The sequence below is a fragment of the Ruegeria sp. BI11 genome (assembly GCF_056538005.1).
Map to the genome: position 1 here is coordinate 57672 of NZ_JBQFSM010000005.1, position 56641 is coordinate 114312.

At 57.0% G+C, this 56641-nt stretch carries 60 protein-coding genes (2 of these 60 only partly in view); 39 read left to right on the forward strand and 21 right to left on the reverse strand.

Annotated elements, in window-relative coordinates:
- On the reverse strand, positions 1-527 hold the 5' end (the start) of the coding sequence (locus ACR0DT_RS12585; RefSeq protein WP_480711082.1) for a GcvT family protein. The gene continues 1909 nt to the left of window position 1, outside the view; the window shows 527 of its 2436 coding nt (coding positions 1-527); the start codon lies at positions 525-527; the stop codon falls past the left edge of the window.
- Between the two features lie 183 nt (positions 528-710).
- Here ACR0DT_RS12585 and ACR0DT_RS12590 point away from each other — a divergent pair, with 183 nt between their 5' ends.
- Positions 711-2231 carry a trimethylamine methyltransferase family protein gene (locus ACR0DT_RS12590; protein WP_480711083.1) on the forward strand — a complete coding sequence of 507 codons (1521 nt, stop codon included), beginning with the start codon at positions 711-713 and terminating at the stop codon, positions 2229-2231.
- Positions 2232-2303: 72 nt separating this feature from the next.
- The gene (locus ACR0DT_RS12595) at positions 2304-3275 is read left to right on the forward strand and encodes an agmatinase (protein WP_480711084.1); all 972 of its coding nucleotides are present in this window, start codon (positions 2304-2306) and stop codon (positions 3273-3275) included.
- On the opposite strand, the gene ACR0DT_RS12600 is transcribed toward ACR0DT_RS12595, so the two are convergent.
- From ACR0DT_RS12600 to ACR0DT_RS12620, 5 genes are all read right to left on the reverse strand, one after another.
- Positions 3272-4252, reverse strand: a complete 981-nt coding sequence (locus tag ACR0DT_RS12600; protein WP_480711085.1) for an arginase family protein — start codon at positions 4250-4252, stop codon at positions 3272-3274. The two genes, ACR0DT_RS12595 and ACR0DT_RS12600, sit on opposite strands and share 4 nt — an antisense overlap.
- A 54-nt stretch (positions 4253-4306) precedes the next feature.
- Positions 4307-5896 carry an ABC transporter permease gene (locus ACR0DT_RS12605; protein WP_480711086.1) on the reverse strand — a complete coding sequence of 530 codons (1590 nt, stop codon included), beginning with the start codon at positions 5894-5896 and terminating at the stop codon, positions 4307-4309.
- Entirely contained in the window at positions 5889-6926 is a 1038-nt protein-coding gene (locus ACR0DT_RS12610; protein WP_480711087.1) for a quaternary amine ABC transporter ATP-binding protein, read from the reverse strand. Before ACR0DT_RS12610 ends, ACR0DT_RS12605 begins: the two co-directional genes overlap by 8 nt.
- A gap of 77 nt (positions 6927-7003) precedes the next feature.
- Positions 7004-7954, reverse strand: a complete 951-nt coding sequence (locus ACR0DT_RS12615; RefSeq protein ID WP_480711088.1) for an ABC transporter substrate-binding protein — start codon at positions 7952-7954, stop codon at positions 7004-7006.
- 361 nt (positions 7955-8315) lie between these two features.
- On the reverse strand, positions 8316-8498 hold the full coding sequence (locus tag ACR0DT_RS12620) for a hypothetical protein (protein WP_480711089.1): 183 nt from the start codon (positions 8496-8498) through the stop codon (positions 8316-8318).
- 162 nt (positions 8499-8660) lie between these two features.
- Between ACR0DT_RS12620 and ACR0DT_RS12625 the strand changes: the two genes are divergently transcribed.
- Together ACR0DT_RS12625 and ACR0DT_RS12630 are read left to right on the forward strand one after the other, a co-directional pair.
- Positions 8661-9554 (forward strand): helix-turn-helix domain-containing protein, encoded by an 894-nt coding sequence (locus tag ACR0DT_RS12625; RefSeq protein WP_480711090.1) that lies wholly within the window; start codon positions 8661-8663, stop codon positions 9552-9554.
- A gap of 292 nt (positions 9555-9846) precedes the next feature.
- Positions 9847-10716, forward strand: coding sequence for a bifunctional allantoicase/(S)-ureidoglycine aminohydrolase (locus tag ACR0DT_RS12630; RefSeq protein WP_480711091.1), 870 nt, complete (start codon positions 9847-9849; stop codon positions 10714-10716).
- A gap of 163 nt (positions 10717-10879) precedes the next feature.
- On the opposite strand, the gene ACR0DT_RS12635 is transcribed toward ACR0DT_RS12630, so the two are convergent.
- Genes ACR0DT_RS12635 through puuE form a run of 3 tightly spaced genes read right to left on the reverse strand, consistent with a single transcriptional unit; the run spans position 10880 to position 14253 of the window.
- Entirely contained in the window at positions 10880-12304 is a 1425-nt protein-coding gene (locus tag ACR0DT_RS12635; RefSeq protein WP_480711092.1) for a uracil-xanthine permease family protein, read from the reverse strand.
- Between the two features lie 54 nt (positions 12305-12358).
- Positions 12359-12844, reverse strand: a complete 486-nt coding sequence (locus ACR0DT_RS12640) for an ureidoglycolate lyase (protein ID WP_480711093.1) — start codon at positions 12842-12844, stop codon at positions 12359-12361.
- Complete coding sequence (puuE, locus tag ACR0DT_RS12645) at positions 12841-14253, reverse strand: allantoinase PuuE (RefSeq protein WP_480711094.1); 1413 nt, start codon at positions 14251-14253, stop codon at positions 12841-12843. The genes ACR0DT_RS12640 and puuE overlap by 4 nt, the downstream gene beginning before the upstream one ends.
- Before the next feature lie 147 nt (positions 14254-14400).
- Here puuE and uraH point away from each other — a divergent pair, with 147 nt between their 5' ends.
- Positions 14401-14754: a hydroxyisourate hydrolase gene (gene uraH, locus ACR0DT_RS12650; protein WP_480711095.1), complete on the forward strand. Its 354-nt coding sequence runs from the start codon at positions 14401-14403 to the stop codon at positions 14752-14754.
- Positions 14755-14762: 8 nt separating this feature from the next.
- On the opposite strand, the gene ACR0DT_RS12655 is transcribed toward uraH, so the two are convergent.
- Positions 14763-15680 carry a LysR family transcriptional regulator gene (locus ACR0DT_RS12655; protein WP_480711096.1) on the reverse strand — a complete coding sequence of 306 codons (918 nt, stop codon included), beginning with the start codon at positions 15678-15680 and terminating at the stop codon, positions 14763-14765.
- A 101-nt stretch (positions 15681-15781) separates the two neighbouring features.
- Between ACR0DT_RS12655 and ACR0DT_RS12660 the strand changes: the two genes are divergently transcribed.
- Complete coding sequence (locus ACR0DT_RS12660) at positions 15782-17014, forward strand: urate hydroxylase PuuD (protein WP_480711097.1); 1233 nt, start codon at positions 15782-15784, stop codon at positions 17012-17014.
- 57 nt (positions 17015-17071) lie between these two features.
- Here ACR0DT_RS12660 and ACR0DT_RS12665 read toward each other — a convergent pair whose 3' ends face one another.
- Positions 17072-17980 (reverse strand): LysR family transcriptional regulator, encoded by a 909-nt coding sequence (locus ACR0DT_RS12665; RefSeq protein ID WP_480711098.1) that lies wholly within the window; start codon positions 17978-17980, stop codon positions 17072-17074.
- Positions 17981-18136: 156 nt separating this feature from the next.
- On the opposite strand from ACR0DT_RS12665, the gene xdhA reads away from it, so the two are divergent.
- From xdhA to ACR0DT_RS12715, 10 genes are all read left to right on the forward strand, one after another.
- Positions 18137-19600: a xanthine dehydrogenase small subunit gene (gene xdhA, locus ACR0DT_RS12670; RefSeq protein WP_480711099.1), complete on the forward strand. Its 1464-nt coding sequence runs from the start codon at positions 18137-18139 to the stop codon at positions 19598-19600.
- Positions 19601-19615: 15 nt separating this feature from the next.
- Positions 19616-21934 carry a xanthine dehydrogenase molybdopterin binding subunit gene (gene xdhB, locus ACR0DT_RS12675; RefSeq protein ID WP_480711100.1) on the forward strand — a complete coding sequence of 773 codons (2319 nt, stop codon included), beginning with the start codon at positions 19616-19618 and terminating at the stop codon, positions 21932-21934.
- 3 nt (positions 21935-21937) lie between these two features.
- Complete coding sequence (gene xdhC / locus ACR0DT_RS12680) at positions 21938-22816, forward strand: xanthine dehydrogenase accessory protein XdhC (RefSeq protein WP_480711101.1); 879 nt, start codon at positions 21938-21940, stop codon at positions 22814-22816.
- Between the two features lie 43 nt (positions 22817-22859).
- On the forward strand, positions 22860-24461 hold the full coding sequence (locus tag ACR0DT_RS12685) for a xanthine/uracil/vitamin C permease (RefSeq protein ID WP_480711102.1): 1602 nt from the start codon (positions 22860-22862) through the stop codon (positions 24459-24461).
- Positions 24462-24526: 65 nt separating this feature from the next.
- Positions 24527-25864 (forward strand): guanine deaminase, encoded by a 1338-nt coding sequence (gene guaD, locus ACR0DT_RS12690; RefSeq protein WP_480711103.1) that lies wholly within the window; start codon positions 24527-24529, stop codon positions 25862-25864.
- 230 nt (positions 25865-26094) lie between these two features.
- The gene (locus ACR0DT_RS12695) at positions 26095-26685 is read left to right on the forward strand and encodes a TetR/AcrR family transcriptional regulator (protein ID WP_480711104.1); all 591 of its coding nucleotides are present in this window, start codon (positions 26095-26097) and stop codon (positions 26683-26685) included.
- Positions 26682-26945 carry a hypothetical protein gene (locus ACR0DT_RS12700; RefSeq protein ID WP_480711105.1) on the forward strand — a complete coding sequence of 88 codons (264 nt, stop codon included), beginning with the start codon at positions 26682-26684 and terminating at the stop codon, positions 26943-26945. The genes ACR0DT_RS12695 and ACR0DT_RS12700 overlap by 4 nt, the downstream gene beginning before the upstream one ends.
- A 9-nt stretch (positions 26946-26954) precedes the next feature.
- Positions 26955-28121 (forward strand): aromatic ring-hydroxylating oxygenase subunit alpha, encoded by a 1167-nt coding sequence (locus ACR0DT_RS12705; RefSeq protein WP_480711106.1) that lies wholly within the window; start codon positions 26955-26957, stop codon positions 28119-28121.
- Between the two features lie 2 nt (positions 28122-28123).
- Positions 28124-28597, forward strand: a complete 474-nt coding sequence (locus tag ACR0DT_RS12710) for a hypothetical protein (RefSeq protein WP_480711107.1) — start codon at positions 28124-28126, stop codon at positions 28595-28597.
- 12 nt (positions 28598-28609) lie between these two features.
- Positions 28610-29668 (forward strand): 2Fe-2S iron-sulfur cluster-binding protein, encoded by a 1059-nt coding sequence (locus ACR0DT_RS12715; RefSeq protein ID WP_480711108.1) that lies wholly within the window; start codon positions 28610-28612, stop codon positions 29666-29668.
- A 37-nt stretch (positions 29669-29705) separates the two neighbouring features.
- Here the strand turns inward: ACR0DT_RS12715 and ACR0DT_RS12720 are convergent, their stop codons facing one another.
- Positions 29706-30236: a ZrgA family zinc uptake protein gene (locus ACR0DT_RS12720; RefSeq protein WP_480711109.1), complete on the reverse strand. Its 531-nt coding sequence runs from the start codon at positions 30234-30236 to the stop codon at positions 29706-29708.
- A 232-nt stretch (positions 30237-30468) separates the two neighbouring features.
- Here ACR0DT_RS12720 and ACR0DT_RS12725 point away from each other — a divergent pair, with 232 nt between their 5' ends.
- From ACR0DT_RS12725 to ACR0DT_RS12790, 14 genes are all read left to right on the forward strand, one after another.
- Positions 30469-31740 carry an imelysin family protein gene (locus ACR0DT_RS12725; protein WP_480711110.1) on the forward strand — a complete coding sequence of 424 codons (1272 nt, stop codon included), beginning with the start codon at positions 30469-30471 and terminating at the stop codon, positions 31738-31740.
- Between the two features lie 246 nt (positions 31741-31986).
- On the forward strand, positions 31987-32757 hold the full coding sequence (locus ACR0DT_RS12730) for a class I SAM-dependent methyltransferase (RefSeq protein WP_480711111.1): 771 nt from the start codon (positions 31987-31989) through the stop codon (positions 32755-32757).
- Positions 32758-32936: 179 nt separating this feature from the next.
- Positions 32937-33230, forward strand: coding sequence for a (2Fe-2S)-binding protein (locus ACR0DT_RS12735; RefSeq protein ID WP_480711112.1), 294 nt, complete (start codon positions 32937-32939; stop codon positions 33228-33230).
- The gene (gene bfr, locus ACR0DT_RS12740) at positions 33178-33663 is read left to right on the forward strand and encodes a bacterioferritin (protein ID WP_480711113.1); all 486 of its coding nucleotides are present in this window, start codon (positions 33178-33180) and stop codon (positions 33661-33663) included. The genes ACR0DT_RS12735 and bfr overlap by 53 nt, the downstream gene beginning before the upstream one ends.
- Positions 33623-35164: a di-heme oxidoreductase family protein gene (locus ACR0DT_RS12745; protein WP_480711114.1), complete on the forward strand. Its 1542-nt coding sequence runs from the start codon at positions 33623-33625 to the stop codon at positions 35162-35164. Before bfr ends, ACR0DT_RS12745 begins: the two co-directional genes overlap by 41 nt.
- 3 nt (positions 35165-35167) lie before the next feature.
- On the forward strand, positions 35168-36178 hold the full coding sequence (locus tag ACR0DT_RS12750) for an imelysin family protein (protein WP_480711115.1): 1011 nt from the start codon (positions 35168-35170) through the stop codon (positions 36176-36178).
- A gap of 3 nt (positions 36179-36181) precedes the next feature.
- Positions 36182-37264, forward strand: coding sequence for a DUF1513 domain-containing protein (locus ACR0DT_RS12755; RefSeq protein ID WP_480711116.1), 1083 nt, complete (start codon positions 36182-36184; stop codon positions 37262-37264).
- 100 nt (positions 37265-37364) lie between these two features.
- A complete protein-coding gene (speA, locus tag ACR0DT_RS12760; RefSeq protein WP_480711117.1) occupies positions 37365-39254 on the forward strand; it encodes a biosynthetic arginine decarboxylase in 1890 nt (629 codons plus the stop codon).
- A gap of 205 nt (positions 39255-39459) precedes the next feature.
- Entirely contained in the window at positions 39460-40578 is a 1119-nt protein-coding gene (locus ACR0DT_RS12765) for a tyrosine-type recombinase/integrase (protein WP_480711118.1), read from the forward strand.
- A 355-nt stretch (positions 40579-40933) separates the two neighbouring features.
- Entirely contained in the window at positions 40934-41200 is a 267-nt protein-coding gene (locus tag ACR0DT_RS12770; protein ID WP_480711119.1) for a hypothetical protein, read from the forward strand.
- Between the two features lie 139 nt (positions 41201-41339).
- Positions 41340-41699 (forward strand): hypothetical protein, encoded by a 360-nt coding sequence (locus ACR0DT_RS12775; RefSeq protein WP_480711120.1) that lies wholly within the window; start codon positions 41340-41342, stop codon positions 41697-41699.
- Positions 41700-41879, forward strand: a complete 180-nt coding sequence (locus ACR0DT_RS12780) for a hypothetical protein (protein ID WP_480711121.1) — start codon at positions 41700-41702, stop codon at positions 41877-41879.
- A complete protein-coding gene (locus ACR0DT_RS12785) occupies positions 41880-44270 on the forward strand; it encodes a primase-helicase family protein (RefSeq protein ID WP_480711122.1) in 2391 nt (796 codons plus the stop codon).
- A gap of 784 nt (positions 44271-45054) precedes the next feature.
- Complete coding sequence (locus ACR0DT_RS12790) at positions 45055-45369, forward strand: hypothetical protein (RefSeq protein ID WP_480711123.1); 315 nt, start codon at positions 45055-45057, stop codon at positions 45367-45369.
- On the opposite strand, the gene ACR0DT_RS12795 is transcribed toward ACR0DT_RS12790, so the two are convergent.
- The 8 genes from ACR0DT_RS12795 to ACR0DT_RS12830 form a co-directional block, all read right to left on the reverse strand.
- Positions 45366-45542, reverse strand: a complete 177-nt coding sequence (locus tag ACR0DT_RS12795) for a hypothetical protein (protein WP_480711124.1) — start codon at positions 45540-45542, stop codon at positions 45366-45368. The two genes, ACR0DT_RS12790 and ACR0DT_RS12795, sit on opposite strands and share 4 nt — an antisense overlap.
- Before the next feature lie 17 nt (positions 45543-45559).
- Positions 45560-45760, reverse strand: coding sequence for a hypothetical protein (locus tag ACR0DT_RS12800; protein ID WP_480711125.1), 201 nt, complete (start codon positions 45758-45760; stop codon positions 45560-45562).
- Positions 45761-45958: 198 nt separating this feature from the next.
- Positions 45959-46276, reverse strand: coding sequence for a hypothetical protein (locus tag ACR0DT_RS12805; RefSeq protein ID WP_480711126.1), 318 nt, complete (start codon positions 46274-46276; stop codon positions 45959-45961).
- Positions 46269-46466 carry a hypothetical protein gene (locus ACR0DT_RS12810; protein WP_480711127.1) on the reverse strand — a complete coding sequence of 66 codons (198 nt, stop codon included), beginning with the start codon at positions 46464-46466 and terminating at the stop codon, positions 46269-46271. The genes ACR0DT_RS12805 and ACR0DT_RS12810 overlap by 8 nt, the downstream gene beginning before the upstream one ends.
- 162 nt (positions 46467-46628) lie before the next feature.
- A complete protein-coding gene (locus ACR0DT_RS12815) occupies positions 46629-46865 on the reverse strand; it encodes a hypothetical protein (protein ID WP_480711128.1) in 237 nt (78 codons plus the stop codon).
- Between the two features lie 12 nt (positions 46866-46877).
- Complete coding sequence (locus tag ACR0DT_RS12820) at positions 46878-48287, reverse strand: phage major capsid protein (protein WP_480711129.1); 1410 nt, start codon at positions 48285-48287, stop codon at positions 46878-46880.
- Positions 48280-48417, reverse strand: a complete 138-nt coding sequence (locus tag ACR0DT_RS12825) for a hypothetical protein (RefSeq protein ID WP_480711130.1) — start codon at positions 48415-48417, stop codon at positions 48280-48282. The genes ACR0DT_RS12820 and ACR0DT_RS12825 overlap by 8 nt, the downstream gene beginning before the upstream one ends.
- Positions 48404-48727 carry a hypothetical protein gene (locus ACR0DT_RS12830; protein WP_480711131.1) on the reverse strand — a complete coding sequence of 108 codons (324 nt, stop codon included), beginning with the start codon at positions 48725-48727 and terminating at the stop codon, positions 48404-48406. Before ACR0DT_RS12830 ends, ACR0DT_RS12825 begins: the two co-directional genes overlap by 14 nt.
- 116 nt (positions 48728-48843) lie before the next feature.
- Here ACR0DT_RS12830 and ACR0DT_RS12835 point away from each other — a divergent pair, with 116 nt between their 5' ends.
- The 9 genes from ACR0DT_RS12835 to speB all read left to right on the forward strand — a co-directional run bounded on the left by ACR0DT_RS12835 (position 48844) and on the right by speB (position 56622).
- A complete protein-coding gene (locus tag ACR0DT_RS12835; protein ID WP_480711132.1) occupies positions 48844-49086 on the forward strand; it encodes a hypothetical protein in 243 nt (80 codons plus the stop codon).
- Positions 49087-49824, forward strand: coding sequence for a hypothetical protein (locus ACR0DT_RS12840; protein ID WP_480711133.1), 738 nt, complete (start codon positions 49087-49089; stop codon positions 49822-49824). It abuts the gene before it with no gap.
- A gap of 9 nt (positions 49825-49833) precedes the next feature.
- Positions 49834-51444 (forward strand): phage tail tape measure C-terminal domain-containing protein, encoded by a 1611-nt coding sequence (locus ACR0DT_RS12845; protein WP_480711134.1) that lies wholly within the window; start codon positions 49834-49836, stop codon positions 51442-51444.
- 240 nt (positions 51445-51684) lie between these two features.
- Positions 51685-52191: a hypothetical protein gene (locus ACR0DT_RS12850; protein WP_480711135.1), complete on the forward strand. Its 507-nt coding sequence runs from the start codon at positions 51685-51687 to the stop codon at positions 52189-52191.
- 10 nt (positions 52192-52201) lie between these two features.
- Entirely contained in the window at positions 52202-52504 is a 303-nt protein-coding gene (locus ACR0DT_RS12855) for a hypothetical protein (protein WP_480711136.1), read from the forward strand.
- Positions 52505-52651: 147 nt separating this feature from the next.
- The gene (locus ACR0DT_RS12860; RefSeq protein WP_480711137.1) at positions 52652-53179 is read left to right on the forward strand and encodes a hypothetical protein; all 528 of its coding nucleotides are present in this window, start codon (positions 52652-52654) and stop codon (positions 53177-53179) included.
- Between the two features lie 126 nt (positions 53180-53305).
- Complete coding sequence (locus ACR0DT_RS12865) at positions 53306-54529, forward strand: saccharopine dehydrogenase family protein (protein ID WP_480711138.1); 1224 nt, start codon at positions 53306-53308, stop codon at positions 54527-54529.
- Between the two features lie 84 nt (positions 54530-54613).
- Positions 54614-55783, forward strand: coding sequence for a carboxynorspermidine decarboxylase (gene nspC / locus ACR0DT_RS12870; protein WP_480711139.1), 1170 nt, complete (start codon positions 54614-54616; stop codon positions 55781-55783).
- Positions 55780-56622 (forward strand): agmatinase, encoded by an 843-nt coding sequence (speB, locus tag ACR0DT_RS12875; RefSeq protein ID WP_480711140.1) that lies wholly within the window; start codon positions 55780-55782, stop codon positions 56620-56622. Before nspC ends, speB begins: the two co-directional genes overlap by 4 nt.
- Here speB and ACR0DT_RS12880 read toward each other — a convergent pair.
- Positions 56619-56641: the end of an HD domain-containing protein gene (locus ACR0DT_RS12880; protein WP_480711141.1), read on the reverse strand. The gene runs 568 nt beyond the window's last position; only the last 23 of its 591 coding nucleotides appear in the window; its start codon lies beyond the right edge, outside the window; the stop codon is at positions 56619-56621. The two genes, speB and ACR0DT_RS12880, sit on opposite strands and share 4 nt — an antisense overlap.

The following is a 56641-nucleotide window of genomic DNA, read 5'->3' on the forward strand; positions in this document are numbered from 1 at the left end:
GTAACGGGGGTGTTGCGATAGACCTCGGCTCCTGCCTTGCGCGCCCGTCGTGCCAGCGCCTGACATAACTGGGCCGGGTCGATGTCGCCATCCATCGGGTCCCACAGCCCGCCGATCAGGTTCTCGGTCGAGATCAAAGGATGGCGGCGGGCACATTCCTCGGCGTCGATCACCTCAAACTCTACATCCATCCCGCGGGCCATCGACGCGAAATGGCGATAGCCCTGCATCTGCGCCTCGGTATTTGCCAGACGGATACCACCATCGCCATGATGATAGTTGATCGGATAGTCCGGATCCTCGGCCAATTCCTTATACAACCGGATCGAGTGCGATTTCAGGCCAACCATTGTCTGGTTCATGCCGAAATTCGTTACCTGCGCAGCCGAATGCCATGTGGTGCCCGAGGTCAGCTCGTTACGCTCAACCAGAACTACATCCGTCCACCCCTCTTGCGTCAGATGGTACAGCGTTGAACATCCGGCGATCCCGCCACCGATTACAACGACTCTGGTGCGCGATTTCATTGGCCCTGCTCCCTCTTGTCCGAGACAAATCTTGCGGAAGAATGGGCCGGGCCGACAACAGGGGCATCGACAGTATTGAAAAATCGAAACTGCGATTGAGGATTTTGAAATTCGCAATTCCCCTTTGCCGCAGACCGGATTTGCCGATTAGGGTTTCCGAAAGACCTGCGGGAAAGGAAAGGAATGTCTTCGGAAGGTGCCAAACGAAGCGGTCGGCGCGCCCGGCATGCACAACGCGCGGCCAAGCCAGTGGTCGATCCCTGCCCGCCCGGTCAAAAGGGCGGCGCGTTCAAACCACTGACGCAATCCGAGATCACGCAGATCTACGACACCGCCCTGCGCCTGCTGGAAACTCTGGGCATGGGCGAAGTGCCGGATCGGCTGGCCGCTGATCTACAGGCAGCGGGTGCAAAGCAGGGAAAGCAAGGTCGGCTGGTATTCCCTCGTGAGATGGTCGAGCACGTGATCCAATGCGCCGCCAAAACCTTTACCTTCCACGGCCGGGACGAAACCCGATCCATCGAGGTTGGCGGCGACCGCGTGTTCTTTGGCACCGGTGGTGCCGCCGTACAGACGCTGGATATGGACACCGGCCTATACCGACCGTCGACACTGGCCGATCTGAGCGATTTTGCACGGTTGCAGGACACGTTGGCCAATGTCAGCTGGTTCACCCGCTGCTGTGTGGCGACCGACCTACCGGATGTGCGCGATCTGGACGTCAACACGGTCTACGCGCTGGTGCGCAACACGACCAAACCAGTGGCAACCTCATTCACGCTGGCCGAGAATGTCGCCCTGATTGTCGAGATGTTGGACATCGTGGCCGGTGGGCCGGGTGAATTCGCCAAACGCCCCTTTCTGAAGGCCCATATCAGCCCGGTGATTTCCCCAATGCGCTACGGCGAAGATGCCGTGGACGTTGTTTATGAATGTATCGCCAACAACATCCCAATGTCCTGCATCACTGCGGCACAAGCGGGCGCAACTGCCCCGGCAACACTGGCGGGTTTTCTGGCACAATCGCTGGCCGAAACCTTGGCCAGCCTGGTCATGGTCAACGCGATCCAGCCCAGCTTTCCGATGGTGTTTTCCAACTGGCCGTTCATCGTTGACCTGCGCACCGGCTCGTTTGCCGGGGGCAGCGGCGAAACTGCCATCCTGAACGCCGCTTCGGCGCAGATCACCAACTGGCTGGGCCTGCCCTCGGGCGTGGCGGCGTCGATGGCCGACGCAAAGGCCATCGATGCGCAATACGGCGCTGAAAAAGGGATCACTTCGCTGGCCGCCGCACTGGCCGGGGGCAACCTGATATATGAAAGCTCTGGCATGACGGCCTCGCTGCTGGGTGTCAGTTTCGAGGCTTTTGTGCTGGACAACGAAATGCATTCACACACCTATCGGGCGCTTCGCGGAATCGAAGTGACCGAGGAAAATCTGGCCTTTGATGCGATCTGTCATTCGGTTCTGGGGGACGGTCATTTTCTGGGCAGTTCACATACGTATGCGGCGATGGAGCGGGATTACTTCTACCCGGATCTGGCCGATAGGAACGAGCCACGCACATGGCAGGAAGAAGGCGCGACTGACGCTTGGTCGGCAGCACGCGAAAAGGCCAAAGAGGTGCTAGCCACGCATCATCCAAAGTATTTGACCGACGCGCAGGATGCCGAAATCCGCAAACGGTTTCGCATTCTGATCTGAACGCATCAGCCCATTTCCAACCGACAATTCTGCCGCTAGGCTCGCCCGCAACCGACAGAGAATGGGGACCTTATGACCAATTCGTTTTTTCAGCCGGTCTCGGCGATGGAGCTTGCCCGGTTCGCCGGCATTCCCACCTTTATGCGGCTGCCAAGCGTGACACTGGACCACGACCGCATTGCCGAAGTTGAACTGGGTCTTGTTGGCATTCCCTGGGATGGCGGCACCACCAACCGCCCCGGCGCACGGCACGGGCCGCGCCAGTTGCGGGATTTCTCGACAATGATCCGCGCGATGAACCCGGTCACCGGGGTCGCGCCCTTCTCGCTGGTCAATTGCGCCGATCTGGGCGATGTCGCGCCGAACCCGGTGGATATCGGGGATACGCTGGAGCGGGTGACCGCTTTCTACTCGGATTTGCAGGATCGCGGCATCACCCCCCTAACCGCCGGAGGGGATCACCTGACTACCCTGCCCGTCTTGCGCGCGCTGGCCAAATCCGGCCCGCTTGGCCTGATCCAGTTCGACAGTCATACCGACCTTTTCGACACCTATTTCGGCGGCCACAAGTTCACTCACGGCACGCCGTTCCGCCGCGCGGTCGAAGAAGGACTAGTCGACCCTAAGCGTTTTGTTCAGGTCGGCATTCGCGGCACCGCCTACAATACGGAAGACATCGAATGGGGTGAGGCACAGGGCATCCGCATCATCCGTATCGAGGAACTGTTCGATCGGGGTATCGATGATGTCATGGCCGAGGTGCGCAGTATTGTCGGAACGACGCCGACCTATTGCACCTATGATATTGACTTCGTCGACCCGACTTATGCGCCCGGCACCGGCACGCCCGAAATCGGTGGGCCGAACAGTTTTCAGGCTCAGCAGGTCATTCGCAAGATGGCTGGCGTCAATCTGGTCGGTGCCGATCTGGTCGAAGTCGCGCCGCCCTTCGATCCGGAGGGCGGCACAGCTTGGCTTGGCATTTCGCTGATGTTCGAACTACTCTGCGTGCTGGCGCAGGCGGTGGATGCGCGGCGGTCTTAGGCCCCGCTGACGTTTTCAGCGATCATCGAGATCATCTCAAACATCACCGCTGCTGCTGTCAGCGCGGTGATGTTGTTGGGGCTGTCCTTGGTGGGCATCATGCAGACGACATCTCCGCCTACAATGTTCAACCCGCGTGCGGCGTGCAGAATGCCAACGGCTTCGTCTATGTCGAACCCCTTCTCGCCGGGCTCCAGATTGGAAACCGCAGGCGCAACTGTCGGGTCGAGGCAATCCAGATCGAAGGTGATGTAAACCGGACGATCCCCCAGAACCTCTTTGGTCTGCGCCACTACATCCGCAAGACCGCGCTGGCGGAATTCACGCATGGTGACGATGTTATAACCATAGTCGTATGAGGGCTGCAGCCAGTCCAGGCTGCGCGGATGGCCACGAAGACCGATCTGCATGGATCGGGTCGGATCAACCTGCCCCTGATCAGCCAGATAAGCCCCCCAGTGCGCCGCCGACTTTTTGGCACCCAGAAAGTGATCAACCTTGGTGAACACATCCGTGTGGGCGTCCAGATGCAGAAAGCTTATCGGTTCACCGCCCGCCAGTTTGCCCCGGCCCAGCGCCTGCACGATGCCACCCGTTATGGAGTGATCGCCACCGACCGAAACAGGCCGCGCACCGGCCGCATCGATATCTTTATAAAACTCGGTGATGCGTTCGATGCAGTCTTCGTTGTTATTGGCCCTTGGGAACGGCACGTCTCCCACATCAGCAATCCGCGCACTGTTCCAGGGGTCGATCCCAAACAGTGAATGCACCCGGCGCTGCACTGCCGAGACATGGCGCAGCGCGCGCGGACCCAGATGCTGATCCCGTTCAGTCGTGCCATTGCCGGTGGAATGAGGCACGCCTGCCAGCGCGATATCCTGCCCCTCAGGCCCGACATTCGGGCAGCGAAACAGGGTAGGCACCCCCCACCAGTAAAGGTTTTCCATCATGGATTGTTCATAACGGTCAGTCATTGTTTTCCCCGGTAAAAGAAAAACGCCCCCGGCAGTAACCGGGGGCGGGTTTGTTTAGAGTTTCTCGTCTTCTCGCCGGAAGGCCCCTTGCACGATCCGGTCCATCACCATGGCCAGGAACAGGATTGCAAAGCCGCCCAGCAAACCCGGACCCTTGGCGGCGTATTGCAGCGCCTCAAGGATTTCCTTGCCCAGACCACCGCCGCCGATCAGCGAAATGATTACCACCATCGACAGACACATCAGGATGGTCTGGTTGACCCCAGTCATGATGGACGGCAAGGCTAGCGGGATTTCCACATCTTTCAGCAGCTGCCACTTGGACGCGCCAAAGGCGACCGCTGCTTCTTTGATGCTTTCCGGAACTCCTCGCATACCCAGCGCGGTAAGGCGGATCACCGGCGGCATGCCAAAGATGATCGTGGCCAGAATGCCCGGTGGGTTACCCGTGCCAAAGAAGGCAATGATCGGGATCAGATAGACGAAGGCCGGAAGCGTCTGCATCAAGTCCAGCACAGGTTCCGCTGCGCGATAAGCGCGTTTGGATTTGCCGAACCAAATGCCCAGCGGAATGCCAAACACAACACACAGCAGGACCGCAGCGCCAACCAGGGCCACCGTCTCCATCGCCACATCCCAGTAGCCCAGCAAGGCGATATAGGCCAGTGAGGACGCGGTGAAGATCGCCACACGCGGACCGGCCGCACGCCATGCGGTCACGCAGATGACCAGCATCACAACCGGCCACGGAGACCCGATCAACGCAATAGTCAGCGCATCCAGAACCGAGCGGACACCGGCGACAATCCCATCAAAAACATCGCCTCCCGCGGCAGCAGCAGCGTCAATCTGCGCCTCCATCCAACTGGCCAAGTTCGAGAATAGCGTTCCCTCGCCCGGGCCCAATATGATCTCAGACACCTGCTCCTCGGGAAAGGCGTCCAGCAAGGGCAACGACGCGTTTACTGTGAACTTGTAAACGATTAGTGGCGCAATTGCGGCCACCAGAACGGCACCCATTACTGTATTGCGCGTAGACCGGCCGCTTTCCGTGCTGCTCGGATCCGTCCGCCATTTCGAGTACTGCTTTTCATAAACCCGATCCGCGTAGAACCCCTGCACCAGTTTGAATACCAGCAGCATCAGCAGGCCGGTGACCATGATACCCACAGCCTCGGACTGCGCGGCGGCGGCCTTTTCAAAACTGGAATCGGCCGCCTTCTGGATGTTTTCGGCCAGTTTGGTGAACCGGTCTATGTCAGCCTTTTCCGTGGCTTCCCCCGCCCGTTCTAGCAGTTCATTCGCACGGGCTTGCTGACGTTCGGCACGCTCTGCCAAGTCGGCACCGGGATTGCCCCAGGCACCTCGGCCAATCTGAACCCAGGCGATGATTTCCAGGATCAGGAAAGTCCAGAACATGCCCCAAATCGCCCGCGACGCGGACCAAAACGGCCCCAGCACCGCAGCCCACAGGTTGAACGTGTTCGGAACCGGGCTGGTTGCGTCATGGATTTTGTGGAAAGCATTGACATAGTAGTCACCGCTCGGTCCGACAAAATCGTGAATTGATTGGTCCAGTGCCTCGCGGTCGACCTCGATATCAGAGGCAGCCGTTACTTTGACCTCTGTGGTTGCATCACTCATTTTTGCCCCCCTGAATTCCGCGCAGCAGGCGTGGTTTGGTCACAACGCCCACATCAGTACCCGCATCAGTGATGATCACCGGCATATCCGTATTGACAGCCAGGTCGATCAACTGATCCAGATCCGCCCCTTCATCGGCGCGCGGCGCGCCTTCGGTTGGACCAGAATAGCTTTCCATCGGCTCCATGATCGAATGTGCCTTGACCAGTTTGAGTTTCGAGATGCCCTGCACAAACTCGCGCACATAATCGTCGGCCGGGTTCATGACGATGTCTTCCGGAGTGCCGATCTGAACGATCACGCCGTCTTTCATGATCGCAATCCGATGGCCGATGCGAATGGCCTCATCCAGATCGTGCGTGATGAACAACGTTGTCTTCTGCAACTGCGCCACCAGCGCCTTGAACTGATCCTGCAATTGCAGACGGATCAGCGGGTCAAGGGCCGAGAACGGTTCATCCATCAGCAGGATTTCCGGGTCAGAAGCCAGCGCCCGGGCAATCCCCACCCGTTGCTGCATACCGCCTGACAGTTCTTTGGGCAGACGATCCTCGTACCCGGTCAGGTCCACCAAACCCAGCGCGTGATCGGACACCGCCCAGCGTTTCGACTTGGAAACCTTTCGAATTTCCAGCGGATAGGCCACGTTATCGCGCACGGAACGGTGCGGCATCAGCGCCATGTGCTGGAAAACCATCCCGATCTGCTGCGCTCGGATACGGCGTAGTTCAGCCTCGGAAATCTTGGACACATCGTGCCCCAGAATTTCGATCTTGCCCGAGGTCGGCTCGATCAGGCGGTTCACGTGCCGTACCAGCGTCGACTTGCCCGAGCCTGACAGGCCCATGATGCAGAAAATCTCACCCCGAGGCACTTCGAAGGTGGCACCCTGCACACCCACGACACAATTGAATCTTTCCAGAACTTCGGGCTTTCCGATGCCCTCGTTCCGCACTGCGGTCATGGCTTCTTCGGCCCGCGCGCCAAAGATCTTCCAGACGTCCGTCAGTTTTACGACTGTTTCTGTCATTTTTGTCCCTTCGATGCAGAACAGGCCGCCGGTCATGTCCGGCGGCCTGTCCGAGTTTCAGCTCAGACTGGCGTCACTCACTGTGACATCCAGCCCAGAACGGCATCTTCATTGGCTGCCACCCATTCTTCTGCATAGGCTGCGGGCTCTTTTCCTTCGATCACCAGCGCATAGGTCATGGCGGAAACCGAGTCGGTATCCAGCTTCATGTTGGCTAGCAACTGGGCAACCTCAGGGTATTCATCCTCAAGAGACTTTGCATAGTGCAGGTGCAGATATGCGAGATCCCAGGCGACACCGGCCTCGGACTTCTCAAGCCAGTCCGGATCGTCGGTGGGCTGAAGCACGTTCCACTTGGACGCGTCATAGGCTGGCTCTTCCAGGATCTGCATGTCATGCAGGGCAAACACGTAATGCGGTGTATAGCAGAACCCGACCCACGGGTCGCCCGCCTTGATCGCATTGTCGAGGTTCGCATAGGCGACCGTCTCGTCAATCTCGGTCAGCTCCATGACCTGATCATAACCGTATGACTTAGCCCGGATTTTCTCGACATTGGTCGAGGCCCAACCCGGCGCGCCGATCCAGACTTCACCCTGACCGTCCCCATTGCTGTCGAACAGCGCCGCAATGTCAGGATTGGTCAGATCGTCGATCGAACGGATATCGTTGGCATCCGCAGTGGCCTTGTCGACACACATGCCTTGGAACGCCTCAACGCCATTGGCGTTGAACGCAACCGTGCCTTTGTCAGTTACATAAGTGTCATGCAGGTTCTGCTGGTTCGGCATCCAGACCTCGGGGTGAACATGCATCGCGCCCGAATCCATCGCTTCGAAAACGATTGGGTTGGTGCCATTCTGCAGCTCAACCTCAAGCCCGAGGTTCTGTTCAATCGCCACCTTCAAGATATGCGCTGTCGCATTCACCGAGGGCCAGTTCGGCACACCGATTACGATATCCGCAGCCATAGCAGGCCCGGCGATCGCCATTGATGCGCCTCCCAGTAGCGTTGCAAATTTTTTCATCTGATATCTCCATGTTGGTCGTATTTGGTGCTTGTTTTTGCCCGGCCTGACCGTAGCGCACCTTTCGAACAATTGCCGGAAAGCCGAACTTCCCATACTTTTTAGCCAACGGCTTATAACACCGGGCTGGCCGGAAAATTGAAACATGCCAGCACGCCACCCATCAAGAGTTACGCGCGACAATTTCATTTATACGGGATTATCGTAGTTTAGTTTCGACTTTTTGCAAATCTATTGCCTGAGATATCTGAATTTAGAGCTGAAAGACGTACCGCGAAACCAGTTCTATCTTGTTCTGGAAGACACGCATCCGATTGTTGACCGCGGCAGAGCCGCGATTCACATCTCTTGCCGGGCCGCGCTAAACGTCGTGACCGCCAGAGAAACGATGACGGCGCATGGCCGATACCGAGCCGCTGCGCTGCTTGCGCTCTGGTCGCCAAACCTCATCAGCGTCGCGGAGCCGACGACCCGCCGGGTTCGACAGCACACCGAAGAAGATCGCATCAAGCGCACCGGGATAAGGGGAAATACGACGGGTCATAGCAAAATCCTTTCTCGTTTCTGCTCTGAACCTGCACTCATGACAGCGCCGCTTCCCACCGACGTAATCCGCCAGAATCCGTAAGTCATCCGTAAGCTGCTTGGGGGAATACCCTAAATCTGGCATATTGCCCGATGACTGCCCCGCTATTTCCGAGGCTCCATGACTGATCGTTCATCCCTTTTTGCCCAAAAGTTACGAAGCTTTCGCGCCTGTAACGGTACTCACGGCCGGATGACGCAAGAGGAACTGGCGCAGTTGTTGGATGTAAGCGTCGATGCAATCAGCAAGTACGAACGCTCGCTGTCTTTCATGCGTGGCGATTTGGAGCATCGATTGCGAGAGAACCTTGGTTGGAGCCGCAAGGAGATCGTCGCATGCCGTGCCGACTGGAACCGGTACTCGCACCGCGCGCCGTCCGAATACCGAGTCTTTCGGGAGCACGATGTCGCATCAGAATTCGGATCAATCGAAAATGCCGACGTCGCAGTTCAAGCATTGGAAGACGCAGGCGCACACCCATTCCCCGAGGGTTTTTCGGCCGGGGACCCCATCTGGCAAAAGATTCTTCGCGATGGCGCTTTGTCAGGTGTCTACGTCATGCACACTGGAAGACTTTCTGCGCATTTGTCGTTGGTTTTTCTGGACGCATCCTTGGCGGCGAAGTTCTGCGAAAGATGCCTTGTCGAAGCCGAATTCAGCCTCGACGCCATTCGGCGCCCTATCCTTCCCGGTGACTACTTCGGCTATTGCGCCGGTGTCTATATCGCGCCAGGCCATCAGAAGGCCGCGCTGCATTTACTGTCGGGTTTCGTCGATATTTTGGAAGATCTCGCGGATCGAGAGGTATTCCTGAAGGACCTGGCCGCCATCGCCGCCAGCCCCATAGGGCATCAACTGTGCAAAGATCTCGGGTTCAATTTTTTAGGTCCGCATGTTCACTGCGAAGGGCTGGAATTCTGGCGCTTTGCAGGTAGGCAAATACCGGCTTCGCTTTTCGCAAGACGCAGTCCTGACCTTCGGGACGCCTACGCGGCCCGCTTCCTTTCGAGTTGAGGATCGCGTGCCCAAAGAAACTGCCCACACCAACGCATGTTCCGGCAGGCCCAACGTAGCCACCACGCATCACAATGGCCCGCCCACTTGGGGTATTTTGATTTTGCGTCAGTTGCGCTTTTACTCGGGGGCTAACCTCGCCACCGAGTTGGCGCGATGTAAAACTGAGGGTGAGCTGCAACAACGGACACTTTCAAATCTTTTCGAATAGAGCTGTCGCCTCTTTGCGGGTGGTCCACACCCGGTCATCGGCGCATATTTTAGAGAACACGGTTTTTCTTCAGGAGCATACATGAGCACCAAGTATTTCGCGCCGCACGGGGGCCATCCCGGGCAGGACCAACTGTTGACTGACCGCGCTGTATTTACGGACGCATATGCCGTGATCCCCAAGGGTACGATGAGGGATATCGTGACCAGTTTCCTGCCGTTCTGGGACGACACACGCTTGTGGGTGATCTCGCGCCCGTTGAGCGGCTTTGCCGAAACGTTCTCGCAATACATCATGGAAGTTCAACCGGGTGGAGGGTCTGACCGACCCGAGACCGACCCCGAGGCCGAAGGCGTTTTGTTCGTTGTCGAAGGAACAGCAACGTTAAGCATCGAAGGCAAAACCCATGAATTGACCCCCGGCGGTTATGCCTATTTGCCTTCGGCGAGTGAATGGACCCTGCACAACCGTTCCGAGGACACACTGCGGTTCCATTGGATCCGGAAGGCGTATGAGGCGGTCGAGGGATTGGATAAGCCCGACGTGCTGGTCCTCAACGAAAACGATATCGAACCAACGACGATGCCCGGCACAGACGGCAAATGGGCCACAACGCGGTTTGTCGACCCAAGCGACCTGCGTCACGACATGCATGTCACGATTGTCACGTTCGAACCCGGCGCGGTTATTCCGTTTCTTGAGACGCACGTAATGGAGCATGGCCTCTATGTGCTCGAAGGCAAAGCTGTTTACCGGTTGAACAATGACTGGGTCGAAGTTGAGGCCGGAGATTACATGTGGTTACGCGCGTTCTGCCCCCAAGCCTGCTACGCAGGTGGTCCGGGCAAATTCCGCTATCTTCTTTACAAGGACGTAAACCGGCACATGGCGCTGCGGCCCGGCTTTGCCACCTATCCACAGCATCAACGCCTGAGTACAGCGGCTGAATAACTGCCGACCGATGACAGAATTAACCAACGGGCCGCTCCGATTTCGGGGCGGCCTAGTCTTTTGGGCATTAATCAAATGCCTCCAGGCAGTGAAACTATAGAACAAAGAAAAGCGGCGCGCACAGGCACGCCGCTTTTTTTCCCATGACACGAGGAAAGACGTATCAGACGTGATCGTCGTGTCCGATGGACCCCTGACCATGACCCGCCATACCACCTGAAACCTCTTCGGTTGCCTCGTCCGAAAGCTCCTCCGGTAGAACCAGATTCAGGACAATGGCGATGACCGCGGCAGGCAAGATGCCAGAAGTGGCCAGAACCTTTATCGTGCCAGGCAGATACTGCAGGGCGCCGGGCTCAAGCTGCAATCCAAGACCGAGGCTCAGAGCAATCGCAAAGATCACCATATTGCGGCGATTCCAGTTCACGTCCGACAACATCGAGACACCTGCCGCGACCACCATGCCGAACATTACGATCACGCCCCCGCCAAGCACCTCGATCGGAATAGACGAGATAATCGCGCCGATTTTGGGGATCAGGCCGCAAATGATCAGGAAAAGCGCGCCGATGGTGACGACCATACGACTCATGACGCCCGTCATGGCAATCAGCCCGACGTTCTGGCTGAACGACGTATTCGGCAATGCGCCGAATAGACCCGAGATCGCGGTGCCGACACCATCAGCATAGGTCGCGCCCTGAATTTCCTTGTCGGTCGCTTCACGCCCAGCACCCCCTTTGGTGATACCGGACACGTCGCCCACCGTTTCAACCGCTGATACAAAGGACATCGCGCAGAAACCGATGATCGCCGCGACCGAGAATTCGATGCCAAAATGCAGCGGATTCGGCAGCGCAAAGGAGGCCGCGTTACCAACGTTGCCCAGGTTTACCTGACCAAGTGCAAAGGCCATCGCATAACCAACCAACAGGCCGATCAGAACCGCGGACACGGACAACATGCCCCGCGCAAAGAACTTCAGGCCCAGCGTAACCACGATCACGGTGCTGGCCATGAACCAATTCAGGCCCGAGCCATATTCCTCGGTGCCTATGGCGGGCACTCCTCCAGCAGCGTATTGAACGCCGACCTTCACAAGCGCCAGACCGATCATTGTCACCACAAGACCCGTCACCAGTGGCGGAAGCGCAAAGCGAAGACGCCCGATGAATAATCCCAGAAAGGCGTGGAACAGCCCACCGACGACAACGCCGCCCATCAGGACAGCAATGGCATCAACGCCCTTTCCAACAACCAATGGGATCATGATCGGGATAAAAGCAAACGAGGTGCCCTGCACGATGGGCAGCCGGGCACCGATAGGCCCCACACCAATGGACTGGAACAGTGTCGCGACGCCCGCAAAGAACATCGACATCTGGATCATATAGATCATCTGCGGGAAATCGGGGCTGTTCGAGCCGAACCCAAACCCGGCCGCTCCGCACACGATAATGGCTGGCGTGACGTTCGACACGAACATCGCCAGCACATGCTGAATGCCCAGTGGGACCGCTTTAATAAGCGGTGGTGAGTAGTTCGGATCGCGGAGCTGCTCCGGCGTCCCGATGGTTGCATCTGACATTTTGTCTTTCCTCCCTTAAGAGACGTTGACCGGCTCCTCTTCCGGCAACGTTTCTTATTCCGTGATTGTGAAGGGCTCCTCGAACCAATGCTCCTCGAGGTTGGACCCGGTTCCAATTCGATCGACCACCGCAAACAGCCCCGGCGCATGAAGTGGGGTCAGAACCCCGTGCCAAGTGTTGCGGTGGTAATTCACGCCCTGACCTGGTTTGGTTTTGAACGCGATGGGCTGGCCCGGAATTCCATCTTTGTCGGGTGCTACAACCACAACAAAGGGCTTGTCCGACAAGGGCAGAAACGCCTGACTCCCATCAGGGTGACGTTCAACCATTTCCAGTTTGATCGGCAGGCTGAACGCCTCGGATTGAAACACGCTGATCCCGGCGCGCCCATCGTGGAAATCCAGCACGGCGCGGTCATGATAGCGCGCGCACTTGCCCTGATTGATGTATTTGTCCACATCACCAGCCACTTCGATGACATCGCCGAATGGCGCAAAGGCCTCGGATGTCAAAGGCCTTAGCTTCAAGACAGTCGTCATACCTCGAATTTCTCAATCAGGCGCAGTTCCGCGATCCGTTCAACCTGACGGCAGGCCTCGGCAAACTCGGTGTCGCGGTCGCTGTCGATACGGCGGTTGAAGGCGTCTAGAATGCTGGCTTTCGTGTTGTCCTTGACCGCAATGATGAAGGGAAAGCCGAACTTGGTTGTGTAGGCCTCGTTCAGCGCCGTGAAAGTCGCGCGTTCTTCGTCCGTCAGCATATCCAGACCGGCCCCTGCCTGTTCGGACGTGCTTTCCTTGGTCAGACGACCGGCCGCGGCAAGCTTGCCTGCCAGATCCGGGTGGGCAGTCAGAACGCCCAGGCGCTGTTCGGCAGTTGCCGTGCGGAACACCCGCGCCAGTGCGTTGAGAACACCGGCAGCATTGTCATGGGTCGGCCCAAGCTCCAAATCATACGCGCCTTCGGCAATCCACGGGCTGTGTTCGAATACGCCGCCGAATTCGGCAACAAAGGTGGGCTGGTCCATTTCGGACGGGGTTAGGCGTTGCATAGGGGGGTGTTCCGTTGCCCAGTGATCGGCAATCTGTTCGCGCGTGGCGAACCAGACACCATCGTGTTTCATGAAATGCTCCAACACGCGTTTCAGCGCCATGGCGCGACCCGGGCGGCCAATCAACCGGCAGTGCAGACCGATTGAAAGCATCTTGGGCGCACCGGCTTCGCCTTCGGCATACAGCATGTCGAAGCTGTCTTTCAGGTAGCTTTCGAACTGGTCGCCAGTGGTGAACCCCGCCTGAATCGCAAAGCGCATGTCGTTGCAATCCAGCGTATAAGGCATAATCAATTGGTCCTTGCCGCCAGCCTTTGTCCAATATGGCAAATCGTCGGCATAGCTGTCTGCGATATATGCAAAGTCGCCTTCCTCGGCAGCCAGATCGACTGTATTCATCGAACAGCGGCCCGTGTACCAACCGCGCGGCGTCTCGCCCGTTACCTCGGTATGCAGACGGATCGCTTCGCGGATTTGCGCGCGCTCTTCGTCTGGGCTCATGTCTTTGTGCTCGATCCACTTTAGGCCATGGCTGGCGATTTCCCAACCCGCGTTTTTCATAGCTGCAACTTGCGCCGGTGCGCGGGCCAAAGCGGTGGCGACGCCATAAACGGTAATGGGGAGGTCCTGCAGAAGCTGGTGAACCCGCCAGAACCCGGCGCGGCTGCCATATTCGTAGATCGTTTCCATATTCCAGTGTCTTTGCCCGGGCCAGGGGGCGGCCCCAGTGACCTCGGACAAGAACGCCTCGGATGCGGCATCGCCGTGCAGGATGTTGTTTTCGCCACCTTCTTCGTAGTTCAGTACAATCTGAACCGCGATTTTGGAATCATTGGGCCAGTTGGCTTTGGGCACTTGCCCACCATAGCCAGTCATATCTCGTGGATAACGCGTCACATCAATTTCCTTCTTCTTGAAATGATGAATACCCCAGATAATCGATGATGTTTTTCAAAAAATACAACAAAGAGTTTCGGACAGTCAGCCTTTGCCTCTTGGGGAGTATTCGGATTAGTAATTTCCAAGTTTCAAAGAGAGGCTCAAATGTCAGGTTACCTTACTACACATGTTCTGGACACGGCGCGGGGGTGCCCTGCCGAGGGTCTGAAAATCGAACTTTTTCGACTTGAGGGGTCAGACCGTACGTTGCTGAAAACCCTAGTTACCAATGACGACGGCCGCACGGATGAACAAATCCTGCCCGAAGCCGAGTTTTCAACGGGTGAATACGAGCTGATCTTCTACGCCGGAGATTACCTCGACGCTTGCGGCACCCCACCCGAAGATCCACGCTTTCTGAACGTGATCCCGATCCGGTTCGGAATGTCCGAACACTCGCACTATCATGTGCCGCTGCTTCTTTCGCCCTTCGGCTATTCAACCTACCGCGGCAGCTGAGCGGCCTTTTAGGGCGTGTTTGTCTCAGCAATCGTTGAACCGATACGCTCTATTATGAACTCCATGAACAGGCGCGTTTTGGGGTCCTGCATACGGCGGTGAGTAAACAAACACGCCATTTGAATCGGCTCCGGTGGCGTTTTCAGCGCGACCGGAACTAAAGTACCGGCGCTGAGGTACTTTGAAATCTCAAAAACCGGCTTCAACGCAATGCCGTGCCCGGCCAGTGCCCAATCAGTCAACACGTCGCCATCATCTGACTCGTATCGCCCTGAAACACGGAATCTCTTTGGCCCGGTTTCAGTTCTTAGAAGCCACTGGAATTCGGTCGCACCGGGAAACCGCAGGCTGAGGCATTCATGACCATTGGAGACAATATCGTCGCCACTTTCCGGCATCCCATGTTTCTTGATGTATTTCGGGGATGCGCACAGAACCCGTTCCACATCGGCAATCTTACGAATGCGCAAATTACTGTCCTCGGGCTGACCAAGGAAGAAAGCCAAGTCCAGGCCTTCGGTCGTAATATCCACGTTTCGATCAGTCAGCCTTAGCCGAACATTCACCTCGGGATATTCAGCCAGAAACTTCGGCACCTGCGGTGCTATCAAACGCCGACCAACCCCCAATGGGGCGGCAATATACAGCGATCCTTTCAGGTTCTCGGTGATATTGACGATTTGCGCTTCGGCGTTTTGGACGGCTTCAAGAATTTCCGTCGCTCCCCGATAAAACGATTTTCCTTGCTCGGTCGGCGTCAGGCTGCGCGTGGTGCGTTGAAACAGCCGGACGCCAAGATGTTCTTCAAGCTGGGAGATTCTGGCCGACGTTACAGCCGGTGAAACCCGCAGATCACGGCCTGCGGCGGACATGCTGCCCAATTCGTAAACACGGACAAACGTTCGGATGTTATCAAAGTAGGACATTATTTTGCATTTTTTGATACTGCTTGGTCTTTCGTAGCAATACCAGAGGAAAACACTATCGCATAGAGTGTCTGGGAACTTAGAATCTTAGGAGCAAAGCCATGTACGACTTGGCCGTAATGTGGGAGTGGATCGCTTTTTCCGTCCGCTGGCTGCATGTGATCACCGCGATGGCGTGGATTGGCGCGTCATTCTATTTTATCGCGCTGGACCTCATGCTGAAGCCGAACCCTGCCCTGCCGGAGGGGGCCTACGGCGAAGAATGGGAAGTACACGGTGGCGGGTTCTACCACACCGTCAAATACCTGGTGGCGCCTGCCCGGATGCCCGAACATCTGACCTGGCACAAATGGCAAAGTTATACGACATGGCTATCCGGTGCGGCCCTGCTAATGATCATTTACTGGGTCGGAGGCGAGCTGTTCCTGCTTGATCCGACCAAGGTGGACCTGTCGCTGTGGCAGGGCATCTTGATCTCGGGCGGATCGCTGACCATTGGGTGGCTGCTGTATGACCAGATGTGCAAATCCAAGCTCAGCGACCACCCAACCGTTTTGATGCTGTTGCTGTTCGTGATCCTGGTGATCATGTCCTGGGGCTATAACCAGATCTTCACCGGTCGAGCCGCCCTTTTGCATCTTGGCGCCTTCACCGCGACGATCATGACGGCCAACGTGTTCTTTCAGATCATGCCGAACCAACGGATCGTGGTTGAAGACCTCAAGGCTGGTCGAACACCTGATGCCAAATATGGAAAGATCGCCAAGGTGCGTTCGACGCACAACAACTACCTGACCTTGCCGGTCGTATTCCTGATGCTGTCGAACCACTACCCGCTGGCTTTCGGGACCGAGTATTCGTGGATCATCGCCAGCCTGATCTTCCTGACCGGTGTGACTATCCGGCATTATTTCAACACCATGCACTCAACCGGAAAGGGCCCGCACTGGACCTGGGCTGTCACGGTAATTCTCATGATCGTAATCGCATGGCTGTCTTCGGTAAGGCCGACCGAGACATGGGAAGATGCAGAAGCACGCGAGCTGACGCCGTATGAGGAGAAATATGCGTCAGCCGCAAGTTTCGAGGCCGCGTATGAAACGGTTCTGGGCAATTGCTCCATGTGCCACGCGCGCGAGCCGGTCTATGGCACCATGAAATGGGCCCCCAAGAAAGTTTACCTTGAAACACCCGGTGACGTTGCCCGGCAGGCCGACCAGATTTATCTGCAGGCCGGGATCAGCCACGCAATGCCGCCGCCATCAGCGGTTCAAATGGACGAAGAAGCGCGCCAGACGATCATAGCATGGATCAATGAAGTTCGGGATCATTAACCAACAAACCAATTGGTGACAGGCAAACTGGGTTTTCACGCCCAGTTTTTTTGTTTCTTAGCCTTGTACGAAAAAGCGTTTGCTGCGCTGCGCGATATGTTCAACGAAAAGACGAACCTTGGGGTCCTGAAGCTTTTTATGCGGGTAAAGACACCCGAAAATCGTCGGCAACGGGGGGGTCTTCGGTAGGACCTCAACCAACCGTCCATCCTCAAGATATTCCCGCACGTCGAAACGTGGCTTGTTGACGATACCCTTACCGGCAAGGGCCCAGTCCGTCAGCACATCGCCATCATCGGCATCGTACTTGCCACGAACCTCTAGCTTTCGCGGGCCCATATCGGTGTTGAGGGTCCAAAAGTATTCTGGTGATCTGGGATACCGCAACAACAGGCAATTGTGAGGGGTGTGCAGCAGGTCATCCGGTGTTTTAGGTACACCAAAGTTCGACAGGTATTCCGGCGACGCACACAGCACGCGATCGCAATCCGCGAATTTCCGCAGTTTCATGGTGGAATCACCGGGCTCGCCAATAAAGAACGCGATGTCCAAACCGTCGGCCATTATGTCCACCTTGCGGTCGGACAGGCGCATGCGAATCTCTGTTTCCGGGTAGAGATCCGAGAAATCCGGCACCAGTGGCGCAACGATTCTACGCCCAACACCCAGCGGTGCGGTGATGCGAATGGCGCCTCGGGGGGCGTCCGAAAAGCTGGCGACGCGTGCTTCTGCGTTATCAATCGCCAGCAGAACGGCCTTGGCCTCGTCATAAAAAACCGATCCGACTTCGGTTGGCGTCATCGACCGGGTTGTTCTGTTGAACAGCCGCACGCCCAAATGGTTCTCAAGCTCTTTCAAACGTTTGCTGGCCACCGCCGGGGTTAGCCGTAGGTCCCGCCCGCCGGACGTAATGCTGCCCAGTTCCATCACTCTGACAAAGACGCGCAGACTTTCTATGTACGACATTCGATCCTCCACTTGCGGAAAGACTGCGCCATGGCGTTTTCTTTTTCAACGTTCTGTTGAAAGTATTTGCCGTTTCCGGCGATTTTAAGACTCAATCGTTGCGCCTATGGTCCCTCCGATCACCCACCTGACAGGCAGGGGCATAGGGAGAATACCATGACGCATCGCACCGACATCCAATTTGTCCTGAATGGCAAGGATGTGTCCGTTCCAAACGTATCAGCAGACCAGACGCTTCTGGATTTCCTGCGGTTGGAGCGTCGGCTGACAGGCACAAAAGAAGGCTGCGCCGAGGGCGACTGTGGCGCGTGCACCGTGCTTGTTGGACGGCTTGGCAGTGAAGGTCTGGCCTATGTTCCCGTGAATGCCTGCATTCGGTTCCTTGCCTCGGTCGATGGCTGTCACGTCGTGACGGTGGAACACCTGTCCGGCCCTGACGGTCGCCTGCACCCGGTTCAGCAAGCGATGATCGATCACCACGGCAGCCAATGCGGTTTCTGCACGCCGGGTTTCGTCATGGCGCTGTATGCGCTTTGGATGCAGACCCCTGAGCCAACCGAGACACAAGTCGAAACCGCGCTGCAGGGCAACCTGTGCCGCTGCACCGGATATGAACCGATCATCCGTGCCGCCGTTGCCGTCAGCCGCTATGGCACCCCGGCATCGGACCACCTGAACACCGAACGTGAAACCATGATCGCACGTCTGGCCGCCCTCAAAGACGGACGGCGTGTGATATCCGGCCCAGAGGACAACCTGAGCATTATCCCGTCCAGCGTGGATGATCTTGCCGAGTGTTTGCAAACCTACCCCAAGGCCACAATCGTTGCTGGTGCGACTGATGTGGGCCTTTGGGTCACCAAATTCCTGCGCAACATCGGGCCTGCCATCTTCACCGGTCATCTCGAAGACCTGAAAACAGTCGAAAGACAGGGTTCCCTCCTCCTGATCGGTGCTGGCGCCAGCTACACCGATTGCCAGGAACTCCTGTCCGAGCACTTGCCACACCTGTCCTCCTATTGGGATCGCATCGCAGGGTGGCAGGTGCGGAATATGGGAACTGTTGGCGGGAATATCGCCAACGGCTCCCCCATCGGGGATACGCCTCCGGTTCTGATCGCGCTTGGCGCAGAAATCACACTGCGGCGCGGTTCCGAAAGCCGCACGCTGCCTCTGGCTGATTTCTTCATCGACTATGGCAAGCAAGATCGCCACCCCGATGAGTTTGTCGCAAGCATCCACGTGCCCCTGCCCGGCCCCAACGATCTGGATGCGGCTTACAAGATTTCCAAGCGTCGTGACGAGGACATCTCTTCCGTTGCCGCGGGCATCCACATGACGGTCACGGACGACACGATCAGCAATGCGCGCATCGCATTCGGCGGCATGGCCGCCACACCCAAGCGTGCCGCTGCCGCTGAGGCGGCGCTGAACGGTCAACCCTGGGCGCGCGAAAGCTTTGAAGCCGCCGCTGTGGCGCTGGCACAGGATTTCTCTCCTCTGACCGATTGGCGTGCATCGTCTGACTACCGAATGCTGACCGCCCAGAACCTGCTGCGTCGGTTTTTCCTGGAAAACGACGCCAAAACCGACACCCCCGTTCAACTGGCTTGCGCGTAATTAGGAGACGGCAAAATGAAAGATAGCGTTTCCATCATTGGATCAGCCCACACTAACGTAAAACATGACAGTGCGATCAAGCACGTCACAGGACGGGCCGACTATACCGACGATATTGCCCAGCCCGAAGGCACGCTGCACGCATATCTCGGCGTCTCCGACGTCGCCCATGCCAAGCTGCTGGGCATTGATTTCACCGATGTTCTGGCCACACCCGGCGTTGTCGGCGTACTGACCGCGGAGGACGTGCCAGGGGTCAACGACATCAGCCCGACACATCTGAATGACGAGCCGGTTTTCCCGACCGATGCCATTCAGTTTCACGGTCAGCCTCTGTTTTCCGTCGTTGCCGAAACCCGCGACATTGCGCGCCGCGCAGCGGAACTGGCAAAAATTGACTACGAAGCCCTGCCCCATGCGCTGGACCCGATTGCCGCGCAGGAAGCTGGATATCCCCATGTCACAGCGCCGCTCAAGCTGGAACGCGGCGACGTCGCACCAGCTCAGGCGGCAGCACCGAACCGGATCAAAGGCCGGATGAAAGTTGGTGGTCAGGATCACATGTACCTCGAAGGTCACATCGCATTTGCCATTCCGGGCGAAGACGATGATGTGGTCGTGTATTGCTCCACCCAGCACCCGTCCGAGGCGCAGCATATGGTGGCGCATGTCCTAGGCGTGCCGTCCAACGCCGTTGTGGTCAATGTGCGCCGCATGGGTGGTGGATTTGGCGGCAAAGAAAGCCAGATGAACCTGTTCTGCGCGGTCGCTGCTATGGCCGCCAAAAAGTGGAACCGCGCCGTGAAAATCCGCCCCGACCGGGATCAGGATATGACGGCAACCGGTAAACGCCATGACTTCGTAATCGACTACGACGTCGCCTTTGACGACGATGGTCGAATTCAGGCGGTTGAAGGCAGCTTTGCTGCGCGGTGCGGGTTCTCGGCCGATCTTTCGGGCCCTGTGACCGACCGGGCACTTTTCCACGCGGACAACGCCTATTTCTATCCAAACGTGCGACTGAACAGCCGTCCGATGAAAACCAACACGGTTTCGAATACCGCATTCCGCGGGTTTGGAGGCCCGCAAGGCGTGATCGCGGCCGAGCGGATGATCGAAGAGATCGCCTATGCCACCGGGCAGGACCCGCTTGATGTTCGCAAGGCCAATTTCTACGGCACCACGGACCGCAACATCACCCCGTATCACCAGGAGGTCGAAGACAGCATCCTTGACCGGTTGATCGGAGAACTGGAAGAGACATCGGAATATCGCAATCGCCGGCAAGAGATCATCGAATTCAACAAGACATCGCCGATCCTGAAAAAAGGCATCGCGCTGACGCCGGTCAAATTCGGCATTTCCTTCACTGCGACCTGGTACAATCAGGCTGGCGCGCTGGTGCATGTCTACAATGACGGCTCGATCCATCTGAACCACGGCGGCACCGAAATGGGGCAAGGCCTCAACACCAAGGTTGCACAGGTCGTGGCCGAGGCGTTCCAGGTTGATTTCAACCGTATCAAGATCACCAAAACGACTACAGAGAAGGTTCCCAACACGTCGGCCACTGCGGCCTCCAGCGGGACCGATCTGAACGGGATGGCGGCGTTGAACGCGGTTGAGCAGATCAAGGCCCGTCTGGTGAAGTTCGCCGCTGAAACGTGGGATGTTCTTCCCGAGGACGTAACCTTCCTCGCCAATCAGGTGCATATCGGCCAAGAGGTTCTACCTTTCGACACGTTCATCAAGCAGGCCTATCTGGCGCGTGTGCAACTGTCTGCAGCTGGGTTCTACAAAACGCCGAAAATCCACTGGGACCGGGCCAAGGGACAAGGCCGCCCGTTCTACTATTACGCTTACGGCGCGTCATGTTCGGAAGTGACAATTGACACCCTGACCGGTGAGTACCGGGTGGAACGTACGGATGTGCTGCACGATGTCGGACGCTCACTGAACCCTGTGCTCGACAAGGGTCAGGTCGAAGGTGCCTTTATTCAGGGCATGGGATGGCTGACCACTGAAGAGCTGTGGTGGGACGATGCAGGCCGTCTGCGCACCCATGCGCCGTCGACCTACAAGATCCCGCTGGCGTCAGACCGTCCTCGTATTTTCAACGTGAACCTCGCCGATTGGTCGGAAAACCGTGAGTTGACGATCAAACGGTCCAAAGCTGTTGGTGAGCCGCCGTTCATGCTGGGCATTTCGGTGCTCGAGGCCCTGTCGATGGCCGTGGCTTCGGTTGCTGACTATCGGGAATGCCCGCGCCTTGACGCGCCAGCCACGCCCGAACGAGTCCTGATGGCTGTTTCGCGGCTGCAAACGGGGCCCTAAGCCATGGCTGTCCCCGGTACCCTGAACGAATTTCTGTCCGCGCAGCACAGCGTGATCCGCGTTGCTTTGACCCGCGTGCGCGGGTCATCGCCGCGCAACGAAGGGACCGAGATGTTCGTGGCAACTGGGGCGCTGTTGGGAACCATCGGCGGTGGGCAGCTAGAGTTCATGGCCATCAACGCCGCGCGCGACATGCTGCGCGATGGGGTGCTGCATCATGATCTAGATGTGCCCCTTGGCCCGGAAATCGGTCAGTGCTGCGGCGGGCGAGTCGAAATGAAACTGACCCGTATGCGTGCGTCCGACAAATGGGCCGCGACCGAACGTGCCGCCCAGCGCGAAGAAGCTTTGCCCCATGTCTATGTCATGGGCGCGGGCCACGTGGGGCGCGCTTTGGCCAATCAGTTTCAGCATCTGCCTGTGCGCTGCATCCTCGTCGACACCCGACCCGAAGAGGTCGAGCTTTGTACGGCAAATGTCGAAACCCGGGTCAGCGCGCTCCCGGAATCCGATATCTGGGGGGCGCCTGCGGGCAGTGCCTTTATCGTTCTGACTCACGATCACGGGCTGGATTTCCTGCTGACCTCTGCCGCGCTGGAGCGTCAGGACGCCGCTTATGTGGGGATGATTGGCTCTGCCACCAAGCGTGTGAAACTACGGAACTGGGCGCACAAAAATTGTGACGGACAGTCTATCGAACATTTGAAATGCCCCATTGGGGCAAGCGGTAGCCGCGACAAGCGGCCCAGCGTCATCGCCGCCTTTGTGGTGGCCGAGGTGATGGCTGAATTGACCTCTGAAACTGCCGCGACCGCCCCGACCGGGGCAAACCAGGCGCCCCTGCTGGGCCACCATCACGACCGGAAAGGGAGATCGGCCTGACATCTGTCGGGCCATTCCGGTCACATCAGAGGAGGAGACCGTCATGGACGGGAGGACCTACGAATACAAGCTGTTTACCCGCAGCGACTTCAGCGCATTCTGGGCGCTATTTACTGACAACCTAGTGAATTTGCTGATCCTTTCCGGGGTCTGCCAATTCGTGTTTCAGATGCCTGCCGAGATTGTATTTGGCCGCATCGTTCCCGGTGCCGCCGTTGCGATCCTGGCCGGTGTCGCGGTTTATACATTGCTCGCCAAGTGGGCGGCAACTGTTCAGGGCAAGGACGTAACCGCCTTGCCTTACGGCATCTCGACGCCAGTGATGTTCGTCTATCTTTTCGGTGTGATCGGTCCCATCTATTGGGCAACAAATGATCCAATGCTTGCGTGGCAAGTTGGCATCGGCGCTGGCTTTATGGGCGGCATCGTTGCAGCCTTAGGCGCGCTTGTGGGACCGTACCTTAAGCGGATCACACCGCGTGCCGGTATGTTGGGTACGCTTTGTGGCATCGCGCTGGTCTTTATCGGTTCCGTACCGCTGGCCGAGGTGTTCGAAAACCCCATCATCGGCTTTACCTCGCTGCTGTTTATCCTCTGGGGTCTGATCGGGCGTTTCCGCCTTCCGGGCAATGTTCCGGCCGGTCTGGTCGCGATTGCCGCCGGTACGGTGATTGCCATCATCCTTGGTGAATCCAAAATCGACGTAAGCGGCATCGGCTTCTACCCGCCAATTCCCTATATCGGTGATCTCATCGCCGGTGTGCAGTACCTGTTCGCTAACCCCGAACTGTTCCTGGTGCTGATCCCCGTGCAGATTTACAACTTCATCGAAACCATGAACAACGTGGAATCGGCCGAGGCCGCAGGCGACCACTACCCGGTCGGACTGTGCCAGGTGACAGATGGTGCGGGCACCATTCTGGGAGCGCTGTTTGGCTCGCCCTTCCCGACAACCGTTTACATCGGTCATCCGGCGTACAAGCGGCTTGATGCGCATGCGGGTTACATCGTCGGCGTGGCTGTCGTCATCGCTGCTGCCGCCTTCCTGGGTTTCCTGTCCTTCCTGGCAGGTCTGATCCCGATCGCCGCTGCAGCACCCGTACTGGTCTTTGTATCGGTCAGCCTGATCACCAACACGGCCTGGGCTGTGAAGCCGATGCACATGGCTGCGGTGTCCTTTGCGATCCTGCCTCACATCTCGGCCTTCCTGATGGTCAAGTGGGGATCGCTGATGAACGCTCTGCGCAGCACCGGTGTTGAAGGTCTACCATCACTTGGTGACGAAGGTCTGACCGCAGCGCTGTTGATGGAAGGTGCCCATTACGAAGGTCACCTTGCCCTGAGCCAAGGTGCGATCATCACCGGTCTGATCTGGGGTGCCATCGTGGCCGACGTGATTGACGGTCGCTTCCGGATGGCGGGTTTGTTTGCTGTCGCAGGTGGGCTGATGTCGGCCGTGGGGATCATCCATTCCTACACGCTGCAGATGCCTCAGTTCGATGGGATCACTATCGGTTACCTGATCATCGGCGCATTCCTCTACCTATACCCGATGTTCGCACCCAAAGAGGATCTTGAGCATCGTGTGATCGTACCCGATGAGCCGGATCTGATCGACGACGACTCGCCTGCACAACAGGCCTGATCCATAGCGGGGCAGTCGCAGGGCTGCCCCGCCACTCTTTTCCTATCCTACAAACGAGACCTTTCATGACACAGAGATTGCTTCGCGGTCGTCTGCTGACCTTTCATCGCGAACCCCAGAGCGGCGACGACTCAGGCGCGTATACCTATCTTGAGGACGGTGCCCTGCTGATCCAGGACGGAATCATTCAGGATACCGGCCCCTTCGCCGAGGTTAGTGCGAAAGCCGGGGATGTGCCGATCACAGATCATCGCCCGCATCTGATGACGGCCGGTTTCATCGACACCCATATCCATTTCCCGCAGGTGCAGGTGATCGCCTCGTGGGGCGCACAGCTTTTGGATTGGCTCAACAATTATACTTTCCCTGAAGAGACTCGTTTCGCCTCGGATGCGCACAGCGCGAATATGGCGCGGGCATTCTACGATCAACTCGTCACCCACGGCACTACGACCGCCGTGGCCTATTGCTCGGTCCACAAGACATCAGCGGATGCGTTCTTCACCGAAGCGACCAGACGAAACATGCGCATGCTTGGCGGCAAGGTCCTGATGGACCGCAACGCGCCCGAAGGGCTGCAGGACACGCCGCAAACCGGATACGATGACACCAAGGCCCTGATTGCCGACTGGCACGGCAAAGGGCGCAACGGCTATGTCATCACCCCTCGGTTCGCGATCACGTCAACGCCGGAACAGATGGCAATGGCTCGAGCACTGGCGCAGGAGCATCCGGATTGCCATATCCAGACGCACCTTTCGGAAAACAAGGATGAGATCGCCTTTACCAAGCAGCTTTATCCGCAGGCACGCGACTATCTGGATGTCTATCAGTCTTTCGGCCTGCTGGGGCAAAAGACCCTGCTGGGCCACTCAATCCATCTGGAGACGCGCGAGATCAACGCTCTTACCGAAACGGGTGCGCATCCAGTGTTCTGTCCGACCTCGAACCTGTTCCTGGGCAGCGGCCTGTTTGATCATGCAGGCCTGAGTGCGCGCGGTATCTCAAACGGGATCGCAACGGATGTTGGTGCAGGCACCAGCTACTCGATGCTGCAGACCCTAAACGAAGGGTACAAAATCCTTCAATTGCAAGGATTGGCTCTGCACCCCCTGCAAGCCTTCCACTGGGCGACACGCGGTAATGCCTGCGTTTTGGGCCTGGAAGACAAAATCGGCAATCTCGACCCCGGAACCGAGGCGGATGTCGTTGTCCTGAACGCTCGCAGCACACCCGCCATGGCCTTGCGCATGGATCGTGTTAGGAGTCTTTCAGAAGAATTGTTCGTCCTTCAGATGATGGGCGACGATCGTGCGATTGAAGAGGTCTACGTGTCGGGCGCGCCCAGCAAGTCTGTGTCCGGTCAGAAATCCGAAACCAATTTTGCGTTCGACCCCGTTTAAGGGAACATATGACCTGTGCTTGGCCGTGGCGTGACCGCTTAACGGCCAAACATTCCCACAAATTACAGATGCAGCCCGACCGGGCCGGGGGAAACTGACGACCTCTTCCGCTTTTCATCACCACCAACTGAGATCGGATTTTCACCGCCCTCAGTTCGAAATTAAATTGTCACGGTTGACAATGTATATTTCTCGATTATTTGTCATTCGTGACAATAAACGAGACCGTGATGCCCAGACCTTCGCTAAAAGACCAAAGATCCCATGAAATACTGGACGCCTATCTGACCTGCGTAGCGCGGTTCGGGCTTGAGGGTGCGACCCAGGCGCGGATTGCCGATGAAGCTGGCGTTAAGCGCCCGCTTCTACGCCACTACCTTGGAAACAAGGATGAAATGATAACGGCACTGGCCGATTACGTGATTTCCGGTTTTGCAACATCGCTGGATGGATTGCGCCATCTTTTGCCGGAAACAGCGACACCCTCGGATCTTGTTGATGCGCTATTCTCGGAAGACGCCGGAACCGATCCACGGTTGATGCTGGCTTATCAGGCACTGGTGACAACAGTCCCGGATCGCCCGGACCTGCGGCAAGGCCTGATGGACAGCCTCACGGAATTCTTCGACGTGGTCGAGGCAATCCTGCGCCGTGCGGCCCCTATGGCCCCGGATGCAAGCATTCGCGCCGTGACACAGGGCATATCAGCAATCTTTGTCAGCATGGACGCCTTGTCCCCATTGGAGCCGCCCGAAGCATGGCGTGCGGAATTGAAACTCGCCGCATCTCTGCTGGCGTCAACGTTGGAGGGCAAATCATGAGCCCGACGCGCACAGCCAACTACATTGCCCTGCCCATCCTGTTGGTAGCGACAGTGCTTGGTCTCTACTGGGTCTGGGGGCTGCTCTTTGTCTGGTGGATCGTCCCGACGATCTTAACCGGACAGGCCTTTCTGGTGTTCGAGATCAACCGCAACGACGACCCGGTTCTGTTCTGGGCCATCGTCGGCCTGTGGGCTGTGCTGGGTCTGATGATGATCGCCGCCAGCCTGTTTCCTCAATATGCCCATCTTCTAGCTTAAGGTGCCAAGATGACCAAAATGTATCACCATCTGCCGGTCGAGGCTTATACCTCGCAGGACTGGTTCGACCGGGAACAGCGCCAGATTTTCTCACGCAGCTGGCGTTTCGCCGGACTGGTCGAAGATATCGAGGGGCCTGGGCATTACCTGTCGGTTCAGGCCGGGCTGAACAATCTGTTCATCGTCATGGGCCGCGATCACCGGCTGCGCGCCTTTTACAACATCTGCCGTCATCGGGGCACTCAGTTGATCCGCGCGGTCGGCAAAACGCAAAAGGCGCTCACCTGCCCATATCACGACTGGACCTACGATCTTGAGGGCAATCTGATCTCGGTCCCGGATGAGGCCTCCGAATTCCCCAGCGGCGTCGACAAATCCTGTCTTGGCCTCAAACCGGCCAGCGTGGATGTTTGGCGTGGCATGCTGTTCGTACATCCGGACCCGGACGCCCCCACCCTTGCCGAATGGTTCGGAGAGGTCGATCCCCTGCTTGGCCCGCACAAGCCCGAAGAGCTGGTTGAGTACAAGGAAGGGTACAACAGCTATGAAATCAAGGCCAACTGGAAGATCGTTGTCGAGAATTACATCGACGTCTATCACCTGAGCCATCTGCATTCGAATACGCTACACATGTATGATCATGCCAAGGCCGAATACGGATGGAAGGGACCGCATTACCACTTTTGGGAACCTCCTTCCGAGGCGTATGCGAAGGATCATGAAGCCAATATTCCGATGCCCCGCACGATCCCCGAACCGCATACCGGCGCATGGGTTCCGATGCTGTTTCCTGGGATTGGTATTGGCGCCAGTGAAGAAAGCTGGAACCTGTTCATCATCACCCCGCTGGCCCCCGATCTGACCCGGATCGAAAACCGCACGAAGCTGGCCAACGCTTCGGACTGGGCCTTTCAGAAACAGCAGTGGAAAAGCTGGAACTTCTGGAAGGACTTCGGCGGCCCTAAATATCAAGGCGACGATGCCGCAGGTGCAGACGACCCAATGGCCTCGGGCGACTTTACGACCGAGGATATCTATGCCTGCGAGCAACAGCAGAAATCGCTGAAAAGCCCTTTTTTGGAAATCGGCCCCGCCGGGATCGGCGAAAGCCCGATCACGCAGCACCAAAAGGCGGTGCTGGATTTTATGGATGCAGCTGAGCCCCGCGGAGAATGATCATGAAACCAGTTCAAGCCACCCTGATCGGCGTCGCGCTTGCTTCGACTCTGGTGCTGACGGCGCAAGCCGACGCGCCAGAAGACATCGCCGCACGCATCCTTCAGACACAGGATGAACAAAGCCTGATTTCCACCTGGAGCGATTGGCACCCCGACGCCACACACCAGATCATCCTCAAATATGGGATGGGGCAGCCGGACGATGTGTTCTCGTACCGTGTTGCCGATGACACCGACGCAGAAGACCCTGAGATCGCGAAAGCATTGGAAGGCTATACAGAAACCGCCCGGTCCGCGCCCGTGCTTTCATCGCGAACCGAGGATGGTGTGTCGCATGTCACCGCAGTGACGGATGTCGACTATGATTGGCAGGGATACAGCGGCAGAATGCAGCAGACGGACACGTTCGTTTTTGCGCCGTATCTTGGCGGTACTGTGATCCGGTCTTTGACCACGACTTATGATTACCGATGACGGGACCCTGTTATGCAACGTGACTTTCATACCCTGACCGTGTCTGACACCCGCAAAGAGATCGGCGGCGCGGCCACCAGTGTCACTTTCGACGTCCCGCCTGATCTGACTGACCTGTTTAAATGGACAGCCGGACAACATCTGACCGTCAAGTTCCAGATTGCCGGTGCGGAGCAAAGACGCAGCTATACCATCTCGAACCCGCCGGGCTCAGCGCTGCGCATCACGGTCAAACGCGTTAAGGATGGGATCGTGTCCAACCACATCGGAGACTGCCTGTCGCCCGAAGACAAAGTCGAGGTGATGCCCCCCTTTGGACACTTCACGCTGCTGCCGGGGGCCATGAAACGCCGCACCCATTACTTCTTTGGGGCTGGCAGCGGCATCACGCCGCTTTATGCGATGATCAAGTCCGTTCTGGCCGATGAGCCCCATTCCGCGGCCCATCTGGTCTTTGGCAATACCAACGCAAACAGCATCATATTCCGGGATGAGCTTGAGCAGATGCAGACGCAATACCAGGACCGGTTCACCCTGCGCCACGTCCTGTCGCATCCATCCTTGCTCAGTTGGTTTACACACTGGCACACGGGGCGACTGGATGCAGAAACCATTCAGGCAGCGATCACCGAAACGCCGCCGGTGGCGCAGGATTCTCATTACTGGATCTGTGGCCCCGGCAGCATGAATTCGGACATCCGGACAGCGCTGCGGAATCTCGATGTTCCGAACGACCGCATCCACATGGAAAGTTTCGGCGGGGACGCGCCAGATGACCTGAGCGAAACCGGCATAGCAGCCACCGCCCGAATAAGGCTTGGCGGTAAGGTTTCGGACGTGCCCGTTGCCGCCGGGCAAACCATTCTTGACGCCGCCCTTACAGCAGGGTTGAACCCTCCATTCAGTTGCCAATCCGGCGTGTGTGGCGCTTGTGTCGCCCACCTTGAGGACGGCACGGTTCATATGCGCAACCGGATGGCCCTGGAAGATCGAGACGTGGACAACGGGCTGATCCTGTGCTGCCAAAGCGTGGCGACACAAAAAACCCTGTCCGTGCGGTTTGAGGATTAAGTCGTAACGCGGGGCCGAGCTGAACCAACGTGCTTTTTCAGAACGATAGATCTGAGGCCGCGCGCGTGACGTCCAGCGTACGGCTCTGACCCGCCCGATCGACCCGTACAGTCAAACTTTCAGCCTTTGGAAAACGTTCAAAATACGCAAAGCGGATAGTCTCGACCATTTTGATATTCTGGCATTGGATCAGGTATTCGGCCTGAAACTCGTTGTGGTCATCACGGTCCGTTTGCGTGGTGTCCGTGTTTTGCCCCAGCCCAATAGCCGACAGCGTGACATTGGCCATCGTCGTGAAACACTCTGCCTCTTCTGACACAGCGAATAGCTCCAGCGGTTTGGACAGGTCGGAAATGGCGACGGCCACCGAAGTTCGCCCTTCGTCGTTTTCTGCCGGCTTTTCGGTTCCAAGGATATCAGCGGCGGGCACTGCAAGCGACAGGGTGAACTCAGCTTCGGAGAATGCGATATCCAGACGACCCGAGACATGATCCTGCGCAGCAGCGGAACGAGCCTGCAAAAGAACAATCGCAGAAATCAGGGTCAGAGCGAAAGCTACGCTTTTCATAAACAGGCACCACTCGCCAAGGAATCACCGGGATTATTCTATTATGTTTAAAATCCCGTGCAATCTTGGCACCGAATACAGCGCCCCACTAATAATGGGGAGTATACAGAATTGCGCACTTACCCGACAATAAAACTCAGGTTGACTTTTCTTACTATTTCACTCAGTTATCACATCGCATGCGCCGTGTAAGCGGTGCAGGAATGTATTCTGATAGGAAAGTGTCGCCTCAATGACCCGATTTTTCGCCGCCTCCAGCATTTTAACCCTTGGCATCGCATCCGCAGCCGTTGCGGCCGACGCGCCGTCGAAGGCCGATATTCTAAACACCTACGCCAACATTGCCGAGGCCAAATATGATGACAGTCTGATCGCGGCCCTATCGCTGCAAGAGGCTGTGAATGCCCTGATCGCCGAGCCCTCGGATGCCACCCTGAACGCGGCCCGCGCTGCTTGGGTCGCGGCGCGTGTGCCCTATCAGCAAACCGAGGTCTATCGTTTTGGCAACGCCATCGTAGATGGCTGGGAAGGCAAAGTGAACGCCTGGCCACTGGACGAAGGCCTGATAGACTATGTCGATGCCTCCTATGGTGGTCCGACCGATGAAAACGAATTTGCCGCGCTAAACGTGATCGCCAACCCCAGCTTTGAGCTGTCGGGCGAAACCATCGACGCCAGCGAAATCACTCCGGAACTGCTGGGCGAAACCCTGCACGAAGCTGACGGGATCGAGGCGAATGTTGCCACCGGTTATCACGCCATCGAATTCCTGCTGTGGGGCCAGGACCTAAACGGTCACGGCTCGGGCGCTGGCAACCGCCCTTATACTGACTACGTTCAGGGTGACGCCTGCACCGGCGGCAATTGCGATCGCCGTGCCCAATACCTGAGCGCTGCAACCGCCCTTCTGGTCAGCGATCTGGAATGGATGGCTGCTCAGTGGGCCGAAGGTGGTGAAGCTCGCGCCGCCCTGACCGTGGATGAAACCGCCGGTGTCAGCGCCATTCTGACGGGCATGGGCTCACTGTCCTATGGCGAACAAGCGGGTGAGCGTATGCGCCTTGGCTTGATGTTGAACGATCCCGAGGAAGAGCATGATTGCTTCTCGGACAACACCCACAACAGCCACTACTACGATGGCCTGGGTGTTCAGAACGTCTATCTGGGCAGCTACACCCGCATCGACGGCACTCCTGTTACTGGTGCTTCGCTGTCGGATCTGGTGGTCTCGTCCGATCCTTCACTGGACGCCGAAATGAAGGTCAAGCTGGCCAACACCATGCAGGCTCTGGGCCGTCTGAAATCGACCGCCGAAGCCGGTTTCGCCTATGACCAGATGCTTGAACGCGGCAACGAAGGCGGCGAAGTGCTGATCATGGGCGGCGTCAACGGTCTGATTGATCAGACAAAAACCATCGAACGCATCGTAGACGCACTGAAATTGGATCAGATCGAGTTCGAAGGCTCCGACAGCTTGGATAACCCGAACGCGGTCTTTCAGTGATCAATTGATCTGTCTGGCTGCACTGGCAAGCCTCTAATCCGCTTGTCCCTGAACTTGTCAGCACCAAAGTGGATTGCAGATTAGGGACTTACAGGTGCACCCCAAAAAACGAAAAGTGCCGTTTGCAACGGCGCTTTTTTTCTGCCTAGATGCCTTTGTTTCTGGACTAGGGAGATCAGAGGGTAAATTCAGCGTTAGCTATCACCTCGCCCCTACTCAATAACCAACACTGTAACTGGAGCAGCCATGCCTACACTCGATTGGAACAAAAAGATTTGGGGCAACCACGACCACTGGGAAGACAAGGTTAGCCACGGCGAGTCCTGGTCAAAAGGTTGGGGTTCCAGCGAGGTTCACTGGGATTTTCACCTCCGGCCGCGCCTATCTCCTTTCTTAGAAAAATCCAGTTCCGTTCTGGAAATCGCACCCGGCTATGGCCGGTGGACCAAATACCTTGCCGCGTTCGCAGATCACATGACGGCTGTGGATCTAAATGAAAACTGTATCGAGCACGTAAAAACCCTCGATCTTAGCTGCGACCACGTTGATTACATTGTCAACGACGGCATGACGCTCCCGGGTGTACCGGACCAGTCCGTGGATTTCATTTTCTCTTACGATTCTCTGGTTCACTGTGACCGAGGCGTCCTGAATTCTTACTTCGCGGAGATTGAGCGAACCCTACGCCCGGGCGGCTACGCATTCATTCATCACAGCAACCTTAAACTCGCGAAAAGGCCCCAAAAAAAGGGCGGCGAAAAAGTGACTGTGCACGCGCGTGACCCTGAAGTTTCAGGCGCTTGGGCAAAGGAATGGGCCGACAGTTCGGAAACCCTTGAGCTAGTGTTGCAGGAGTTTGTCGACTGGGGCGACGAAAACTGGTTCATCGACTGCTACTCTTTGTTTCACAAAGGGAAAACCGGCCAGGATACCAAGTATAGCGAACTATCAATTACACGTGAAAGAGCGGCTGCTGGGAACTGGTTTCAGATTACTCAGCCAATGCGACAAGAGTAACGCGTTCATCCCCAAATCGCGAAACCAGACGGTTTTTGGGGAAGAAGCCTCTCTCATTCATTGAGGGAGGCTTTTTGTTTCATTCACGCAATGCGGATATGCAGCGCGTTAATTAACCGCTGGACCCGAAGTTAATAACTTACTAATTAAGTAAGAAAAGAAGTAAGAGCCGATTCGCCATGATCGTATGTCACTGCACAAACATATCTGACCAGGATATTCTCGCCGCTATCGACTGGATGCGGGCGTCGGATGCACAAGCGATCATTACTCCGGGAAAGATCTATCACGCCCTTGGGAAATCGGCGGATTGTGGCGGCTGCATGCCGCTTTTCCTAGACACGATGCGATCGAACGATAATCTGGAAGTACCCATCCAACTCCGCGCCCTACGCGCCGGAGCCACACAGGAGAACGCAGATGAAGGGCGATCCCAAGGTCATAGAGTATCTAAACAAATCTCTGCGGCATGAGCTGACGGCCGTTAGTCAGTATTGGCTGCATTACCGCCTGCAGGACGATTGGGGGCTTGGCCATATGGCCAAGAAAAGCCGAGAAGAATCCATCGAAGAAATGGAACACGCGGACAAGCTGATTGAGCGGATCATTTTTCTGGAAGGCCATCCTAACCTGCAAAAACTTAACTCCCTAAGGATTGGGCAGAATCCTAAGGAAACACTGGAATGCGATTTGGCAGCGGAACTGGAAGCCCGCGCGCTTTACGCCGAGGCCCGTGATTATTGCCGCGAGGCGGGTGACTACGTCTCTATGTCGCTGTTCGAAGATTTGATGAGCGATGAAGAAAGTCATATCGACTTTTTGGAAACGCAGCTCGACCTGTACGAAAGGATTGGCGAAGCCAATTATGCGCAACTCAACGCATCGAAAATGGACGAGGACGAATAGCCTCATCATCCTGTCGGTGGCCGCCCTTGCGGTCACCCAAGCCCCAGCAGCCGAGCTGCGGGATCTCCACCTGAATTTCGAACCCAGGACCGAGGATGAGCGCGCGCGCATCGCGAATGTGACCGCCCCTCCAGCAGATTTCAGTATCCCCCAAAGTTTCGAAGACCTGCCTGCCGGCGCCGCCACCGTCCGCGCCCGTTCCGATGCCGACGCATTTTCTCAGCCCTCAGGCAATCTGAGCTTTGAGCAAGAGTTGGACTTCAGGGTCGGCAACGGCCTGTTCCGGAAAATCTGGGTATCTTCTCCGGCCTCTACGTTGGCCTCGGACGGGCTGGGCCCGCTGTACAATGCCCGTTCGTGCCAGCGTTGCCACATCAAGGACGGACGTGGGCACACGCCTAACGGTCCGGATGACAATGCGATTTCGATGTTCCTGCGGGTATCGATCCCCGGTGGCGTGAATTATGACGAGATAGAAGACTATATCGCCACCCAGCCCGAACCGAATTATGGCGGCCAGATGCAGGATCTGGCCTTACTTGGCCATCCAGCGGAATATCGTCTGGACATCACTTACGAAGACGTTCCCGTCACTCTGTCGGATGGCGCAATCGTAACCCTGCGCAAACCGACCTACACTGCAGCTGAACTTGGCTATGGTCCGCTGCATCCGGACGCCATGCTCAGCCCGCGCGTTGCACCGCAGATGATCGGCCTCGGGTTGCTCGAAGCGATCCCGATCGAAGACCTGCTGGCCAATGCCGATCCCGATGATGCGGATGGGGATGGTATTTCCGGGCGGCCTAATATCGTCTGGGCGATGGAATACGGTGCTCCGATGATGGGCCGGTTCGGGCACAAGGCCGGGATGCCCACGATCATGGAACAATCAGCGGCGGCCTTTGCCGGTGATATCGGCATCTCAAGCCCCCTCTACCCCGCCAGCCACGGCGATTGCACCAACGCTCAGGTTGATTGTGTGAACGCTCCGCATGGCGACGGCGACGTGCGCGAGTTCGAGATCGACCAGATCGGCATGGATTTGGTCGCATTCTACAGCCGCAACCTGGGTGTTCCAGCCCGGCGAAACTTGGAAGACCCTGAGGTGCTGCGCGGCAAGCAAGTGTTTCACGAAATCGGATGCGCGTCCTGCCATACTCCGACCTTCGTCACCCATCGCATGTCAGATCGGCCCGAACAGAGTTTTCAGTTGATCTGGCCCTATTCCGACCTACTGCTGCACGACATGGGCGAAGGTCTGGCCGACAACCGCCCCGAAGGCCGCGCCACGGGCCGCGAATGGAAGACACCACCGCTTTGGGGGATTGGATTGACCGAGCAGGTTTCGGGCCACACCCAGTTCCTACATGACGGTCGGGCGCAATCCTTGCTGGAAGCCGTGCTGTGGCATGGGGGTGAGGCACAGGCAGCCCGGGACGACGTCGTCGCCATGCCCAAACCTGATCGCGATGCCTTGATCCGTTTTCTGGAAAGCCTCTGACCTATGCGTATCCTTGTTGCTGCTGCTGCTTTGACGGTGCCCTTTACTGCGCTGGCGCAGGACCGAGGACCGATCCTGATGGGCACGGTCGAAGGTCACATCCTGCCCGGTTTTGTTTCACTAGCCGAAGCGACTGGGGCGCTGACGCAGACAGCACAAACCGATTGCACCCCTAGCTCGCACGACTTGCGGGCCGCGTATCACAAGGCCTTTGACGACTGGATCTCGGTCAGTCATCTGCGCTTTGGTCCGTCCGAGGTGGCCGACCGTGCCTTTGCGTTGGCTTTCTGGCCGGACACCAAAGGGTTCACTCCCAAAGCACTGTCTGGGCTGATTGCAACCGAGGATGCGGCTGTCGAAAGCCCCGAAGAATTTGCCGAGACCTCCGTCGCCGGGCGTGGCTTCTTTGCGTTAGAGCAGATGCTTTTTGAGCCCAAATTTGCAGATCAGGGCAGCGCGCCCTATCGCTGCGCGTTGATACAGGCAATCACCACCGATATCGACCGAAATGCCCGCGCGATGAACGCGGACTGGGGTAGCTATTCAACAGCCCTGACCAAGCCGGGCGACAACAGCCCTTACCGATCGGATGACGAGGCCTTGCAGGAACTCTACAAGGCTTTGATGACCGGTCTTGAATTCACCGGCGACACCCGCCTTGGCCGCCCTATGGGCACCTTCGACCGACCCCGCCCTAACCGGGCCGAGGCGCGCCGGTCGGAACGCTCGCTGCGCCATGTGGAACTGTCGCTGATTGCCCTGCGTGATATGGCCGCGCGCCTATCGGTTGACCACCCCGAGATTGCCGCCAATCTGGACAGCGCCTTCGACCAGGCCGTCACCCGCGCGCAATCTCTGGACGATCCGGCGTTGGCCGGAGTCGCCACGCCCCAGAGTCGCTTTAGAATCGAGGCGTTGCAGCAGGCGATCAATGATATCCGCACAATTGCCTCAACTGAGTTGGGTCCGACACTGGGAATCAGCGCCGGGTTCAACTCACTGGACGGGGACTGAACCTTGCCCAGCCGACGCCATTTCCTGGCCGGTCTGGCGGCCACCAGCCTTACGCCGATACGTGGGTGGGCATCAGTTGGTTCGCCGGATTACCTAGCCGCGGCCTTGTTTCCGGATGGAAGCTATCGGCTGGCCGGTCTGGATACGGGCGGAGATATTCTGTTTTCCCTGCCCCTGCCCGCGCGCGGCCATGCGGCGGCGGCCCATCCACATCGCGCGCAGGCCGTGGCCTTTGCCCGCCGCCCCGGCACTTTTGCGGTGGTCATTGACTGTGCCACAGGCACCGAAATCACCCGGCTGAACGCCCCCGAAGCTCGCCATTTCTATGGCCATGGCGTCTTTTCCCCCGACGGTACCCGTCTCTTCGCCACAGAAAACGATTATCAGGCCGGTGACGGCATTATTAGCGTCTGGAACACCGACGGCTACACCCGAATGGGTGAGTTCCCCTCGGGCGGGATCGGCCCGCATGACATGCGACTGATGCCAGACGGTCAGACGCTGGCCGTCGCCAATGGTGGCATTGAAACTCACCCCGAGACGGGCCGCACCAAGCTGAACCTGCCAACAATGCAGCCACGGCTGACCTATCTGGATTTGTCCGGCACGGTTTTGGAGCAGGTTGAACTGCCACGCGCGATGCATAAGAACTCGATCCGCCATCTGGCGGTGCGGCACGACGGGTTGGTGGCCTTTGCGATGCAATGGCAGGGGGGCAAGACGCAACACCCCCCTTTGCTGGGCCTGCACCGTCGGGGGGAAGCGCCGCGTTTGCTTTCGGCTCCTGATACCGCGCAAAGCACACTGCAAGGCTATGCGGGCAGTGTTGCCTTTGCCGGGGATGGAACCTCGGTCGCCATCACCTGCCCGCGCGGCAACGCCTTGCACCAATTCAACGTCGCGGATGGCCAAATGAATGGAAATTTCCCATTAGCGGACGTCTGCGGCCTTGGCCCTGGCCCCAAGGGATTCGTCTTTACCACCGGCACCGGGATTGTCGGTGAGCTGACATCCAAGGCCCACATCTCGGCCCGACCAGACTGTCAATGGGACAATCACCTGATCCCCATTCATGCCTCGGCCTAAACTCGGCAAATCCCGTCACATAGATTACACTTGGAAGAATCAAAGAGCTGCCGTATTGGCGGGCGCGAAACCGGCACACTAATCGCAAGGACTGACCTGATTGAAACAGACGCCCGACGCACCGCATTCCATCTACGGGGTTGAGAAATGGGGCAAAGGCCTCATCGAGGTGACGGAGCGGGGCGAGATCGGTCTGCGCAATCCGCTGGTGCCCGAGGCCGCAGCAATTAGCCTGCCTGGTATTCTGCAGGATCTGGACGAACGCGGCATCAAGGCCCCGATGTTGCTGCGCATCAGCTCGTATCTGGAAAACGAGATTGCGCATATCAACGAAAGCTTCCGCGACGCGATCACACGCGTTGGTTACAAGGGCCACTATCGTGGTGTCTTCCCGATCAAGGTGAACCAGCAGGCGCAGGTGGTCGACCGGATCGTCGAGTTCGGCAAGAAATACAACTATGGGCTCGAAGCCGGGTCCAAACCCGAACTGGTGGTCGCACTGGCGCACCGTCTGGCCAGCGAGGCGCTGATCGTCTGCAACGGCGTTAAGGATGCCGAGTTCATCCAACTGGCCATCCTCAGCCGCAAAATCGGCTTCAACACGGTCATCGTGCTGGAAAGCCCGAAAGAGGCCGACACGGTGATCGAGGTCTATAAAGAGCTGGGCATCGAACCCCTTATCGGCGTGCGGGTGAAACTGACCAATCAGATCAGTGGCAAGTGGGAAGAAAGCTCGGGTGACCGTTCTGCCTTTGGCATGAACACTGACCAACTGGTCGCCACGGTAGACAAGTTGAAAGTCGCGGGTCTGCTGCATTGTCTGAAGCTGCAGCATTCGCATCTGGGCTCTCAGGTGCAGGACGTCAACGACGTGCGCCGTGCCGTGGGTGAGGCCTGCCGCTATTACACCGAACTGACGCGCGAAGGCGTGCCGCTGTCCCATCTGGACCTCGGCGGCGGTATGGGCGTGGATTACACGGGTGAGAAGAAGGCCGCCGAGAACTCGATCAACTACACAGTCGAGGAATACTGCGCCAATGTCGTCGAAACCGTGGCTTATGCGATGGACGAGGCTGAGGTGGATCACCCTACGCTAGTCACGGAAAGCGGACGTGCTGTCGTGGCAACATCGTCGATGTTGGTGTTCAACGTGCTGGAAAGCACTTTGTATGATGCGCCCAACGGTCCTGAGGTCGAAGCCGACGATCACCATCTGGTCTCGGACCTTGCCGCAATCAACGGGTATCTCAGCACCGAACGTTTGCAAGAATGCTGGAACGACGCAAACTTTTACCGCAACGAACTGCGCGCGCTGTTCCGGCGCGGCTATGTCGATCTGCGCCAGATGGCACGGGCAGAGCGAATCTATCTGTCGCTGATGGCCAGGGTCAAAGCCCTTGCCGCCAGTGATGGGCTGGACACAGACGTGGACGATCAGCTTGAGAAAGTCGCCGATATCTACCACTGCAACTTCTCGCTGTTCCAGTCCCTGCCCGATGTCTGGGCCATTGATCAACTGCACCCGATCGTACCGCTGCAAGGCCTGAACCAGGCCCCGGACCGCCGCGCGGTTCTGTCTGACATCACTTGCGACAGCGATGGCAAGATCGACCGGTTCATTCTGGCCGATGGCGTCTCGCCCAGCCTGCCGGTGCATTCCCTGCCCCAAGATCAGGAATACCTGATGGGCGTGTTCTTCGTGGGCGCCTATCAGGAAACGCTGGGCGATCTGCACAACCTGTTCGGCGATACCAACGTCGTCACCATCGACCTGCGCGCAGATGGTGGGTTCGATCTGCTGCACGAACAAGAGGGCGACACGATCAGTCAGGTCCTGTCCTATGTCGAGTTCGACCCGCAGGATTGCGTCGCCGCGTTCCGCAAAATGGTGGACGAGGCGATCTCGACCGGTACTCTGATGGCTAAAGACCGCAAAACCCTGATGAGCGCCTATCGCGACTCGATCAACGGCTACACCTATTACGAATAAGAAACGCTTTAGACGACCGACGACTGGCGACAGCGGAAGTAAACCCCTTTTGCGCTATATTTTACAGGGCTTTACTTTCGTTTGTCGTGCGCGTAATTTCTTCGAGCTGGAACTTCCACGGGTTACACTTTGGGCGGTCTGTCGCCCCTAGTTCGCCCCTATGAGTTTATAAAATATAAACTCTTCCAATTACAGGAGTACAGCTTTGCGGTTAACAGAGACGAACATCCCCAAGAACCTGCCACCCAAAGGCCAGAAGGAATTGGTAGACGACCTTGTGCCGGGGTTGCTGTTGCGGGGGAACAAGAACGCAGCTTCGTGGACCCTTCGGTTTACACACGAAGGCATCCGCCAGCGCCACACATTGGGTAAGTGGCCAGCCGTTACCTTGGCCGACGCTCGGAGAGCCGCCCAGAGGGTATTCGGCGAGTTGGCCTTGGGCCACGCACCGACCCGCGCTGCAAACCAACTCTCGCTTGCCGACGCCTTGGCCAAAGCCGAAGCCCAAGGGTTCGCCCACCTCAAGAACCCCAAGCACTACTTTGGCACCATGCGGCTGCACCTGTCCCACCTCCTGGCTCGGGATGTTCGGTCTATTACGAAAGCCGAACTGTTGTCTGCGGCCGATGAACTGCGACCCAAGAAAGCTGCGACCGCGGACGTGTTGCTGCGTGTTGCGAAGCCAGTTTGGCGATGGATGTCTGAAAGGGACCTGTGCGAAGACGTCTTGGCTGGGGTTCGGGTTGCCCAAACTCGCATCCGCGACGACTACCTGTCGCTGGAACAGACCCGCAAAGTCTACGCTGTGCTACAGGAGATGCCCTATCCCTACGGACCCGCATTCACCGTGTTGTTGCTTACTGCTGGTCGGCGCAATGAGGTTTTGTCGATGCGTAAACAAGAATTGGACCTCGAAAATGCTCTGTGGGAAATTCCAGGCGACCGCAACAAGAACGGATTGCCGTGGCGAATTCCTCTGGGCGACCGAGCCGTGGAAGTCTTACAGGACGCACTGGAATTGGCACCCGAAGGACCGTGGGTCTTTAGCACTACAGGCAAAGCTCCGAGCAAAGGCATCGACAAGGCTCTCGCACGGGTTCGGAGGGAAGCAGAGCTGCCCGACTTTCGGTTGCATGATCTGCGCAGGACTGTGGTTACACATCTGGCGGACCTTGGCTACGATCCGTCTTCGGTGGACCGTCTGCTAAACCACGTCGCTGCCTCGACTTCTTCCCGTGTGGCCAGGATTTACAACAAGTCCGACCTGTTGCCTGTTCGCAGGAAGATGGTGGAAGACTGGGAGCGATTGGTGCTGGAGCGTTAGTTTTTATAACGCTCTTTGGGAGGGTTATAAATTATAACCCGCGCGTAATATTTGCAGTCTATTGGGGAACGACCGATCAAATAAAGGGCGCGCCCGTTTTTTGACGTCTATTGGGGAGCGATTGGTGTTGGAAACGGAAAACCCCGCCACAAACCGAAGTCTGTAGGCGGGGCAGGTATTCGTGGTGCACCGAGTATAACTGGGTCCGGCGTCCCCAACTAGCTCTTTTACTCTACCGGAAAGTAAACCCCCTAAAAGTTGTGCAAAATTAGAGCTTTACGGACCACGGTTCGTCGGCCTATGGTGGGAGTTACTACAGCGAATTACAGGCCACCGTAATAGCTGGAGTTTCCCGATGTACCCGAAAGACTGGACCCGCGACCGCCACCCGAAGTGGGCAACCCTCGCGGACTGTATCGAGTACGTCTGTCTCCACTACTGGCGTGTAAACAAAGATGCCTTCTACAAGTGGCCCGGAACCGTTCGATATCGGGGCCGCACTCGACTGTTCTTGGTCGAGGAAGTCTTGGCCCACTTCGATGCGAAGGAAGCCAACCTTACGAACGAACTGCCCGAAGAATACGGAGACTGTGTAGCGGAAGCCCGCAAGCACGTCGCCTAAGAAGAACCCCGGCCACAAGGACCGGGGCTTTTGTCGTCGAGGGACGAAAGTAAAGCTAACACTCTCTTTCTACCCCTCCACTTAAACGAAGTAAACCCCCGAAAAGAAATAGACTTTTCGGCTTACGAGGGAGAGAAAGATGCTTAGCAACGACTACGAAGTCCTCTGGCACAAGACGCTGCCCAACGGCACTGTGTACGGCGAATGCCGCTACCACTACCCGGAAGGCACTGTACAAGCCGACCTGTATCCGGATGGCGACGTGCTGGATTTCCACAAGAACGCTGGCCGCGACGAGTGGCACATTGGGTGCGGTATTCCGGAACTCCACCACGAGGCCACCTATTACCCAGCCGCACAAGAATTGCTGGACCGACCGAAAGGGGGACCGAAGCTGGGCAAAGCAAAGCCCAGTTCTAGTCGTCCGTCGCTCCGTAACCGTGCCGCCAATCTACTTATTTCCCTCGCGAAGAAGATCGCCAAGCCGGAGCATGTGTAAATGTCCGAGCATATCCCGCACCAATACCGAACTGCCGACCTAGACGATGTTGTACAGAAACTAGACGACATCTCCTGCCACCTTAGCACCCTCGCAGAGAACACCCAGAACGTCGCCGAGATGGTCGACTTGCTTAACACCTCTGTAAAGGCGCTAACCGAAAAGCTGGGGGGCAAGTAGATGTCCCCAGAAGAACATCGCGCGGCGGCAATAGCCGAAGTCGCCTCTGGTTCCAAATACCAGACCCTCACCTACTGTCCCGCACACGACGACCAGAACAACCCGAACCTTGTGGTGCGCCGGGGCGACGAACCCCAGTCTGTACACGTCTATTGTAACTCGTCCGCCGGGTGTAAGACCGAAGACATTTGTCGAGAGTTAGAGGCCGAGGAAATTGTCTATAGCTGGGCGACCAAAGCTGCCAAAGACCCCAACACCTTCGTTCGTCTGCCTGTGGTCCCGGCCAAAGCTGGGTTGCCCGATGCGGCCCAAGTAAAGGCTTGCAAACACGTCTACCGTTACAAAGACCTTCGTGGCGAATTGGTTGCTGTCGTGTTGCGCTTCGAACGTCTCGGCCAAGATGGCGAACTAAAGAAGTCTGTAATTCCGTATTTCTGGGGCCACCTCGAAGGGGGAGGCAGACCGCAGTGGAAAGCTGGCTGGCGTCCCGACGCACAAGGCGACAAACGACGCCCACTCTATAACCAGGAGCAGTTGCGCACTCGCCCACTGGCCAAAGTTATGTTCCACGAAGGCGAGAAAGCAGTCGAAGCAGCCCACGATATCCTGCAAGACCTGCAACACCCGTGGCACCTCTGGTACCGACAATTCGTGCACGTCTCTACGATGGGCGGGGCCAAGGCTGTGTACGAAGCAGACCTGTCGGCGGTTCGTGGTAAAGAGGTCTGGATTTCCCGCGACAACGACAAAGCCGGGTTAGACTATGCCGCAGACCTTATTGCGAGGCTTGGTACAGTGGCCAGTGGCCTGTACGTTTCGCGCCCGGAACTGTTTAAGCAGCTCCCAGACAAGTGGGACATTGCCGACGGTGTACGCGGTATTCGGTGGCAGGACTTCGAACGTGCGTTCCGGTTCGTTTCGCCACCCTATCGCGTTACGCAGGAAGTTGGACCGCGCGGCGGAATTACAAACCACTTCCACATGCGCCCACAGTTCGCAGCCAAGATGGTCTACCTCAAGAACCGCGACACCATCGTGGAAAGACGACTATCGACGCCAGATGCCGAACTGTCGTCCAAGCAGATGCAAGCCAACCACGCCCAACCCGGTTTCCCCGGCAAGAATTCGTTTAACGAGGTTGCCAACTCGCTGCACTGTCTGCGTGCGTTCGACTACGGGGTAAGCCCAGCCAAGGCGTTTGGCGAACTGTTCGACAAGAACGGTGTGCCGCTGGTTAACATCTACAAGCAACCGCCATTCGAGGCGTCGGAGCAGCCGGAGGAGTTCTTTAAACCGTTCCGGCAATACCTAAGCCACCTCGTGCCAGACGAACGGGAGAGGCAAATTCTCTTTAACTGGTTCTGTATGGTCGTGGGCAACCGAACCGACGACCGAGGGTTCCTGTGGTCGCCTCTGCTTATTTCGACCAAGCAGGGTGTGGGCAAGTCCACGCTGTTCCTGCTTATCGAAGGTCTGCTGCACCCCGATGCTTCGACCGAAATTAAGGCCCACGAAGTTACAGACAAATGGACCGACTGGGCACGGGGCAAACGATTTATCTACATCGAAGAAGCGAGCGAGGGAGGCCAACAGGCTTTCTTGCTGGGTAACAAGCTAAAGACGCACATTACACAACCCCGCATTCCTATCTCGGAAAAGAACAAGAACAACACTGTGGCCGACAACCATGCGTTCTGGGGTTTCTCGTCCAACCACAAGTCCGGCATCTACATCGAAACGGCAGATCGACGTTACTTCGTGCCAACCGTTACCGAGACTGTTCCCGACGACAAACTGTTCCTGGACCTTTGGTCTTGGTTCTACAAGCTGGGTGGCCGCGAAGCTCTGCTGGGTCTGGCCGAACGTCGAGCGGCAGAGATGCTGGACCTGCTCGGTACGGACGAAGGTGCGGAGCAGGATATTATTCGGGTCGCGCCGTATTCCAACCTGCGGGAAGAAATTAAAGGGCGCATGCAGGACGAGTTCGACGACCTTATGGAAGACGCTCTGTCGGACGTAAACGACGAATTCCTGTTCGACCAAGCCGACCTCGTTAAATGGGTCCGGCAGAAGCGAAAAGAAGAACATCTACAGTTTAAGGGCAACCCACTTATGCGAGTGTTAGACTGGCTGTCGGCCAGTGGCTATTCGAACCTACACAAAGACCACGCCAAGGGGCGGTTTGCGGTAGATGTAAAGGTGGATGGCGAGACAAAGACCGTCTCGTTTAAGCTCTGGGGCAAGATGGACCAGTCGAAGTTCGAAGAATTATCCGGCACCGATGTAGCAAGTCGTGTAATTCGACTTACGACCGACGCCCATGCGAGGATTGGCGGTAAGGTGTGGAAACCCGGCGAACCACTGTCGCTGCAAGGTGGTCGGGAGAAGTAGAATTCTCCAGTAACCGAGTGCCAGTAACCGAATACTGGACGACGAACCATTGGACTGTGTACTGGAGTGCTGGAGTACTGGCACCAGTGTAGAGTTACTGGAGTGCTAACTATCTAATAACACGAGGCTTTCTCTTCTTCTCTCTTCTTTCCAGTATTCCAGTACTCTCCAAGAGACTTAGAGGAAAGGAAAAGAGAGAGAGGGAAAGGGACGTTACTTTCCACGAAAACAGTGGATATGGGCGTTTACTATCCCTATCCCTTTACGCGCTGCCCGAAACTTTGCCGGTAGTACTGGAAGCCTGGACAGGGGGGAGTGGGGCTTCGATTTCCTCCTAAGAAACTGGACAATACAGGGAGTGGGTCCACCCACCCCAGTCCTGTACTGCTGCGTTGTTCTGGTACTGGTACCCAGTGGGGTATGGTGGTGTGGTCCATTGGCAATAGTAAAATAATATACGACGTATATACGTACACTATACCCCTACACCCCTTGCACAACATTTTCCACTGGGAGGTCGCCTTCGGGGGGGTGTGCAACTGCTTATCTACCGTGGGACCTGGCGTGCCCCTAAGCCAACGCTCTTAATTCCCGGTCCATTTTCGTGTCCAGATGTATGGATCGCAACATTTAACACAAGAATTCTTGCGTATTTTGTTTGGGACTGCTCCGAGCTATCGTTTCGACGCATCTCTAACACAAATGAGGTGCCATATGTCCTGCGAAGTCCGATCCCGTCCTCCTAAACGCATCCGCAAACCCGCAGACAAGGAGGCCGATCAGGATGCTGACTAAGGCCGAACAGAAAGCTCCGCTCGCACCCGTAGACAAGGAAGACCTGCCCTTCTTCGCCGTCCAGAACCTCGCTGCAGCCGTGTTGTACCGTGTGGCCAAGGACTTGGCTGGCGTCGATATGATGGGCGACGGAGATGCCCGCAGGGACGCTGTGGTCGCAGTTCGTAACGGATATCTAGATGTGTGGGCGGAGTGCCTTCCAGACGCCGAAGATATCAAGCGGAAGTTGCGTGAGATGGCCGAAGACCGAGACTTGGCCCGGTCTCTGGTAAAGCATCGTGGCGGACATTCCAGGGCAGCTTAGACTTCCGGCACTTCCTCTGCCACAGGGACGATGCGCACGTTCAAGTTAAGCGATTTTACTTGTAGCTGTGCGGTCGCCAGAAGGCCCAGAGGCACTTTACACCCCCAGTGGTTCTTGGCAGCGCAGACCAGACGGTCCTGTAGTTCTTGGTGTTGTGGCGAGAGTTGTGGCATGAGGGACATCCTTGTGGTTATTCTGTTTGGGCGGCGTGTTCTCGCTTTAGAAGTTCGTGGCGCAGTTTGCCTGCCACTGCTTGGAAACCGTCTTCTTCGGCGTCCTGCAACCGGAGTTTTAGTGTCGCGGTGTCTAGCGACCTGTACAGAGAGTTGGTTTCTCTATTGTCGGTGGCCTCGACTAATTTCTTGGTGCGGTTTTGTGCGTCAGAGTTCATCCTGGCCTCCTGTGTTGAGTGCTGCCAGCAAGGGTCTTACTTATAAGGACCCGACCCCCACTGGCAGCGGAGAGACCGACTGGAGGAGGGCTGATATGACCCAATCAGTCGGCCGGGATGCTCGGAAGATGCTGAATCAGACCGAGCGGGAGGAAACCGAACCAATCACGTAATTCGATTTCCAAACCGGAGAACTCGTTACCAACGCGACCCGGTGTAGGCGTGGGGGAAACGGTCGAAGTGCCGTTGTTCGGCTTCGTGCTGTTCCTTTTCCCGCACCTCCGCAGCGACTTGGTTGGCCCAACGGACAAGGCTCTGTTTGCTGCGTCTTTTCGGTTGTACTTTGGGTTTCGGCTTGGGCGCAGATTTGCGCTTGTCGGTGTACACCACCTTAAACCCGACAGTCTTACAGGCTGCGTTCCACAGTTTGCGTTTCGCCGACCTTGGCAGTCCGTCAAATTCGCTCTTCGACACGGCCTTAAACAGTGCGTTGCGAGCTAGAATACCGTTAGACATTTGTGCCTCCCGCCAGCTTGGCTTTCCGTTTCCTGCGTTCTTCGGCCTTGGCCCAGACGTCTTCCGGCACCTTGGGTGTAGAATGCTTCGAAAAGTCTGTGGCCAGGACGCCTGCATCGTACCGACAGGCCAGCCCTTTGTGGCCTCCGGTCGTGGTCTGGATGCCCCAGTTGGAGTTGTCGTCGCTCATGGTGTCACCTCGCTCGGTTTCCAGTATTCGGGGAACCAGTCAGCGTCTGACGCTTTACCGTGGGCAGACTGCGACCGTCCACCTTGTACGAAGTCCGACGAAATTGTCCGGGTGATATCAAACCGGGTTTCGTCGATGGTCGGGCCTTGTAGAACGCCGAATTTATTTCGTAGCGGAACCATTGGCTTTCCCTTTCTTTACGGGTGTCGTTGGCAAGAACTGCGAGGCCATCAACCTGTCGGTGACGCCTCGCTGGTTCATCCAGTTAACCGGATTGTCGGGTTTCACTCCGGCCTTTTGCAGCGTCTTGCCGACCTGTTCGTAGTTTTCTACGTGGTCTATAGCACCGTTGATGTAGACGGAGATTTGGGTTGCGTGTTCTGTAACGGATATCTGCATCGGTTCCTCCTGTTACCACGCGACCCCGGTCACGTATGCTGCGGTCCCGGTTCTCATGGTTCCCCAAGTCACCGGGTGGACCATACGAAGCGCAGTGCTGTAGGTTTGCAGCATTGACCGGACTGCTGCCCCTTCGCGTGCTGCGTCGGAAACGTGGACGGACCCGCCAGTGTCGTTAATTGCCCCGGTGTCGGCCATTGTGGGGGCCACTCCGTCGTCGTCCGCCATAACGATTGTTGCCGACTGCGAGACGTCGATAATCGGACCTTCTGCCCAATATGCGAAGTCCGCGAGGTCGATAATGTAAATCGTATCGGTTGGCACGTGGCTGGCCGACAGGATTGGCAGTCCCATAATGCTTCCGGCTTCCACCTCGTCGCGGAACGGAAACGCACCATTGGCCGGGTCGTAGAGCATACGCAGACGCTGAACCCTTGCGTTGTCCATAACGAGGACCGGACGACGCGGACGGATTGTTGCTGCGGTAGCGACCAGATATGTAAGGTCTGCGACAATGTTGGCAATGTCGGTTCCTGCGCTGGCTTGGTTCGGTGCACCATTCCACGGGCTGGCCGGAGCGATACCTGTGACTGCTGCGTTGGCCGGGTTTAGCAGGCGTTCGTCTACGCCTTCGCCCATATCGTCCAGTATGTCGTTTTCGATAACGTCCAGCACCGACGGATTGGATACCTGGATAAGCTCGTTGGAAACGACCGAGATAACAGCCATTTTGTGGCGGGACAGCATAAGCGACCCAAGAATGTCTTCCTTCACCGGAATGGTTGCGCCTTCGCCGACGAATGCCGGACGCAGCGACCCTTTGCCAGTTGCCCCGCGCATAGGCATTGTAAGCGACTGGTTCGGCCCCATTGGGATAGCGACCCCACGGTCCATAAGCTGGCCCCAAATGCTGCGTTCGGAAAGCGGAGCTATCCACTCGCCAATGTCTGACTCAACCAGTTCTGCGGCCCAACCAGCTGCGACGGTAGCGCCGACTGTGGTGGCGGACTTCAGCAGTTTCTCCGCGGACTTGCGAATATTCCGGTTGTCGTCTCCGGGGAAGTATTCGTGCAGTGTGGTTTTGTGTTCTACCTGCTTGCTGTACCTGCGAGCCTCGGCCACGGTTGCCAGCGCCAGTACCCGACTGGGTGCGACCTTGTTGGGCTGCTTTTTGGGTTGGGCTGGCGGTGCCAGTGTGGCTTTGACGTTTACATCGGTGCCTTTGCGTTCAAGTGCGTCCAGTCTAGCTTCGATGGTTGGCAGTGCGCGTTCGACTTCCAGCGAGTTTTCCAACTCGGCCTCGGCCTTGGCATAGGCGACTTCGTAGGCTTTCTGCTGGAGTGCAGTGCTGGCAACCTTTTCCAGCTTCGGGTTGTGCAGCTTGGCATCTTGTACCAGTGCGTTTGCCAGTGGCTTATTCATCATCTTGCTCCTTCCGCAAGCGTTCCAGTTCGGCTTGGGCGACTTTGCGCAGCCGAGCGATCTGTTCGACTTCCAGTTTGTCGGGGTCGGGTTCGAAGGGGTCTTTGCCGCCAGAACTATCTAAGGGCATCTTGTGTACCAGTTCTGGTAGAGCGAAAGCTGCCGACGTCTTTAACCGACGCCACCCCCAATTCTGTTTCCAGATGGTCTAGTCTGCGGTCGAAGTCGTCTTGCCGGGCTTCGATCTTGTCGAACTCTTTGTGGAATATTTCAGAACTGGCTTTGGCGAACTCGCCGACGAAGGCGTGGATTGTCGCTTTAACCCAAGAACCGTTAACAGCCCGACCTTCGTGGACGGTGTCTCCGGACTTGATTGCGAACGAAGGTCCGCGTGGACTTGTTGCGGGAGGTGCAGTCTGTGCTGCGAAGGGATTTTGCATGTTAGTGCTCCGTTAGACGAATTGGCACTCTTGGCCGACACTTGTGCATGCAAACGATACTGGTTTGTATATACAAAGTATATATTTTGTATTGCTGTGGGGGTATACTTGCCCGCATGGAACTCGAAGACTGGCCACAAGTTATTCTGGAAAGCGACGACCAAGACTGGTACGTCGAACGGCTCTTGGACAGGGCAGTTACGTTTGCGCTCGAGGAATTCCAGCAAGAACACGACTGGACCCAGGAGCAAGCTCTGGATGCTTTGTTGGCTAACGCTGGACACTTCGCCCAGACACTGCACGTCCCTCTGCCCGTAGCGATGCAAGCCATCACCCGCAGGTACGGGGGAGTGCAATAAATGGCCCCACGTTCTAAACCCCGCATCCCTCCCAGACCCCAACCAGTCCGCGTCCGTAACCAAGTTGGTCTTGGCAAGGTCGTAACCGAAGAGGTGTGGTTGGGTCCGCTGGAAGACTGGACCTTAGACCAAATCGAATACGCACTACAGTACACAGCGGCCACCGAAAACGCCAAGGTGGAGGCAGCTGGTCGGGAACTGTCCGAAGTAATTGTGGACCGTTCTGCTGGTAAGCTGTTTAACGACGCCCAGCGCGTTATAGACATGCGCTATGGTGGCCAAGAAGGCGGAGTGCGGCAGGTTATGCGAGCGGTGGAAGTTGCCCTGCGCCGTGCAATTAAAACAACCACCAACAAGCGTTCTGGTTCTCTGATGGACGACTGGAAGTGGACGTCTTACGGTCCGTCCGGCAACAACATCGCTTCGTCCGGTGTGATGCAGTTGGGCGACGTGTTGGTCTATTCGCCTATTGGTAAGAACCGACAATACGCAGCCGTGGTCAATTCCCTCGTGGCCAAGAACAACGGCAAGAAGGCAAGAGTGGAAGACCTTTCGACAAGCGAAGGCGGAATTAAGAAACCCAGATATGTGCCGCAGATCACCGTGCGGTTGTCTATTGGGCAGAACCGATCTCGTCGGTCCCGCACCAAGGGTTTCGTGTCGAAGGCAGTTAACTCTATTCGCAACAACCGAGCTTCGCGTGGCTTCTACGTCCGTGTGCAGTTCGCTGGTAAGTGAGGGAAGACTATGGCAGATTTCTCCCGTCTGATTCAGATCACGGTAGATGCGGCCCAAGCGGTGCGCGAATATACGAAACTTACAGGAGCTTCGACCAAGGCAGCTCGATCTACTGGGGCCTTTACCTCTGGCCTCCGAAACGCAGGTTTCCAGATCGCCGACTTTGCCACGATGGTCAGTTTCGGTGGCGACAAGATTCAAGCCTTCGCCATTCAGGGCGGACAAGCAATTTCGATGCTAGGGGTTTGGGGCGCAGTCGCAGGTACGGCGATCACGGTCGGTGGTTTGTTGGTTTCGTCTTGGCAACGTCTGGCCGAAGAAGGCGAGACCTTAAACCAAGTCCAGGAGGAAATTCTTGCGACGGTAAACGCTGTTACCAACTTCCTGTCTGGTACGTTTATTCCCAACATCGTTAACACAGCCCGAGCGGTGCTAGACTGGACCGACGCTGTAATTGGCCTCGACAACGCGATGATAATTCTGGCGACTGTTACACTCGTTGCCTTGCGAAAACAGATCCTGCTGCTATTCCAGATGATCGCCCGACACCCGGTAATTGCGGCGGTGACCGGGATGATAATTGCCGTGGGTGCTCTGGCCGACAAGTGGGAAATTGTCACTAGACTAATCAATGCTGGGCTCGAGTTGGTTAGCGACAGTTTCTTGTACGTTACCACAAGCATCGAAGCTTGGTGGGACGGGCTGATGGCATCTATTGTGCAGTCTACGTCCGACGCCTTGTCTACTGTTGCCAATATTGCGGTGGACCTTGTTAACCAGATCATTTCTGGGCTTAACCAAATTCCGTTGCTGACGGTCGAACCTATCGAAGCGGTGACGGTGATGGGCGATGCGGCGACTGCGGCCCACGACCGGGCTGCGGAAAGTGCGGCGCGACAGGCCAACGCAACTGCGCTGGTAAACTCTTCGATGCAAAACGTCGCCAGTGTGGCACGGGAACTATGGGACAGCTTCTCGACCGGGTCCGACACGGTGGACGACTTTAGCGAAAGCCTTGCGGGTGGCGGTGGTGCAGCCGAAAGCCTTGCGAAGACCGAGGACGCAATTAAGTCTCTAACCGACACTGCTGCGACGGATATCGACCAGACCTTGATTGGTTCGATCGATGGGTTCCTCGACATGGTTGCCAAGGGCGAGAAAGACTTCGAGGAATTCGCAAAGAACATCGTGCGCGACATTGCCAAAATCATTGCCAAGATGGCGATTTTGCGCGCCTTCCAGTCTGCCTTCGGAGGGTTCTCTTTCGGCGGAAGTCTACTTGGTGGCCTTGGGGCTGCTGGTGCTTCTCTACCCGGCGCGACTGCGGCTGGCGTGGGTGCTGGAGCCTTGGGCGTCGGTGCGAATGCTGTAGCTGGTGGCGGTGGTGCGGCTGGTCCGGTTTCGACGGGCAATTCGCTTACGACTGTGAATGTTATTAACCAAGCTGGACCCGCTGTCCAAATAGACCAGCGCACGGTTTCCGAACAAGAGACCGAGCTTATTGTGCGGATGGCCGTAAACGCGACCCGCAACGAATTCTCGCGGCAGATGCAAACCGGGTCTGGCGAGTTCGCCCGCAGCATGGAGCAAGGCTACACTTCACGGCGTCGGGTAACTTAACCCTCCAGTTGTAAAAGTTCCACTATTCGTGGAGTTCCAGGCCTCCCCTAGTCCAATAAAACTGGGGAAAGGCTCTCTCGCCGTTGCGGTAGCTCCGAGCCGGGGTAACTGGGGCTTTACTTAACTCGCAAGCCTCTGGAAACATTATATCTTTTTTAGGATGGGGGTTTACTTCCTAAGTCTGCACCCCTATCTCGATGTATATACAAGGTACAGCATACAGAGATACAGGAGTAACAGATGTACAAGACCGTAGCAACGACACTGGCCGCACTGGTTCTGGCCACCTCGGTGCAAGCCGAAGAACATTCGGAAGAGAAGCGAGCAGAACTGCGTGCCTGCTTGGCCGAGAAGGTTACAGCGACCGTCTACGTCGAGAGCAAGGAGATTGTTGGGAGCCGGAACTTCCACATTGGTTGGGACCACACTGTGTACGCAGATGTAACCAACAACCTGCCGTGGGCCATTTCGGGTGCCGGAGTGGAGTACACTATTCAAGACCCCAACCGTTCGGTGCCTTGGGAAGAAGACGATGCCTACAACTCTGTTAGTGGCGGCATCGAACCGGGCGAGACCCGCCGGATGTATTTGCGCTCGACTATCCTAGACAAGGAAGTGTTGGACACCTCGGAGTACACCGGAGTGGTTTTGGAAGTATTCGATGCCGAACGCCGGATGCTGGTTGGGGCTGTAACTGTTGTTGGTGGCGACCTTTCCGACGAACTGTCGCCGCTGGCTTGCGAATAAGGAGACGAAGATGCCGACTATAAGATACATAGAGACCTGGGCCTCGGAAGACGAAGAACGAGCCGGACACGCACTACAGTACGCCACAACCAACAAGGCGTTCGCCGACTACCTTTACAGCAGACGAGGCGACGTGTTCGTTAAGATGGGCAACGTCGAGTTTAAGGTCTCGAAGCGGTCGGTCTACGACCAGTGCATGTTAGACCCCGAGATGCCGCAATGGGTCTACGACCTAGAGATGTACAACGCCGCAGGGAAGGCCGAACACAAGTTCGTGCTGGCGCTGCCGAAGGACGTGGAGTTCGGAGACTAAGTAAACACGCCTTCGGTATCTTTCGTCCAGTTTCGTAACCTTACGTCCAGTTTCGTAACTTACTGTTCCGTATATCTTTTTCGGGACTGGGCTATTTGGGGTTTTACTTCCGGGGTATCCTGGACGGGTCGAAAGGGAGGAAGCACTGTGGTACTTTACAACAAGAACTGTTTCGAAGGTCCGGCGCTGGAGGTGTTCTACCAACTGGAGGTGCTGGAAAAGACGATTGGTGTCGAAGGTTCGGAAGACCTTCAGAAAGAGGCGCTGCGCAGAGCCAAGGAAGCACTCCGGTATTTGAGCTATTGGCACGAACGCGACAAGCCGAAGCAGGAAGAACCGAAACCTCAACCCCAGCCCCAGCCCTTACCAGTGGGTAGACAAAGAGTGTCGGCGCCAAGGTCGTCTGTTTGGCGGGCTGTACACGGCGAATACCCGTTGGCTGCTCTTAAGGAGTTCTCGCAACTCGTGTACGAAATACGGCTGGAGCTCTCTGTGCCGTGCACCCACGAGCAAATGGCGCAAGAGCTTAAGAAGCGTGGCCGTGGAATTAGCTCCACCAAGGTCGGCGAGATGATCAAGTCTTGCGTGGAAAGAGGTGTGCCTATATTGGACAAAGACCTCAACTGGCTGGGTGGCAAACGACCAGAGCAAGACAACCGTCCGACACAGCACTAGCCCCTGCTCCGCTGGTCGCCCCTTCCTCGCCCCTAGCTTGTGGTGGACTGGAAATTGCGTTCGGAATTAATTCGTTAGCTTGTAGCTTTACCTATTACGAATAACCCCAGAGAGGAGATTACCCCCATGGGAACTTTGAGTGGCAAAACACTGGTTGTCGGCGCGGGCGGCGTATCCCACGCCGCCGTGCACAAGATGGCGATGAATTCGGATATCTTCACCGAAATCACTCTGGCCAGCCGGACCAAATCGAAATGCGACGCCATCGCTAAAGCGGTGAAAGAGCGCGTGGGTGTTGATATCGCGACAGCCGAACTGGACGCCTATAAGGTTGAAGATACGGTCAAGCTGATCAAGGAAACTGGCGCCGAGATCCTCGTGAACCTCGCCCTGCCCTATCAGGATCTGGTACTGATGGACGCCTGCCTTGAAGCTGGCATCCACTACCTCGACACTGCGAACTATGAACCCGAGGATGAAGCCAAGTTCGAATACCACTGGCAGTGGGCCTATCAAGAACGGTTCAAAGAGGCCGGCCTGACCGCCATCCTCGGCTCGGGCTTCGATCCGGGTGTGACCAGCGTCTTCGCTAAATGGTTGAAGAAACACAAGTTGGACACCATCCGCCAGATCGACGTGTTGGACGCCAATGGCGGCTCGAACGAGCAGGAGTTCGCCACCAACTTCAACCCCGAAATCAACCTGCGCGAAGTGCTGGCCGAAGTGCGCCATTGGGAAAACGGCGAGTGGCACCATAGCCCGGCGCTGACCAACAAGGTCGAATACGATTTCCCCGCCATCGGGCGGAAAAACATGTACCAGATGTATCACGAGGAACTGGAATCGCTCTCGACCCACTTCCCCGAGATCGAACGCGCCCGCTTCTGGATGACCTTCGGCGATGCTTACATCAAGCACGCGACCGTACTGCAGAACGTGGGCATGACCCGCATCGACCCGGTGATGCATGACGGCAAGGAAATCATTCCGATCCAGTTCCTGAAAACCCTGCTGCCCGATCCCGGCGATCTGGGTGCAGAAACCAAGGGCAAGGCCTGCATCGGCGACATCGCCACGGGTCAGGCCAAGGACGGCTCGGGCGAGAAGACCTATTACATCTACAACATCTGCGACCACGAAGAATGTTATGCCGAGGTAGGCAGCCAGGCCGTCAGCTACACCACCGGCGTCCCTGCCATGATCGGCGCGGCGCAGGTGATCAAAGGCAACTGGGTCGAACCAGGAGTATGGAACATGGAACAGCTCGACCCGGATAACTTCATGGACATGTTGAACGAGCACGGCCTGCCGTGGCAAGTCCATGAACTGGACGGCCCGGTCGAGTTCTGACCCGCATAGCTTCATCTGGCTACAAATACCTTGGGGGTCCGGGGGCAAAGCCCCCGATCTCTACACTCAACGGAGACGCCGGACATGTCCGAAATGATGACGACCCAAGCCGGAGACGCCGGAACCTTCCGCAATTTTGACCTCAGCCGCGTACCGACCCCCTGCTTCGTGGTCGATGAAAAAGCGGTCGAGCGAAACCTGACCATCCTCTCCGATATCGGCACCCAATCCGGCGCGCATGTGCTTAGCGCGCTCAAGGCGTTTTCTATGTTTTCGCTGGCCCCGCTGGTCCGCCAGCACCTCGGCGGTACCTGCGCCAGCGGCATTTACGAGGCCCGTCTGGGCCGCGAAGAATATGGCGGCGAGGTCGCGACCTTCTGTGCCGGATACAAAGATACGGATATCGACGAAATCCTTTCGCTGTCCGACCACATCATCTTTAATAGCCCAGCGCAAAAGGATCGGTTCTTGTCCAAAGCACGGGCCGCAATGGTGCAGGTCGGGCTGCGCATCAATCCCGAACATTCCGAAGGTGAGGTTCCAAAATACGACCCCTGTGCGCCCTGTTCACGTTTGGGCACCCCGGTCAGCCAATTGAGCGCCGAGGCCCTGAGCGGTGTCGATGGTTTGCACATGCACACGCTCTGCGAACAGGGGTTCGAGCCCTTGCAACGCACATGGGCCGCGGTGGAGCCTAAAATTGCGCCTTATATCGAGCAGGTCAAATGGCTGAACTTCGGCGGTGGCCATCACATTACCCGCGACGATTATGACCGCGAGGGGCTGGTGGCTTTTATCAAGTACATCAGTGAAACCTACGGCATCGACGTCTACCTCGAACCCGGCGAGGCGATCGCGCTGGATGCGGGCATTTTGGTCGGAGAAATTCTCGACCTGCCGACCAATGGCATGGACCTGGCCATCACCGATATCTCGGCCACATGCCACATGCCCGACGTGATTGAAGCTCCCTATCGCCCCGCCCTGATGGACGAGGCCGACGCGGGTCATACCTACCGTCTGGGCGGGCCGTCCTGTCTGGCGGGTGATGTGATCGGCGACTACATGTGGGACAGGCCGCTGGAAATCGGCCAACGCTTTGCCTTCCTTGATCAAGCGCATTACTCGATGGTCAAGACCAACACGTTCAACGGCGTGCCCCTGCCCACCATCGCCCTGTGGAACAGCGAAACGGACGAACTGAAGATCATCAAACAGTTCGGCTATGACGACTTTAAGGACCGACTCTCATGAGCATTTTCCTCGACAGTGAATTAACCGCATCTGAGCGCACCGAGGACGCTCGATTCCGCGTGATCCCCGTACCGCTGGAACGCACCGTTTCTTACGGGTCCGGCACCGCCAAGGGCCCCGAGGCTATCATTGAGGCCAGCAATGAGCTGGAACGCATCACCGGTCACGCCGAACCCTGTGTCGAAGGGATTTTCACCGAAGAACCCGTTGACTGCGATGCATCGTTGTCCGAGATAATGGAACGTCTTGCCCAGCGCACCGAGGCCGCCATCCGCGCGGGCAAAGTGCCGGTGACTTTAGGTGGCGAGCACTCGCTCAGCTACGGTGCCGTAATGGGTGTAGCCCGTGCTTTGGGTCAACCGATTGGCATTGTGCAGATCGACGCACATGCCGATCTGCGCAACGCCTATCAGGGGGAAAAACACTCCCACGCTTCGGTTATGCATCTGCTGGCCGAAGAAGGCATTCGACTGGCACAGTTCGGCGTCCGTGCCTTTTCGACCGAAGAGTCGCAAAGCCGTCTGAAAAACCGCATCTTCCACGTGGATGCCGAGGAATTGGTCACCGGCAATATCCACGCCGTCGACCTGCCCGAGGATTTCCCCGAACTGGTCTATGTCAGTTTTGACGTAGACGGACTGGACCCGTCACAAATGCCCGCCACCGGCACTCCGGTTCCCGGTGGGTTGGGCTATTATCAAGCATTGCGCCTGGTCGAGCACACTCTGAAGGGTCGCAAATGTGTGGGCTTCGACGTGGTCGAACTGGCCCCCGACGGCAATGCCGCCTGGGACTTTACCGCAGCACAGATCGTCTATCGCTTGATGGCCGCCTGTTAACCCTCAGAGGTTTCATTCA

Coding starts and splice junctions, on each gene's coding strand:
- ACR0DT_RS12795 (WP_480711124.1), bottom strand. CDS start 45,542: ATGCCACAACTCTCGCCACAACACCAAGAACTACAGGACCGTCTGGTC.
- ACR0DT_RS12590 (WP_480711083.1), top strand. CDS start 711: ATGTCTTCGGAAGGTGCCAAACGAAGCGGTCGGCGCGCCCGGCATGCA.
- ACR0DT_RS12855 (WP_480711136.1), top strand. CDS start 52,202: ATGCCGACTATAAGATACATAGAGACCTGGGCCTCGGAAGACGAAGAA.
- ACR0DT_RS12820 (WP_480711129.1), bottom strand. CDS start 48,287: ATGAATAAGCCACTGGCAAACGCACTGGTACAAGATGCCAAGCTGCAC.
- ACR0DT_RS12790 (WP_480711123.1), top strand. CDS start 45,055: ATGCTGACTAAGGCCGAACAGAAAGCTCCGCTCGCACCCGTAGACAAG.
- xdhC (WP_480711101.1), top strand. CDS start 21,938: ATGGCTGTCCCCGGTACCCTGAACGAATTTCTGTCCGCGCAGCACAGC.
- nspC (WP_480711139.1), top strand. CDS start 54,614: ATGTCCGAAATGATGACGACCCAAGCCGGAGACGCCGGAACCTTCCGC.
- bfr (WP_480711113.1), top strand. CDS start 33,178: ATGAAGGGCGATCCCAAGGTCATAGAGTATCTAAACAAATCTCTGCGG.
- ACR0DT_RS12780 (WP_480711121.1), top strand. CDS start 41,700: ATGTCCGAGCATATCCCGCACCAATACCGAACTGCCGACCTAGACGAT.
- ACR0DT_RS12655 (WP_480711096.1), bottom strand. CDS start 15,680: ATGTCCTACTTTGATAACATCCGAACGTTTGTCCGTGTTTACGAATTG.
- ACR0DT_RS12630 (WP_480711091.1), top strand. CDS start 9,847: ATGAGCACCAAGTATTTCGCGCCGCACGGGGGCCATCCCGGGCAGGAC.
- ACR0DT_RS12850 (WP_480711135.1), top strand. CDS start 51,685: ATGTACAAGACCGTAGCAACGACACTGGCCGCACTGGTTCTGGCCACC.
- guaD (WP_480711103.1), top strand. CDS start 24,527: ATGACACAGAGATTGCTTCGCGGTCGTCTGCTGACCTTTCATCGCGAA.
- ACR0DT_RS12665 (WP_480711098.1), bottom strand. CDS start 17,980: ATGTCGTACATAGAAAGTCTGCGCGTCTTTGTCAGAGTGATGGAACTG.
- ACR0DT_RS12705 (WP_480711106.1), top strand. CDS start 26,955: ATGACCAAAATGTATCACCATCTGCCGGTCGAGGCTTATACCTCGCAG.
- ACR0DT_RS12805 (WP_480711126.1), bottom strand. CDS start 46,276: ATGTCTAACGGTATTCTAGCTCGCAACGCACTGTTTAAGGCCGTGTCG.
- ACR0DT_RS12825 (WP_480711130.1), bottom strand. CDS start 48,417: ATGCCCTTAGATAGTTCTGGCGGCAAAGACCCCTTCGAACCCGACCCC.
- ACR0DT_RS12605 (WP_480711086.1), bottom strand. CDS start 5,896: ATGAGTGATGCAACCACAGAGGTCAAAGTAACGGCTGCCTCTGATATC.
- ACR0DT_RS12725 (WP_480711110.1), top strand. CDS start 30,469: ATGACCCGATTTTTCGCCGCCTCCAGCATTTTAACCCTTGGCATCGCA.
- ACR0DT_RS12830 (WP_480711131.1), bottom strand. CDS start 48,727: ATGCAAAATCCCTTCGCAGCACAGACTGCACCTCCCGCAACAAGTCCA.
- ACR0DT_RS12715 (WP_480711108.1), top strand. CDS start 28,610: ATGCAACGTGACTTTCATACCCTGACCGTGTCTGACACCCGCAAAGAG.
- ACR0DT_RS12865 (WP_480711138.1), top strand. CDS start 53,306: ATGGGAACTTTGAGTGGCAAAACACTGGTTGTCGGCGCGGGCGGCGTA.
- ACR0DT_RS12775 (WP_480711120.1), top strand. CDS start 41,340: ATGCTTAGCAACGACTACGAAGTCCTCTGGCACAAGACGCTGCCCAAC.
- ACR0DT_RS12720 (WP_480711109.1), bottom strand. CDS start 30,236: ATGAAAAGCGTAGCTTTCGCTCTGACCCTGATTTCTGCGATTGTTCTT.
- ACR0DT_RS12635 (WP_480711092.1), bottom strand. CDS start 12,304: ATGTCAGATGCAACCATCGGGACGCCGGAGCAGCTCCGCGATCCGAAC.
- ACR0DT_RS12770 (WP_480711119.1), top strand. CDS start 40,934: ATGTACCCGAAAGACTGGACCCGCGACCGCCACCCGAAGTGGGCAACC.
- ACR0DT_RS12695 (WP_480711104.1), top strand. CDS start 26,095: ATGCCCAGACCTTCGCTAAAAGACCAAAGATCCCATGAAATACTGGAC.
- ACR0DT_RS12615 (WP_480711088.1), bottom strand. CDS start 7,954: ATGAAAAAATTTGCAACGCTACTGGGAGGCGCATCAATGGCGATCGCC.
- ACR0DT_RS12845 (WP_480711134.1), top strand. CDS start 49,834: ATGGCAGATTTCTCCCGTCTGATTCAGATCACGGTAGATGCGGCCCAA.
- ACR0DT_RS12625 (WP_480711090.1), top strand. CDS start 8,661: ATGACTGATCGTTCATCCCTTTTTGCCCAAAAGTTACGAAGCTTTCGC.
- ACR0DT_RS12710 (WP_480711107.1), top strand. CDS start 28,124: ATGAAACCAGTTCAAGCCACCCTGATCGGCGTCGCGCTTGCTTCGACT.
- ACR0DT_RS12685 (WP_480711102.1), top strand. CDS start 22,860: ATGGACGGGAGGACCTACGAATACAAGCTGTTTACCCGCAGCGACTTC.
- ACR0DT_RS12835 (WP_480711132.1), top strand. CDS start 48,844: ATGGAACTCGAAGACTGGCCACAAGTTATTCTGGAAAGCGACGACCAA.
- ACR0DT_RS12730 (WP_480711111.1), top strand. CDS start 31,987: ATGCCTACACTCGATTGGAACAAAAAGATTTGGGGCAACCACGACCAC.
- ACR0DT_RS12810 (WP_480711127.1), bottom strand. CDS start 46,466: ATGAGCGACGACAACTCCAACTGGGGCATCCAGACCACGACCGGAGGC.
- ACR0DT_RS12600 (WP_480711085.1), bottom strand. CDS start 4,252: ATGACTGACCGTTATGAACAATCCATGATGGAAAACCTTTACTGGTGG.
- ACR0DT_RS12750 (WP_480711115.1), top strand. CDS start 35,168: ATGCGTATCCTTGTTGCTGCTGCTGCTTTGACGGTGCCCTTTACTGCG.
- ACR0DT_RS12745 (WP_480711114.1), top strand. CDS start 33,623: ATGCGCAACTCAACGCATCGAAAATGGACGAGGACGAATAGCCTCATC.
- ACR0DT_RS12735 (WP_480711112.1), top strand. CDS start 32,937: ATGATCGTATGTCACTGCACAAACATATCTGACCAGGATATTCTCGCC.
- ACR0DT_RS12610 (WP_480711087.1), bottom strand. CDS start 6,926: ATGACAGAAACAGTCGTAAAACTGACGGACGTCTGGAAGATCTTTGGC.
- ACR0DT_RS12700 (WP_480711105.1), top strand. CDS start 26,682: ATGAGCCCGACGCGCACAGCCAACTACATTGCCCTGCCCATCCTGTTG.
- ACR0DT_RS12800 (WP_480711125.1), bottom strand. CDS start 45,760: ATGAACTCTGACGCACAAAACCGCACCAAGAAATTAGTCGAGGCCACC.
- ACR0DT_RS12620 (WP_480711089.1), bottom strand. CDS start 8,498: ATGACCCGTCGTATTTCCCCTTATCCCGGTGCGCTTGATGCGATCTTC.
- ACR0DT_RS12815 (WP_480711128.1), bottom strand. CDS start 46,865: ATGCAGATATCCGTTACAGAACACGCAACCCAAATCTCCGTCTACATC.
- speB (WP_480711140.1), top strand. CDS start 55,780: ATGAGCATTTTCCTCGACAGTGAATTAACCGCATCTGAGCGCACCGAG.
- ACR0DT_RS12595 (WP_480711084.1), top strand. CDS start 2,304: ATGACCAATTCGTTTTTTCAGCCGGTCTCGGCGATGGAGCTTGCCCGG.
- ACR0DT_RS12840 (WP_480711133.1), top strand. CDS start 49,087: ATGGCCCCACGTTCTAAACCCCGCATCCCTCCCAGACCCCAACCAGTC.
- ACR0DT_RS12640 (WP_480711093.1), bottom strand. CDS start 12,844: ATGACGACTGTCTTGAAGCTAAGGCCTTTGACATCCGAGGCCTTTGCG.
- uraH (WP_480711095.1), top strand. CDS start 14,401: ATGTCAGGTTACCTTACTACACATGTTCTGGACACGGCGCGGGGGTGC.
- xdhB (WP_480711100.1), top strand. CDS start 19,616: ATGAAAGATAGCGTTTCCATCATTGGATCAGCCCACACTAACGTAAAA.
- xdhA (WP_480711099.1), top strand. CDS start 18,137: ATGACGCATCGCACCGACATCCAATTTGTCCTGAATGGCAAGGATGTG.
- ACR0DT_RS12785 (WP_480711122.1), top strand. CDS start 41,880: ATGTCCCCAGAAGAACATCGCGCGGCGGCAATAGCCGAAGTCGCCTCT.
- ACR0DT_RS12660 (WP_480711097.1), top strand. CDS start 15,782: ATGTACGACTTGGCCGTAATGTGGGAGTGGATCGCTTTTTCCGTCCGC.